The sequence below is a fragment of the Amycolatopsis saalfeldensis genome (assembly GCF_900110575.1).
In the GTDB taxonomy this organism is placed as follows: domain Bacteria; phylum Actinomycetota; class Actinomycetes; order Mycobacteriales; family Pseudonocardiaceae; genus Amycolatopsis; species Amycolatopsis saalfeldensis.
The window spans coordinates 57,672-112,775 of sequence record NZ_FOEF01000021.1 but is presented as its reverse complement, the minus strand read 5'-3'; the positions used below and the strand labels follow the sequence as shown (position 1 = coordinate 112,775).

The window sequence follows — 55,104 nt, the reverse complement described above, 5'->3', positions numbered from 1 at the left end:
GAGCACACCAGCGCGCCGATCGCGAGCCCGCTGTCCTGCGACTGCGGTGAGCCCATCGGGCCGTACGGCGAGTACGGCTGGCCGTACGGCGGCGGTCCGTAAGGCTGCCCGTACGGCTGTTGCGGCGGCGGGCCGTACGGCGACAGCTGGCCTGGCGCCGCTGCGGCCGGATAGCCCGCCGTCGCCCCGGGGTAGGGCTGGCCCGGATAGGCGGGCGGAGCGTACGCACCGGCCGGTGGCGCGGCGGACGGGTCCGAGCCGGGCGCCACGAAGGGGGCGGAGCCCACCGCCGTCGCGGAGTCCGAAGTGGACGGTGGGCTGAAGGGGCTCGGCTCGACCGTCGCGGCGAGCGGGTCGGGCAGGGCCGGGTCCGCGTCCGAAGGCGTCGAGTAGGCCGTGGCGTCACCAGCGGTGGGGTCGCTCAGCCGGTCCTGCGGCGCGACCGGCTCCGACGGCGGTGCCTGGGCAGCCGGCGACGGCTCGATCGGGTCGGCCGGGTCGGTCGGGTTGGTCATCGGGTGCCCCCTCGGGTCGTGCGGGTCTCCACCGTAGCGGGGCGCCTCAGCCGAAGGCGCCGTACTTGATCAGCTCGTGCAGGACGAACGGGATCATGATCCCCCACACCACCAGCCCGAGGTAGCCGATCACGAATCCCGCCACGGCCACCGCGCCGCCGGTCGCCGTGCCGCGGGCGTACGCGATGTGCCCCATCACGATCCCCGCGATCGCCGCCGGGGCGCAGACGATGAGTCCCGCGATCGAGCACACCAGCGAACCGATCGCGAGCCCCGCGCCGGGCCGCGGTCCCTGCGGCGGGTAGGACTGCCGCGGCAAGGGCTGGTGCTCGAACGACGGGTGCTCGTAACCCTCACTCATCAGGTGTTCCTCAAGGTCGCTTTCGACGACGGATCCGCACCTTAACGCGTGGAATGGGCCCGACGGCGTGAGCACCCTCATAGCCGGTTGGCCGGATTACCGTCATACTCGCCGGTAACCCAGCGCCGGGAGCCGGCGTCGCCCGCCGAAGGGAGCTGTGATGGCCCGCCTTGCCCAGACCGCCGGCCTGACCGACGTGCAGTCCGAGATCCTCGCGACGGTCCGTTCGTTCGTGGACAAGGAGGTCATCCCGCACGCGCAGGAGCTGGAGCACGCCGACACCTACCCGACGGAGATCGTCGAGGGCATGAAGGAGATGGGCCTGTTCGGGCTCACCATCCCGGAGGAGTACGGCGGACTCGGCGAGTCTCTGCTCACGTACGCGCTGGTGGTCGAGGAGATCGCGCGCGGCTGGATGAGCGTGTCCGGGGTGATCAACACGCACTTCATCGTCGCGCACATGATCTCCCGCCACGGCACCGAAGAGCAGAAGCAGCACTTCCTGCCGCGTATGGCGACCGGCGAGGTGCGAGGCAGCTTCTCGATGTCGGAGCCGGACCTCGGCTCGGACGTCGCGGCGATCAAGACCCGCGCCCGGCGCGACGGCGACGACTACGTGATCGACGGCGCCAAGATGTGGCTCACCAACGGCGGCAGCTCCAACCTGATCGCCCTGCTGGTGAAGACCGACGAGGGGGCCGAGAAGGCCCACCAGAACCTCACCACGTTCCTGGTCGAGAAGCCCGAGGGCTTCGGCGAGGTGGCGCCGGGGCTGACGATCCCGGGCAAGATCGAGAAGATGGGCTACAAGGGCGTCGACACCACCGAGGCCGTGTTCGACGGCTTCCGCATCGGCGCCGACAAGGTGCTCGGCGGCGCTCCCGGCAAGGGCTTCTCGTACATGATGGACGGGGTCGAGGTCGGCCGCGTGAACGTCGCGGCGCGCGCGTGCGGGATCGCGATCCGCGCGTTCGAGCTGGCCATCGACTACGCCCAGCAGCGCAAGACCTTCGGCAAGCCGATCGCCGAGCACCAGGCGATCGCGTTCAAGCTCGCGGAGATGGCCACCAAGGTCGAGGCGGCGCACCTGATGATGGTGAACGCCGCGCGGCTCAAGGATTCCGGCGCCCGCAACGACGTCGGGGCCGGCATGGCGAAGCTGATCGCGAGCGAGTACTGCGCCGAGGTCACGCAGGAGTCGTTCCGCATCCACGGCGGCTACGGCTACTCCAAGGAGTACGAGATCGAGCGGCTGATGCGAGAGGCGCCGTTCCTGCTCATCGGCGAGGGCACCAGCGAGATCCAGAAGACCATCATCAGCCGCGGCCTCCTGCGCGAGTACAAGGCGAAGTCCTAGCCACGCCGTAACCTGGAGGCGTGCTTTCCGACGTGCGTGACCCTGCCTGAAGATGGTGGTGCGCAACGCCGGCCGCGCGCGACTGTGGTCCACTAAGGACATTCCGGTGGGCGGCTGGGACCTCGCGCCGTCCGCGCAGGCGACGCCCGACCAGCTCCTGGAGCGCCACGCGATGCGCGACTGGCTGTGGCGTGCCATCGAGGACCTGTCGCCGCCCGTGCGTGCGGGATCCCCGTTGGCACGGTCCGCAGCCGGCTCAGCCAGGGGCGGGCCAAGCTCGCCGAGGCGTTGCGGGCGACGTCGGCGGTGGCGCACGAGGACGCTGGGCTGCTCGCCGCGCGCGGCCGGCAGAACGCGCTCGACACCCTCGCCGCCGCCGAGCGGGGCGAGTTCCACCGCGTGCTGGCCGACCGGTGGTCGCCTCGGGTCGTTTTCCTCGGCGGGCCGGAACCGGTGGCGAGCCGTGACCTCGTCGTCTGGGAGATGGACCTGCTGAACCCGCCGGACGACCCGGAGCACTGCCCGCCCGCGGTCACCGGGCTGATGTCGCTGGGCCAGGGGCGCGTCGCCCGGCTCCGGCTGTACCACTCGCCTATGACCACTGCCACAGCGAACGCTTCGAACTAACCGGGTCCCGGGCGCATCGTGCGGGTGTCTTCGTCCGCACCCACATCACCGGAGCACCCGCATGACCGACCGCCTCACCCCAGGCACCCACACCGTCGAGCTGGACGGCGTCCGCCAGCGCTACCACGTGCACGGCCGCGGCCCGGTGTGCCTCGCACACTCCGGCGGCCCCGGCATCACCTGGGAGTACCTGCGGATGCCCGCCGTCGCGGAGCACCTGACGGTGGTTGACGCACCCGCACGGCTACACGCGTGACCGTTACGTCCAGGCGGTCCTCGGCCTGCTGGACCACCTCGGCCTTGACCGGGCGCACTTTCTCGGCCACTCCCACGGCGGTTTCGTCGCCCAGCGCCTCGCCCTCGCCCACCCGGAGCGCGTCGCGGGCGTCGTGCACTACGACAGCGCGCCGGTCACCGGGCCCGAACACGGCGAGGAGGCGATGGCCAAGGTGCAGGAGTTCGCCGCGAGGAACGAGGGAAACCCCGAGCTGCCGGCCGTTCTCGCCGCCTTCGCCTCACTCGGCGCGCTCAGACTCGCGGCTGGTGGTGTCGAGCGCAGCGGCCACTTCGCGCACCTGGAGGAGCCCGAGGCGTTCGCGCGGGCGGTGGTGGACTTCGCCGCCCGCTGAGGCCGGCCCGGGAGGAGCCGGTGAACGGCATTCACCGGCTGCTCCGGCGTACGCGGTTCGCACGGTTCGCCGGTTCTTGACAAGATGGAGTCCCCGGTCCGGACGAGTGCGCAGGAGACGATGGTGAGCAGTCCCTTTGGCGGCGGACGGGAGCAACAACAGCGGCTGCCGCGCCTCCCGACCCCGCCCACCGGCTGGCCGATCGGCTCGTACGGCACCTACAGCGAAGCCCAGCAGGCGGTGGACTTCCTGGCCGAGAGCGAGTTCCCGGTCACCGACGTGACCATCGTCGGCGTGGACCTGATGCTCGTGGAACGGGTGATCGGCCGGATGTCGTGGGGCCGCGCGCTCGGCGCCGGCGCGGTCTCCGGCGCCTGGTTCGGCCTCTTCGCCGGCCTCCTGCTCGGCATGTTCGTGAACCAGGGCTTCCCGTTGCAACTGCTGACCGGGCTGGTGCTCGGGATACTGGCCGGTCTGCTGTTTTCCGCCCTGGGATACGGGATGTCGCGCGGCCGCCGCGATTTCTCGTCGGCGAGCCAGCTCGTCGCGGGCCGTTACGACGTGCTTTGCCAGCCGCGCACCGCCGAGCAAGGCCGCGGGCTGCTGGCCAAACTGGCGCTGAAGCCACCCGCCGCGCCCGCCTGACGCCATTCCCGGCGGTGCCGGGAATTTCCGGCGGAATTCGAGCGACGCGGCGGTTATCCTGTTTCCGATCGGCTTCGGCAAAACTGGGGGAAGGGCTCCGCGGTGCGGGTTTTGCTGACCGGCTTGCCTATTCGTTCACACCTGGTGCCCGTGGTCGTGCCGGTCGCATTGGCTTTGCGACGCGCCGGGCACGAAGTCGCCATCGCCACCGGTTCGGCGGTCGCGGAGGAGATCAGCCGGCTCGGCGTGCCGGTGCTGGTGCTGCCCCGCGCGCTCGCGCCCGAGGAGGTCGGGCGGCGGCCGGAATTGATGGCCGGCACGGGCTTTTCGCCGGAGCAGTTCCGGCAGTGGCGGCCCGAGGTGACCGGCCCGCTGTCGGTCCCGCTGTTCAACGGGTTGATGACCGCGGAGTTCGCCGGCGATCTCCTGGACGCCGCGAAAACCTGGCGGCCGGACGTGATCGTCCGCGAGACCAACGAATACGGCGGCTATCTGGCCGCGGAGGTGCTCGGCCTGCCACTGGCCGTGCTCGACATCGCGCCGCTGATCAGCCGGCTGGTGCCGGACCTGACCGAACGGCTGAACCGGCTGCGTGAAGACCTCGGCCTGCCGGCGATCGAGGAGGCCACCCACGCGTCGGGCCTGCTCACCGCGGGTCTGCTGCCGGAGCCGTGGTATCCCGAGGACCAGCGGACCCCGGGCCATCGGTACTACCGCGTGCCCGCCACGACCGACGAACAGCCGCTGGACCCGGCCATCGTGGACTTTCCCGCGGACCGGCCGTTCGTGCTGGCCGGCTTCGGTTCGAACGCGCACTCGTTGCTGGCCACCGGGTCCGAGTTGATGCGCAGCACCGTGGACGCGCTGGGTTCGCTGCCGGTACGGGCGGTGGCCGTGCTCGGCAGCGAGCAGGCCGTGGCCGCGTGGACCGGTCCCCGCCCGGCGAACGTGCACCTGGCGTCGTTCGTGCCGCAGCGCTCGCTGCTCGGCGCGTGCGACCTGTTCCTCACCCACGCGGGCTTCAGCGGGGTGCGTGAGGCGTTGTCGGCCGGCGTGCCCATGGTCGCGGTGCCGCTGTTCGCCGAGCAGCCCGAGAACGCCGCCCGGGTCCACGGGCTGGGACTGGGCGTCCACATCGATCCGGCCGGGCTCACCGCGGACGTCTTGGCCGCCGGCCTCGAACGGGTGCTCGACGAGCCGTCCTGCCGTTCGGCCGCGCGCGCCTTCCAGCGCCGCATCCTCGGCCTGCCGGCCCTCACCGCTTTCACCGATGCGCTCGAATCACTCGTTTGAGGTAGTGGGATCGCCGGAATTCCGCGCAACCCCAGAGTTTTCCGCGTTTCACCCGGCACAGGGCTGAATCGTTACCGATACTGCTTGCGGGGTGTGATCGCCCGGCATAGGTTGTCCGACACCAAGTCGGGCGGTCGCAGTTCTGCACTGCGACCGGCCGGTCACTGGCACGTCGGGGTGCTGGCGCGGTTTGCCTCATCGCGTCGTGATGCCTGGGGGCGTCACGGTAACCGACGTGCATGCGGGTGAGGAGGCAATTTCATGGGGAAGAAAAGGCTGCGCGGGCGTTCACCCGCGCGTGCCGCCGCGTTGCTGGCCGCAGGGCTGGTGACGACGGGCCTGGTGGCCGGCTGCGGGGCCGGTTCCGGAATCAAGATCAACGTCTACTACTCGCCCGAGGACAACTTCCAGACCGTTGTCGACAACTGCAACAAGGCGGCGGGCGGGCGCTACGAGATCGTTTACAACAAGCTCCAGCGCGGCTCCGACGACCAGCGCATCCAGATGGCGCGCCGGCTCGCGGCCGGTGACACGTCGATGGACGTGCTCGGCCTCGACGTCACCTGGGTCTCGGAGTTCGCCGAGGCGGGCTGGGCCGAGGAGTGGACCGGGGCGAACAAGGCCGCGGCGTCGGCCGGGGTGCTGCAAGGCCCGATGGAGACCGCCACCTACAAGGGAAAGGTCTACGCCGCACCGAAGAACACCAACATCCAGCTGCTCTGGTACGACGACCGCATCACCCCGAACCCGCCCAAGACGTGGGACCAGATGATGCAGATGTCGCAGCAGCTCAAGAGCCAGCACAAGCCGTACAGCATCGTGTTCACCGGCGCCCAGTACGAGGGCCTGGTGGTCGTCTACAACACGCTGGTCGAGTCCCTCGGCGGGCACATCCTGTCCGACGACGGCAAGTCCGTGGTGATGGACGCCGGCGCGGTGCAGGCCCTGCAGCTGCTCAAGCAGGTCTCGTCCTCGGGGATCACCGATCCTTCGCTGACCAACCAGAAGGAGGACGACGTCCGCCAGACGTTCCAGCGCGGTGACGCCGCGTTCGAGCTGAACTGGCCGTTCGTCTACGCCTCCTATGCCAAGGAGAAGCCGCAGGACCTGCCCCACTTCAAGTGGGCGGTGTACCCGGAGGCCAAGGCGGGCACGCCGGCGAAGACCACGATCGGCGGCTTCGACCTCGCAGTGAGCACGTTCTCGCCGCACAAGCCGCAGGCCTTCGAAGCGGCGCTGTGCCTGCGCAGCGCGGAAAGCCAGAAGTACTCGGCGATCAACGACGGCGTGCCGCCGACCATCGAGTCGGTGTACCACGACGACGTGCCGGTGGACGCGGCGAAGCCGGCGTCGGCCGACAACCCGAACATGGCGATGAAGTACCCGATGCGCGACACCATCCTGAACGCGCTGAGCACCGCCGCCGTCCGCCCGCTCACCCCCGCGTACCAGAACGCCGCGACGGTGATGGCCAAGATCCTGTCCCCGCCTTCGGACATCGACCCGCAGGCGACGGCGGACAAGCTGCGGCAACAGCTCAGTGACGCGCTCCAGTCGAAGGGAGTGATCCCGTGACCGTCCAGGACCCCGCCACCGACGTGGCCCACCAGGCAGCGGCGCACCGCAAGGGGAAACCCGCGCTCAGCGAAGGGAAAAAGGCCGAGCGCCGGCTCGGGCTCTGGCTGTGCGCGCCGGCCTTCATCGTGATGGTGGCGGTGACCGGCTACCCGATCGTCTACTCGGTGTGGCTCTCACTGCAGCGTTACGACCTCCGGTTCCCCGCGCAGCAGGAGTTCATCGGCCTGTCCAACTACGCGGCCGTGCTGTCCAATTCGTACTGGTGGACGGCGTTCGGCACCACGATGTTCCTGACCGTGGTGTCGGTGGCCATCGAGTTCGTGCTCGGCATGCTGCTCGCGCTGATCATGCACCGCACGCTGGTGGGCCGGGGGCTGGTGCGCACGGTCGCGCTGATCCCGTACGGCATCGTCACGGTGGTCGCGGCGTTCTCGTGGTACTTCGCGTGGACGCCGAAAACCGGCTACCTGGCGAACGCGCTCGCCTCGGGTGGCGCGCCGCTCACCGAGCAGTGGCAGTCGCTGTTCATCATCATCTCCGCCGAGGTGTGGAAGACCACTCCGTTCATGGCGCTGCTGCTGATGGCCGGGCTCGCGCTGGTGCCGGAAGACCTGCTCAAGGCCGCGTCGATGGACGGCGCCACGGCGTGGCAGCGGTTCACCAAGGTGATGCTGCCGGTGATGAAGCCGGCGATCCTGGTGGCGCTGCTGTTCCGCACGCTCGACGCGTTCCGCATCTTCGACAACATCTTCGTGCTCACCAACGGCGCGCAGGACACCGGATCCGTGTCGATGCAGACCTACGACAACCTGGTCAAGGGCCTCAACCTCGGCATCGGATCCACGATGGCGGTGCTGATCTTCATCACGGTGGCGATCATCGCGTTCATCTTCATCAAGGTGTTCGGCACGGCCGCACCCGGTAGCGACGACGGGGGTAAACGCTGATGGTCATGGGTGGAGCGGTCACGACCGGCCGCAAGATCCGCTGGGGCCTGGTGGACATCCTCGTGGTGGTGTTCGCGCTCGTCCCGGTGCTGTGGGTGGTTTCGCTGTCCTTCAAGACGAAGGACACGCTCACCGACGGTTCGTTCATCCCGAAGGCGTGGACCTTGAAGAACTACGCCGACATCTTCCAGACCTCGGAGTTCATCCGGGCGCTGGTGAACTCGATCGGCATCGCGGTGATCGCCACGGTGATCGCGGTGGCGCTGGGCACGATGGCGGCGTACGCCATCGCGCGGCTCGACTTCCCCGGCAAGCGCGTGCTGGTGGGGCTCTCCCTGCTGATCGCGATGTTCCCGCAGGTTTCGCTCGTCACGCCGCTGTTCAACATCGAGCGCAGCCTCGGCCTGTTCGACACCTGGCCGGGGCTGATCCTGCCGTACATCACGTTCGCGCTGCCGCTGTCGATCTACACCCTTTCCGCGTTCTTCCGGGAAATCCCGTGGGAGCTGGAGAAGGCGGCGAAGATGGACGGGGCCACGCCGGCCCAGGCGTTCCGGAAGGTGATCGCGCCGCTGGCCGCGCCGGGCGTGTTCACCACGGCGATCCTGGCGTTCATCTTCTGCTGGAACGACTTCCTGTTCGCCATCTCGCTGACGTCCACCACGGCGTCGCGCACGGTGCCGGCCGCGCTGTCGTTCTTCACCGGGTCCTCGCAGTTCGAGGACCCGACGGGGCAGGTGAGCGCGGCCGCGGTCGTGATCACCATCCCGATCATCCTGTTCGTGTTGTTCTTCCAGCGTCGCATCGTGGCGGGGCTGACGTCCGGTGCGGTGAAGGGCTGATCCATGGCTGAGATCGTTCTCGACAAGGTTTCCAAGAAGTACCCCGACGGCGCGCTCGCGGTGTCCGAAGTGGACATCACGATCGCGGACGGTGAGTTCATCATCCTCGTCGGCCCCTCCGGCTGCGGGAAGTCGACCACGCTCAACATGGTGGCGGGGCTGGAGGACATCTCCTCCGGCGAGCTGCGCATCGACGGCGATCGGGTCAACGAAAAGGCGCCGAAGGACCGCGACATCGCGATGGTGTTCCAGTCCTACGCGCTGTACCCGCACCTGAGCGTGCGCGAGAACATGGCGTTCCCGCTGCGGCTGGCCAAAGTGGACGACGCCACGGTGAAGGCGAAGGTGGAGGAGGCCGCGGAGATCCTCGACCTGACCGGCCACCTCGACCGCAGGCCGGCGAACCTCTCCGGCGGGCAGCGGCAGCGGGTGGCCATGGGGCGCGCGATCGTGCGCAACCCCAAGGCGTTCCTGATGGACGAGCCACTGTCCAATCTGGACGCGAAGCTGCGGGGGCAGATGCGCACCTCGGTGTCGAAGATCCAGAAGCAGCTCGGCACCACCACGCTGTACGTGACACACGACCAGACCGAGGCCATGACGCTGGGCGACCGCGTGGTGGTGCTGCGCGGCGGCTACGTGCAGCAGATCGGCGCGCCGCAGTTCCTCTACGACAACCCGGCGAACCTGTTCGTGGCCGGGTTCATCGGCTCGCCGTCGATGAACTTCGTGCCGGCGACGCTGGAGAACGGCGAGCTGCACAGCGCGCTGGGCACCACGCCGCTGACCGACCGGATCCGCCGGATGGCCGAGGCGGCGGACGCCCCCCGCGAGGTGATCATCGGCGTCCGGCCGGAGCACTTCGAGGACGCGTCGCTGGTCGACGGTGAGGGCGGTGGCACGTTCACCGCGCACGTCGACGTGCTGGAGTCGATGGGCTCGGAGAAGTTCGCGCACTTCACGCTGGAGGGCGAGGCCGCGACGTCGGCCGAGCTGGCGGAGCTGGCCGCGGACAGCGGTTCGGCCGACGTGCCGGGCGCGGAGTCCCAGGTCGTCGCGCGGCTTTCGGCGGCTTCGGCCGCGCAGGAGAACGCCGACGTCCAGATCTGGTTCAACCCGGACAAGCTCAAGCTGTTCGACCCGTCGAACGGCCGCAACCTCACCTACAGCGAGTAGCGGCAGAGGTTCGCGACAGCCCCCTCATCCGCGTCGGGTGAGGGGGCTGTTTCACGGGATCTTGGCGAAGACGAGGGCCGCGGCGGTGCGGGCGTCGGGGCAGGCGGCGTCGCCGGTCGAGCCGCTGGTGTCCACGACGTCGACCTCTGCCTGTTCGCTTCGGCCCGCCGCGCCTGGGGCCGGCTGCACGGTGGTGACGCGGCAGAACGCTCCATCGGTGCTCACCCGCGAGGTCCGGCCGCCGAGCAGCTCGGCCGGCCCGGTGGGCGCCGAATCCTCGACCGAGAACTTCACGCTCACCTTGCCGCGGATGCACGAGTGCCCGGAAAGCCCGCCGGTCGGCTGGGCGCCGGCGCCGCTGGTGGCGTCGAGGTCGTGCGCGCTCAGCAGCGCGCACGCGTCGACACGGCCCCACGAGCGATCCGCGAACGCCTGATGCCGCACCTTCTTCCCGCCGATGGCGGCGAGGACCCCGCCGACGGCCGCGTCGGCGTCGGCGCATCGGTCGTCGGCCGCCGAGGGACCCGCGGTGTCGCTGACCGCGACGTTCAGCCGGATGCCGTCGGCGAAGGTGATCACGCGACCGCACGAGGCCGCCGCGTTGAAGCTCGACTGCGCCACGGCGAGGCCGTCCGGGACCGCGCCGGCGTAGTCGTAGGGCTTGACGTTGGGATCGCTGTCCGCGGCCAGCGGGCCGACGACCACCTGCCTGTGCTGGCCGTTCTGGATGAACTCACCGTGGCAGGCGTCGAACGACGAGTCGGGCTGGTCGGCCGTGGCGCTGCGCAGCCGGTTGACGTCGAGCAGGCTGCAGTAATCGAGCGTGGTGAACTCACCGAGCGCGGCACTGGCCGTCAGCGGCGCGGGCGGCGAGTCGTCGGGCGCCACCGCGGGCGCGCCGGCACAACCGGCCACGGCAAGGGCGCCACCAAGCGCGACGACAACAGGTCCGAGTGGGTTACGCACGGGTGAAGTATCACCACGAACGGCCGAAAAGCCAGCCCTGACAGGGAAATCCCACTTTCCCCGAGATTGTCTCCGCAGGTCAGAGCCGAGAAAACCGGTTCACGGCGGATGATTCCGCGTTCCTGGCCCGCAGCCCCTAGGGGCCCGGATCGTCCCGCGGAGCGATGTGCGGGCCCCGGCCGCCGTGGTGACATGGGCACAAGCACCCAACGGGAGGGGAAGACGATGACCGCATCCGTCACGCGCAGGCTCAGCCGTCCGCGGAACGACCGCATGATCGGCGGGGTGTGTGCCGGCCTGGGCCGCCGCTTCGGCATTTCGGCGGGCAAGGTGCGGCTGCTGGCCGTGCTGTCCTGCCTGCTGCCGGGCCCGCAGTTCGTGGCCTACCTGATCCTCTGGGCGATCATCCCCAGCGAGTGACCTTTCCGGGCTCGTGAGTGTTCCGAACGGTTCTGACCGTCCTGAACACTCACGAGCTTTTTGGCGCGGCCGGGTGCTTCGGTTGCCGCCAGGCGCACATCGCCTCGTCGATCTCGGCCTGGTTCAGGCCCGGGTGGGGCAGGTCGGACGAGCGGCCCGGCTCGGCGCGCAGGCCGTCGAGGATCAGGGCCAGGCAGCGGCGCCACAGGTGCGGCTCGACCAGGCTGGTGTACTCCACGACGGAGCCGATCATCTGGTGGATCAGCGGCAGGTCGGTCGGCACCACGTCGGCGCGCAGCTGGCCTGAGGCCTGCGCGCGCTCGACGAGTTCGGTGATCAACGGCACCATGCGGGCTTTGACCTCGGCGACGTGCCCGTGCCCGAACGCCTTGGACAGCATGATCTCGCGCAGCCCGCGGTCGCACGCGGCCAGCTCGGCCGCCTGCCAGGTGAACTCGACGAAGCCCTCCCAAGCGTCTTCGTGCTCCAGCGCCTTCGCGGCCAGTTCGGTCAGGTCTTCCATCCGATCGGCGAACATGGCCTCGACCAGGTGTTCCTTGCTGGGGAAGCGCCGGTAGACGGTGCCGACGCCGAGCCCCGCGTGGTGGGCGACGTCGTCGAGCGTGGCTTCCAGTCCTCGCCGCCCGAAGACGGCGCGCGCGGATTCGAGCATCCGCCGGCGGTTGAGTTCGGCATCACGCCGCAGCGGCCGCGCCGGTGCGGCGGGAGCAGCGTCCCGTGTCATGACGAACAGGTTACCAAATTAAGTCGAGGCAGGTTCTCCGCTTTTTGTGTACCTTGGTCGACGTAAGGGGAGGCACCTACTCCACATAGCGCCGCGATCACTATCCGTGAGGTATGCACCGCAATGACTGAGTCAACAGCCACGCTCGAACGTCCGGGGGAGGACGCGCCGAGCCACGCTGACAACCCGCACCACGCCAGACGCTGGCTGATCCTCGTGGTGATCGGCCTCGCCCAGCTGATGGTGGTGCTGGACGCCACCGTTGTGAACATCGCCCTGCCGTCGGCGCAGGCCGACCTCGGCTTTTCCGACGACGCCCGGCAATGGGTCGTCACCGCGTACGCGCTCGCGTTCGGCAGCCTGTTGCTGCTCGGCGGGCGGCTCGCGGACCTGTTCGGCCGCAAGAACGCGCTCCTCGTGGGCCTCGCCGGGTTCGCGGCGGTGTCCGCGATCGGCGGCTTCGCCGGCAACATCGAGATGCTGCTCATCGCCCGGGCGGCACAGGGAGTGTTCGGCGCGCTGCTCGCGCCGGCCGCGCTTTCCTTGCTCACCACCACGTTCACCGACCCGAAGGAGCGCGGCCGCGCGTTCGGCGTGTTCGGCGCGATCGGCGGCGGGGGTGCCGCGATCGGCCTGCTGCTCGGCGGCGTGCTCACCGAGTACCTCGACTGGCGCTGGTGCATGTTCGTGAACATCGTGTTCGCGGTGGTCACCTTCATCGGCGGCGCGATCCTGCTGCGCCGCCAGAAGTCCGACGGCCCGCGCCCGAAGCTCGACCTGCCGGGCACGGTCACCGCGTCGGCCGGCCTGTTCGCGCTCGTCTACGGCTTCTCGAACGCCGAGCACGACTCGTGGGGATCGGTTTCGGTGTGGGGCTTCCTGCTCGCCGGGCTGGTGCTGCTCGCGGTGTTCGTCGGGCTGCAGCAACGCGTCCGGCACCCGCTGCTGCCACTGCGCGTGCTGCTCGACCGGGACCGCGGCGGCTCGTACATCGCGATGTTCCTGCTCGCCATCGGGATGTTCTCGATCTTCCTGTTCCTCACGTTCTACGTGCAGCTGAACCTGAAGTTCACCCCGATCCAGAGCGGGTTCGGCTTCCTGCCGATGGTCGGGACGCTGATGATCGCCGCGACCACCGCGACGAGCGTGCTGCTGCCCCGGTTCGGGCCGCGGCCGCTGGTGCCCACGGGCATGCTGATCGCGGGGGCCGGGCTGTTCTGGCTGAGCGGCATCAACGTCGGCAGCACGTACGCCGGGGGCGTGCTGGGGCCGCTGATGGTGATGGGCGTCGGCATCGGCTTGGCGATGGCGCCCGCGATGAGCGTCGCGACGTTCGGCGTCGACATGCACGACGCCGGGGTCGCGTCCGCGACCGTCAACACGATGCAGCAGGTCGGCGGTTCCATCGGCACGGCGCTGCTGAGCACCCTGGCCGGCAACGCGGCGTCGTCGTTCATCGCCGGCCGCACGCCGACGCCGCAGCTCGCGGCCGAGGCTGCGGTGCACAGCTACACCACGGCGTTCACCTGGGCGGCAGCGATCTTCGTTGCCGGCGCGGTGATCACCGGCCTGCTCCTGCGCCCAGGCGCGCCGAAGCAACAGGCCACGGCGGCCGCGGTGCACATGTAGGCGTCCGACCGGGGGCGGACGGGCCCCTCCCGACTTCGATTCGGGAGGGGTCCGTCCTTTTTTGTGACGTCGAGAGACCTCGATTTCAGCGAGTACTTCGCCGCGCGAGTCCAGCGCTCCCGACGGGTGGCGTTCGCCATGTGCGGCGACGGGCGTGCTCGCCACCCTGACCCCGCGTCAGCGCGCGATGGTCGTGCTGCGGTTCCTGGAGGACCTGCCGGCCGCGGAGGTAGCCGGCCTGCTCGGCGTCGTCGAAGACACGGTCAAGAGCCAGGCCGCGCGCGGCGTCGAGGCCCTGTGCGAGCCGGTTCGCACGCGCTTGGCCTGCGTGATCGGCGACGCCGTGCGGTCTCGGCTGAGCTCGTCGGCGAAGATCGAACGCCTCACCATCCCCGGTGAGACGCCGTCCGCGGACCCGTTTCTCCCGGCGGCCACCGGGGACTCGACGTACCAGCTTGGCGTGCGCGTCACGGACCAGCACGGCGCCGGCGCGGTGTACGTCCAGCTGCTCGCCGTGGTCACCACCAACAACAGCGGTGTCCTGCGCCGCGATCCGGCCGACGCCGTGGCGGTGCAGAGCCCGCTGCCGCCGCTGACCGCGGAGCAGGCCGCCGACGTCGTGCTGACCCGCGGGCTGATCCCGTGACCATCCGAAGTGGACGGTCACTGGTCCGCGGAGAACCGCTCCCACGCCGATTGCCGGGTCACGCCGAGTGCTTCACCGATCCGGGCCCAGGCCACGCCGCGTGAGCGCAGCAGGTTCACCAGGGTCTGGATGCGGCCGTCGGCCTGCGCGCTCACCATCGCCATCCGGGGCAGGCTCTCGAGGATCTCCTCGTCGGTCTTCCGTTCCCACAGCGTCACTTCGGGCGTGGAGCCGTCGCCTTCGGCGATGATGCCGACGCACAGGTCCACGCAGCCGTCGCAGATGTAGACGCCGGGCCCGGCGACCAGCTTCTCGACCTCGTCCTGCGGTTTCGCGCAGAACGAGCAGTGCAGGCCTTGGGTGGTGGTCATGGTGATCCTCCCTCTTGTCAGGACGAGCCTGACACTAGGGCGTCAGGTCGATCCTGACAAGAGGTCAGTGCCGGCGGGCCCGCAGCGCCTCGATCACCTCGTCGTCCCAGCGGTGGGTGCGGATCAGCCGGTAGCGCTCCGAGGCCACCCACATGTAGGCCTCCGCGTCGGTCCGGTCCCCGGTCAGGTCGGCCTGCCGGAGCATGTCGACGACGGGGGTGTACTCCTCGTCGAACCAGCGCTGGGCGATCGTGGCGCGCTCGGTGAAACGGCCCTCGTCCTGCATCAGCCGGAAGCCCCACGCCTCGATGTGCTCGCCGAGCCGCGCGTAGTCCCACGGGTCCGAGACGATCACCGACGCCCGCGCGTGGCCGGTCAGCGGCACGCGCTCCAGGAACAGCCGCCGGTAGTCCTTCACGATCAGGTCGCCGCGGTAGCGGATGCCGCTCGGGTCCAGCTTCGTGCGCACCACCGTCACCGAAGCCTCTATTGTGGACACTCCCTGCGCCAGCGCCACGGAGACGCGGTGGTGGCCGTCGATGATGAAGTGCAGCTCGCCCACGCGGTACACCTCGATCGGCGGGATCTCCTCGCCCCGGCGGGCGGCCAGCGCGAGCCGCTCCCAGCGCTCGCGCACCCGCCCGGACGTCGGGCGGAAGCGGCGGTCGAAGTCGCGGCTGCGGTCCACCGTGCCGACGATCGAGTCCAGCCGGATCACCCGCAGCCCCAGCCGCGATTCGCCCGCGTAACCCAGTGCTTCCACCACTTCGTGGAACGGCAGCATGATGTTCACGTCGTCCGGCTCGCGGCGCAGCCAGGTCGCCAGTCGCGAAAGGACCTGGCCGCGCCGGGCCCGGAGGAAGTCGTGCTCGGCGTCGGCGCGCGGGAAACCGGTGGGTCTGGTCATCGCGGGAACTCCATGATCTGGTGGCCCACCACATTGCGCACCGTGGTGCCGCCGACCACGCGGTCCGGCACCGGCTCGCCGTGGGGGTGGATGTGGCCGTGCAGCAGCCAGCGCGGACGCAGCGTCTCGATCGTCCGGTGCAGGCAGGCGAAACCGCGGTGTGGCGGGTCTTCGCGGTCGCCGAGGTGCAGGGGCGGGGCGTGGGTGAGCAGCACGTCGACCGTCCGGCCGTCGCGCCACTGCCGCCACCGGGCCCGCCGCTCGAGCCCGCGGGCGCGGCGCGAAGCCTGCCGCTGCGTCCACTGGTTCGGGCCGTTGTTGTACCGGATGGACCCGCCGAGCCCGGCGAACCGGATCCCGGCGACGTCCACCACGCGCCCGTCGGCGTTGACCCCGCCCGCCGGGCCGGGCCACGCGGTCGGGAAACCGTCCTTCATGGACAGTCCGCCGTAGCGCGTGTAACCGGTCAGGTCGGGATCGTGGTTGCCGGGCACGAAAACACACGGCACGTCGAGGGTGTTCGCGAGGAACTCGAGGTAGTCGTACGGCAGATCGCCGGCACCGACGACGAGGTCGACGCGGAGCGCGCGGACCGCCTCGGTCCACAACCGCTCGTCGACCTCGTCGGCGACCACCAGCGCTTTCGGCATGCGCCCAGGGTACGGCGCCGTGCCGTTATTTCATGCCGTGCGAGAAGCCGGGGTTGAGGCTGATCACGGTCACGATGCCGACGATCCAGGCGAGGCTGAGCGTGACGGCCCAGAACTTGAGGTTGGTCAGCAGACGAGGCATGGGAGTACTCCTGCAGTGCTACCGGGGTGGAAGAAGGGGGGCGGGGCCGGCTAGAGCCAGCCGTTCTTCCTGAATATTCGGTAGAGCAGCAGGCAGATCGCGAAGATCACGCCGACGGCGAGCGGGTAGCCGAACTTCCAGTGCAGCTCCGGCATGTAGTCGAAGTTCATCCCGTAGATGCCGGCGCCCATGGTCGGCACGGTGATGATCGCCGCCCACGAGGTGATCTTGCGCATGTCGGTGTTCTGCTGCAGCGAGATCTTCGCGACGGTGGCGTCGACCAGGGTGCTCAGCAGCTCGTCGAACGCCGCCACCCGCTCCGACACGGTGGCGAGGTGGTCGGCGACGTCGCGGAAGTAGGACCGGACCTCGTCCGGCACCAGCCGGGTGTAGCCCTCGGCCAGGCGGGAAACCGGCGTGCCGAGCGGCATCACCGCGCGCCGCAGCTCCAGGACTTCCCGCTTCATCAGGTAGATCTGCTCCGCGCTCACCAGCGAGCGCGGCGCGAAGACCTGCGCCTCGATTTCGTCGATGTCGGACTCGATCCGGCTGGTGACCTCCAGGTAGTGGTCGACCACGTGGTCGGCGATCGCGTGCACCACGGCGGCGGGCCCGAGGGCCAGGCGCTCCGGGTCGTCGTCGAGGTCACGGCGCAGCCGGGCCAGCCCGGAGTGGTTGCCGTGCCGGACGGTGATCACGAAGTCGCGGCCGAGGAACACCATCAGCTCGCCGGTCTCGACGATCTCGTTCGCCGTGGTGGGCGACTCGTGCTCCACGTAGCGAACGGTCTTGACCACCATGAACAGCGTGTCGTCGTAGCGCTCCAGCTTGGGCCGCTGGTGCGCCTCCAGCGCGTCCTCCACGGCCAGCTCGTGCAGCCCGAACGTGTCCGCGACGCCCTGGATCTGCTCGGCGTCCGGCTCGTGCAGCCCGATCCAGACGAAGCCCGCGTGGCGCTTGCGGACCTCCTTGATGGCCTCGGAGTGCGTCCATCGCCCCGGCAGGCGTTTGCCTTCCACGTACACCGCGCAGTCGACCACATAGGCCGACAGCGGAACGGGGATCGGGCGCGGGGCCGCCGCCTTGGCGCGGTTGCCGCCGCGGCCTCGAAGGCCGCCGAGCGAGGGAATGGCAGGCATGGGATCTCCTGGGGCTGGCGTCGTGTGGAGCACGAAGACGACGGCCAGGCGGACTCGGGCGTCCGTCCGGCATCACCGGCGTTCCCGGATCGCCAGGCCTACCAGGAAGGGGAGCGGAGGCCGGCCGGCGAAGGGGGAACGCTGGGACTACTAGGGAGCGGACTATCGCCACTACTCATGGGGCGTTCCTCACCTCCTTCAGGCCGGCGCGGTGGTGAGCCGCGGAGAGTGGTGGGGCTCGCGTTGACGCACGAACACCAATGGTCGAGGGTACTCCTCACCACGAATACGTGTCGCACGCGGCTCACGCGGCGTTACTCGGACGGAGGCCCACGGGTGCAGTTCGGTCGGTACTACGAGGAGTTCGAGGTCGGTGCGGTGTACAAGCACTGGCCGGGCAAAACGGTCACGGAGTACGACGACCACCTGTTCTGCCTCCTCACGATGAACCACCACCCGCTGCACCTCGACGCCCACTACGCGGGCGAGACCACGGATTTCGGCAAGAACGTCGTGGTCGGCAACTACATCTACTCGCTGCTGTTGGGCATGTCGGTGCCCGACGTGTCCGGCAAGGCGATCGCGAACCTCGAGGTGGAGTCGCTGAAGCACGTGAAGCCGACCTTCCACGGCGACACGCTCTACGGTGAGACCGAGGTGCTCGACAAGACGCCGTCGAAGTCCAAGGACGACCGTGGCGTGGTGTACGTGGAAACTCGTGGCTACAAGCAGGACGGCACGATCGTGTGCACCTTCCGCCGCAAGGTGATGGTGCCGAAGCGGTCCTATGGCGACACCCGCGGCGGCGAGCAGCCCGGCCGCCCGACGCCGCACGAGTGACACACCGGAACGAGGAGCACGGGTGGCCATCGCCCTGGAACAGATCAAGCAGACCCTGCGCACGTTCGCGGAAGTCGAAGCCCGCGGCGTATCCCCGCTGTACGACCACCTCGCCACGCGGGCGGCCGAGGACGACGACGTGGCCGGCCTGCTGGCGGACGCCCGCGGCGGCGAGGCCCGCGGCACGCTGCTGATGGCCGCCGCGCACCGGCTCGTCCAGGCCGATCCGATCCACCCGCTTTCGCGCTACTACCCGTCGTTGGGCGGGTTCGACGGCGTGGACGGGGAGACCTGGCCGTTGTTCCGCTCGTTCTTGCTGGAGCGCAAGGACAAAGCGCGGGAGATCATCGCGTCGCGCTACACGCAGACCAACGAGGTGCGCCGGGCCGCGCTCGTCTACCCGGCCATCTCCGTGGCGGCGAAGGAGGCGGGCGGCAAGATCGCGCTGCTGGAGGTCGGCTGCAGTGCCGGGCTGCTGCTCGGCCTGGACCGCTTCGCCTACCGCTACCAGTGCGACGGCGGGGTGCAGCTCGTCGCCGGCCCCGCGAAGGCCGCGGTGGGGCTGCACTGCAGCCTGGACCTCGCACCGGGGGCCGTGCTGCCGAAGCTGCCGAAGAAGGTCGCAATCGGCGCGCGCGCCGGCCTGGACCGGGCTCCCGTGGACCTCGCCGACGAGGACGAGCTGGCCTGGCTGGAGGCCTGCGTCTGGGCCGATCAGCCCGATCGGATCCGGCTGCTGCGCACGGCCGCCGCGGAGCAGCGCAAGCACGCCCCGACCCTGATCACCGGCGACGGCATCGACGACCTGGCCCCGGCCGCCGCGTCCCTGCCCGCCGAGCTGCCGCTGGTCGTGCTGACCAGCCACGCGCTGGCGTACTTCGGCGACCGCCGCGCCGCCTTCGTCGAGGAGCTGGCGAAGCTGTCCGCCGACCGCCCGGTCTGGTGGGTGACGGAGGGGTTCTACGGCGCCGCGCTCGACCTGGTCCTCCCGGACCGCCCCGACCTGGCCGCCGCGGTCCCCGGCACGGGCGAGATGTGCGTCCTCGGCCTGGTCCGGTTCACCGACGGCAAGCCCGAGGCCCGCGCGCTGGCCCGCACCACGCCCCACGGCCAGCGGATGACCTGGTTGCCCGCCTGACCGCTGGGCCCGCACGCAGGGTCACATGTGTCACTTTCACCCCATCAGTCACAACCGGGGCGATCGGACTCCGCTGAGCCGTATGCGCATGAGTTGACGACGAATACCGCCATACCCCTATTCACAGTGCTCAGCTCGCGAATAAACCCGATAAACCCGTCGTGTCGAAGTCCGGCTGTTTCCGAATGCAATCACGGCGCCCCGGAAATGCGATCGACGTGAATCAAGTCCGCGGCAGCGCATCCCAGTCACGCAATGTCACGAAAAGCAATTCCGCGAGCTGTCCCGAGGCGTCCATCGCGACCAGTTCGGCGGAGTCGACCCAGCGCGCGGCGTCCGCGTCGTCGCCCGCTGTGAGCGTGCCGCCGGTGACGGTGCAGGCGTAATCGTGGATTTCGTAATCGCCGCGAAGGGCCGTGCCGACGAGTGTGGCCGGTCTCACGTCGAGTCCGGTCTCTTCACGCAGCTCGCGCACGACGGCGACAACGTCCGTTTCATCCTTTTCGACGCGTCCGCCGGGTACCGACCAGAGGCCCTTGCCCGGCTCGTGGCCGCGTTGGATCAGCAGGAGTCTGCCCTGGTCGTCGAACACGATGCCGCCGACGCAGCGCACGCGGGGGTTCATGGCCGCCGACAGTAGTCAGCGCACCCCGATGCCCGAAATGGTGCTGCTGTACACGGAGAGTAGTCATACGGTACACTCCGGACGCCCTGCTGACCCATGCGCGGGACTTTCCTCCCGCGTGGGTGGTCGGTGCGGTACAACGTAGAAAGTCAGTTTTTTCCGGGTGCCACGTAAGAGACGGGATTGATCGCTGTGAACGCGAAGAAGCTTGCGGGTCTCGTGGGTATCGCGTTGGTGCTGTTCTTCGTGATCGCCCAGCCGGGCCAGGCCGCAGGGCTCGTCGGCAACATCGTCGGCTTCCTGCGCAGCTCGGCCGAATCGGTGATCACGTTCGTCAGCAACGTCTTCCACGGCTGAGGAGGGGATACCCTCAAACCATGTTCGCGCCACGCGACCCCGACGAGTACCTCCTCGACACCGAGCGGCGGGTCATCCGCATCCGCCGCCATTGGGCTGTCCTCCTCTGGGACACCTTCGAAGCGGCCGCCCTGCTCGCCGTCTGCGTGCTCGTGTCCTACCTGCTGCCGCCTTCGTTGTGGGTGGTGCAGAACATCCTCTGGTACGTGGCGCTGCTGGTCGTGCTGCGGTTCGCCTACGTGGTGGTCGAATGGTGGGTGGAACGGCTGGTCGTCACCGACAAGCGGTTCGTGATGACCACCGGCGTCTTCACCACCAAGGTGCTGATGATGCCGATCACGAAGGTCACCGACCTCACCTACGAGCGCTCGGCCTGGGGTCGCGTGCTCGGCTACGGGACGATGGTCGTCGAGTCGGCCGGCCAGATCCAGGCGCTCAACCGCATCGACTACCTGCCCCGGCCGGAGGAGTTCTACGACACGATCTCCGAGCTGGTGTTCGGCGACAAGCAGAAGCAGGCCGAGCGCTTCTCGATGATCAAGGCGCAGCGCGCCGCCCGCGGCAAGAAGCCCGTCGGCTGACCTGCGGGGCGTTGTCCCAGGTACCGGCTCCGCTGTGACGCAGCGCATCGTCGATGATGGACACGATGCGCATCGACCTGCACGCCCACTCCACGGCCTCCGACGGCACCGACAGCCCAGCTGAGCTGGTCGCTGCCGCGACGCGGGCCGGTCTCGACGTCGTGGCGATCACCGACCACGACACCACCGCGGGCTGGGCGCCGGCGTCCGAAGCCGTGCCGCCCGGGCTCACCCTCGTGCCCGGCGCCGAGCTGTCCACGGTCTCCGACCAGCCGGACCGGCCGTACCCGGTCAGCGTGCACCTGCTCGCGTACCTCTTCGACCCGACTTCGCCCGCGCTGGTCGCCGAGCAGGCGCGGCTGCGGGCCGAACGCCGGACGCGGCTGCGCACGATGGCCGACCGCATGGCCGCCGACGGCCTCCCGATCGACGCCGACGAGATCATGGGCCTGCTGCCCGCCGACTCGCCCGCCGGCCGCCCGCACCTCGCGCAGGCGCTGGTGCGCGCGGGTCTGGTCGGCAGCGTCGACGAGGCCTTCGCCGACTACCTCAGCAGCCGCCGTGGGTACTACGTGTCGCGTCGGGACACCCCCGTCGAGGAGGCGATCGACATGATCGCGGCCGCGGGCGGCGTCACGGTGATCGCGCACCCCTTCGCGTACAGCCGCGGGGCGACGATCAGCGAGGACACCCTGCGCGACCTCGCCCGGCGCGGCCTCACCGGCGTTGAGGCCGACCACCCCAACCACACTCCGGAGACCCGCGTCCGGACCCGCGAGCTGGCCGACGAGCTGGGGCTCATCCGCACCGGCTCGAGCGATTACCACGGCACCAACAAGACGATCGGGCTCGGCCAGGACACCACCGACCCCGGGCAGTTCGAGGAGCTCGTCGCGCGCGCCACCGGTTCTCAGATCGTGAAGGGGTGAGATGTCGATCTCGGACTTCTTCGACGCCAAGCTCTTCATCAGCGCCACCATCACGCTGGTGGTGATCATGGACCCGCCGGGCACGGTGCCGGTGTTCCTGAGCCTGGTCGGCCGCAAGCCGATGGCCACGCGCGTGAAGGCCGCGCGGCAGGCGGTGCTGGTTTCGCTGCTGGTCATCTCGCTGTTCGCGGTGGCCGGGCAGGCGATCCTGGCGTACCTCGGCATCGGCATCCCCGCGCTGCAGGGCGCCGGCGGCCTGCTGCTCCTGCTCATCGCGCTCCAGCTGCTCACCGGCAAGGGCGGCAACGAGCCCGAGGCCAGCGAGGACGTCAACGTCGCCCTCGTCCCGCTCGGCACCCCGCTGCTCGCCGGCCCGGGCGCGATCGCGGCGACGATCGTGTTCGTGCGCCAGGCCGACGGCCACATCGGCGCGTACATCGCGCTGGCGCTGGCGATCATCGCCGTGCACTTCGTGCTCTACACGTGCATGCGCTTCTCGGGCGTGGTCATCCGGCTGATCAAGGAAAGCGGCATCACGCTGCTGGCGAAGATCGCCGGCCTGCTGCTCGCGGCCATCGCGGTCGAGCTGGTGGCCAACTCCGTCAAGGGTTTCATCGACGGCGCCTTCTAGGCGGGATCACGGCTCGGCCAGCAGCTCGCTCGCGGCCGCGTTGACCTTGGCGAGCGCCGCGATGAGGTGCTTGCGCTCGGCTCCGGTCAGACCGGCCAGCACTTTCTCCTCGATGTCCTGGCGCTCGGCCTCGACGGGCTTCTGGAGCGCGCGTCCCGCGTCCGTCAGCCACAGCCGCACGAGCCGGTTGTCCTTGTCGTCGCGGCGGCGGGTGAGCAGGCCGGTGGCGGCCATGCGGGTGGCCATCTTGACGACGGTCGGGGTGGTGACGCGCAGCTGTGCCGCGATCTCGCCGGGGGTGGCCCCGTCGGTGGTCCAGAGCACGCTGAGCAGCACGTTCTGACCCTCGTGCAGGCCGTGCCGGCGCATCGCGGCATCGGCGAGCGCGCGGACCGCCTTGTTCGTCCGGCCGTGCAGGTCAAGGAACTCGGGCACCGCGCCCTCCTGATCGATTGACGGCTAATCATTTACCGGCTAGCGTTCTTCCTGAAGTCATTAGACGGCAAACGACTTGGGGAACTCATGCTACTGGTTACCGGAGCCACCGGAGACATCGGCGGCCACCTCGTCCACGCGCTGGCCGACGCGGGCGCGGGCGTCCGCGCGCTGACCCGCGACCCAGCCCGCGCCGCCGGTCTGCCGCCGCGGGCCGAGCGCGTCGTCGGGGACCTGGGGGAGCCATCGACCCTGCCTGCGGTGTTCGCGGGGATCGAGCGGTTCTTCCTGCTGACGCCCGGAATGGGGACCGCGAACGTCGCGAACGCCCTTGCGGCGGCGCGCGAGGCCGGCGTGCGGCACGTGGTGCACCTGTCGTCCGACAACGTGCTGCTGGCCGACCCGATGCCGCTGATGGCCGGCTGGCACCACGAACGGGAAGAGCTCGTGCGGGCGTCCGGCATCCCGTGGACCATCCTGCGGCCGGCCGGGTTCATGTCGAATGCCTTGCAGTGGCGGGATTCCGTGTGCGAGGGGTACGTGCTGGACCCGTCCGGGCCGGGCCGGTACGCGCCGATCGACACGGCGGACATCGCGGCCGTCGCGGCGGTGGTGCTCACCTCGGACGGGCACGAGGGCAAGGAGTACGTGCTGACCGGCGGTGAGCTGATGACGTGCGCGGATCAGGTGAAGATCCTCGGCGACGTGCTCGGGCGGGAAATCGAGGTGCGGCAAGCGGGTTCGCCGGAGGAGGTCGTGCGGGCGCGGTTTGCGTCGGGAGCGCCGAAGATGCTCGCCGAGGCTCTGGTTGAGGGCTACACGCGGCTGCGCGCGGACGTCATCGGCTCGCGCTCGGACACCGCCGAACGTCTGCTGGGGCGCCCGACGGCGACGTTCCGGGACTGGTGCGAGCGCCACGCCGACGCGTTCTGAGGGCCGCCCCGCGCCGGAAAGTGTCGGTGGTGGTGCGTAGCGTGGGCATCGGCTCCAGGAGAGGGGGTGCTCGTGAAGGAACAGCTGGGGTTCGACTTCGGGGTCGAGCAGCCGCAGCGGCTCACCAAGGCGTCGCCGGCGCGGCTGAGCACGTTCGAGGACTGCCCGCGCCGCTACCGGCTGAGCTACCTGCAGCGGCCGACACCGCAGCGCACCGGGCCGTGGGCCCACAGCACTCTGGGTGCGGTGGTGCACAACGCTTTGCGCGCGCTGTTCGACCTGCCGGTCGCGAAGCGCACGGCGCAGCGGGCCATGGCGCTCGTGGCCGAGTACTGGAAGGACGCGGGTTTCGCCGACGCCGAGCAGGCTGCCCGGTATCGGGCGCGGGCCAAGGGCTGGGTCGGGGAGTACGTGGAGGACCACGACGTCAGCGAGGACCCGATCGGGCTCGAGCGCTGGGTGTCGGCCCCGGTGAGTGCCGCGGGCGGCCCGCCGTCGCTGATCATCGAAGGCCGGGCCGACCGCATCGACCAGCGCGGCGGCGAGCTGGTGATCGTGGACTACAAGACGGGCCGGCGGGCGCCGGACGAGTACGAGGCGCGGGCGTCGCAGGCGTTGGCGATGTATGCGGTGGCGTCGTCGCGGACGCTGCGGATGCCGTGCACGAAGGTCGAGCTGCACCACCTGCCGACGGGCACCGTCGCGGCGGCGGAGCACACCCCGGAAACCCTGCGGCGCCACCTGGAACGCGCCGAGGAGACCGCCGGCGACATCCGCCTCGCAACGGATACCCTGGACGCGGGCGCCGACGGCGACGTCCTCTTCCCCGCCCGCCCCGCCCGCCGCTGCTCTTGGTGCGACTTCCGCCCGAGCTGCCCCGAGGGCCAACAGGCGGCGCCGGGCTTGCAGTCCTGGGAGCTGCTTGCCCCGTAAGCCCTGGGCTCCGCCCCTGCCCGCGCCCCGCCCTGCCCACCGGCTCTGGCCGCCCGAGACGACGATTGGACCGACGAGAACGTGGCGTCACCCGACACCGAGAACCTGGCGACCGCCCCCCTGCCCACCGGCGACCGTCCCCACCCGGACCTCCCCGCAACCGGGGAGGCAGCGACTGCCGAGCTGCCCACCGGCGCTGGTGCTGGTGGACGCCCGGGACAGGCTGAGCGTGCCAGGGATTCCGCTGTCGGCAATGGCCACACACCCGGTACGGCCGCCGGTCCCGCAGCGGCCCCCGGTGGCCGCGCACAGGTCCCTGCGACCGCCGGTCCCGCGGCGGCTGATCGCGGTGCCCGGGTGTCGGCGCCTGGCGCTTCCGCGGTGGTTGTTGGTGACGGTGGGCAGGTCTCTGCGGCTGGTGGTTCCGTGGTGGTGGGTCGTGGTGGCCGGGTGTCGGCGCCTGGCGCTTCTGCGACGGCGGTTGGTGGTGGTGGCCAGGACTCCGCGGCTGGGGCCGCCGTCAATCTCGCGGCGGCGGTGGGCAGCGGAGCTGCGACCGTGCAGTTGCCCACCGGCGGTGCCGCCGGGACCGCGGTCGGCGGTGTTTCGGCTGGGACCGGCGCCGGGACTGGCAACGGGATCGGGACCGGCAGTAGCGCGGAGGCCGGGAACACCGCAGGCGCCGGGGCGGAAACAAGTCCCGCGGTTGGCAACGAGCAGGTGAAGGAGCGGGGGCGGTGGTGGCGTGGGCTCACTGGGTCGGTCGCGGCGGGGCTGGTTGTGCTGGCGGTCGGGGTGCTGGGTGTGGCCGTGGTGTGCTCGCTGACCGGGGCGCCGGGACCGGGGTTGTTCCTGCTGATCGGGCATCCCGTTGCGGCGGTGGCGGCGTTGCTGGCTCAGCGCTCTGCCGATCGGCGGAGCGGGGTGGGGGCCGGAGTGGCCGGGGGTGGGGTGCTGGTGATCGCCTTTGTGGCGTTGACGTTGTTTTGGTGGGCCTGACGGGCGGGTGAAGCTCCAGCGGTCGTAAAGCAGTGGCCGGGCACCGGTATTCCGGTGAGACTGGCCCGGTGTTCTCCGACGCCGATGCCGCCGAGCTGTACGACACGCTGAATCCCTGGGATGGCAGCCGCTTTCCGGCGGACGCCTTCTACGACGGGCTGGTCACGGCCGCCGGGTCCGTGCTCGACGTCGGGTGCGGGACCGGGGCCATGCTGCACCGGGCGCGTGAGCGTGGGCACCGGGGGCGGCTCGTCGGGATTGATCCGGATCTTGCCGCACTGGGACGGGCGCGCCGGCGTGGCGACGTCGAGTGGATCGCCGGCACCGCGGCGGAAATCGGGCTACGGCAGGAGTTCGAGCTGGCCACCATGGTCAGCCACGCGTTCCAATGCCTCGTCGGCGACGATGAGCTCCGACGGTCGCTCACGGCGGTTCGCGGGGCGTTGGCCGACGGTGGGTGCTTTGCCTTCGAGACGCGGCATCCGCAGGCAAAGGCTTGGCAGGACTGGAATCCCGCCCAAGTCACCGAAATCGCGGGGCTGCGGATGTGGCACGAGGTCGAGTCCGTCGTCGACGACGTCGTCACGTTCACCGAGACCACCGCCCAGCCGGACGGCACCGTGCTGCGCGTCGACCGCACCGCCTTGCGGTTCCTGGACGTCGCGCCGCTGAACGCGTTCCTCGCCGAAGCCGGGTTCGAGGTGGCCGAGCAGTACGGCGACTGGCGGCGCGGCCCGCTGACCGGGGCCAGCCGGGAGATCGTGACCATCGCCCGGCGCGTCGACGGCTGAGCAAGGGCCGCGCCGGGGTTACTTCAGCGCCGCCACGACCGGGCCGCGTTGTTCCAGCAGCACCGGGCCCAGCGCGGTCAGCCGGACGACCCCGCGGTAGCCGCCGCGGTCGACGCCGACGGTGCGGATCGTCGAGCCGTTCGCCTCGTTCAGCACGGCCAGCCCGCCCCTGATCGGGACGACCAGTTGCCGCGCGAAGGTGATGCCCGGGCCCAGCGTGCCGTCGAGCGTCCAGCGTGGCGTGAGGTCGTCGCGAGAGAGGGCGACGGTCTTGCTGCCGGTGAACCAGTAGATGCCGCTGTCGGTGCGTGACGTCTGCTCGACGCCGCCCGCCGGGTCACCCGCGAGGTCGCTCGCCGGCAAATCCATCGGGTACGCGGACTTCTCATTACCGTCCGCACCGTAGATGACCAGCAGTTTCTGGTCCGGCAGCAGCACGGCCGTCAGGTCACCCGACATCGCGATCACTCGCGCCCGGGAGCCGGCCAGCACCGAGCTGAACACCACAGGCGGCTCGTCCTCGTGCTCGCCCGTCGCCTTGTAGACGGTGAGCCGGTCGTGCGGGTCGCCCGGGCAGCGCTCGATCACGCCGACCTTCTCCGCCGCCGCGGCCACCGTGCCGTACGTGCAGCCGGTGCGCGGCTGCTTGTTCGGGTTCACGATCGCCGGGACCTTGCCGTACTCCATGCTCTTCACGAGGTCGTCGCGCCACGTGTCGAGCAGCTGCTTGCCGGTGGTGGTCACGTGGGTGCCGTCGCTGACGAGCTGGGTGCCGAGCTCGGCGTCGCCGTTGCGCTGGGCGGTGATGTGCCCGGTCGACGGGTTCAGCTGCGTGACCTCGCTGCAGCCCTGCGACTTGTGGTAGACGGCGTTCACCCGCCCCCACGCACTGTCCACAGTGCACAGTTGCAGGTTCTCGCGCGTGTAGTGCCAACGGATCCGTCCGGTCAACGGGTCCCGGCCGGCGACCTCGCCGCTGTCGGCCGTGACCACGTTGCCGCCCTCGCCGATGGGCACGGGCGTGGCGGCGCTGGGCGCCTGCCAGAGCTGGGCCATCGACCCCGGCACGGCCTCGGGCGCGGCCGGCAGGGCCGGCGGCGGTTCGGCGATCGCGCGGCTGGTGTGCAGGTTGTCGCTGTTGACGGCCACGATCAACGTGACCACCACCACGACCACCGCGATCAGGGCCGCGATCACGCGGTCCCGGCCGCGATTCCACTGCGACTTGCGCGCCTTCACCGGCGGCGTGGTGTCCGCTGCGACGTCATGCCGCGACGGGACCAGGACGTCCTCATCGCCGTACACGGGTGGTTCCGCGACAGGCTCAGTGTCGTGCGAAGCGCTCGGCTCGGCTTCGTATCGCGCCGCGGAGACGACGCCGGAAGGCTGTTCTTCGCCGAAGCGCCCGGCGCCGAGTTCCTCAGCGCCGGGCGATCCGGTGTCCTGCTGGCCGTCGGCGGGAGTGCCCGCTACGTCCGATCCGGGCTGTTCCGGTGCGTTGTGCTCCGCACCGTCCCCGTGGTCGTTCACGTGCCTTGCTCCTGCCGTCGGCTCCGCTTGTGCCCCTCAGTCTGCCGACGCAGGTGTATCAGACGTCGCGGAGGGGCGGCGACGACGGCGCCGGCGGGCCGGACGCTCCCCGTTGTCGCCGGAGTCCTTCTCGGCCTGGCCGGCGGGGCCGGTGGCTTCGGGGCTCGAGTTCGCGGCACCGCGGGTGCGACGGCGGGAGCGGGTGCGCTCGCCGCCCTCGGCGGTGTCGGAGTCAGCCGAGGCAGGGGCCGAGCCCGAAGCCGCGGCATCGGCGGCTTCCACGGCCTCGGCCGCGCGCGAGCCGCCGCGGGTCCGCTTGCGCGGGCTGCGGTTGCGCTTGCGCGGCGCTTCCTCGGCATCGGAAGAGGAGCCACGACCAGGGCCGCTGCGGCCACGGCGCTTGCCGCCCAGGTCCTCTTCCTCCTCGGCGGCCAGACCGGCGCGGGTGCGCTTGGCCAGCGGCAGCCGGCCGGTGGTGCCCTCCGGGATACCCAGGTCGCTGAACAGGTGCTTCGACGAGGAGTACGTCTCCACCGGCTCCGGCTTGTCCAGGCCGAGCGTGTCGGAGATCAGCTTCCAGCGCGGCATCTCGTCCCAGTCGACCAACGTGACGGCGACACCGGTGCGCCCCGCGCGGCCGGTGCGGCCGATGCGGTGCACGTACGTCTTCTCGTCGTCCGGGCACTGGTAGTTGATCACGTGCGTGACGTCGTCGATGTCGATGCCGCGGGCGGCCACGTCGGTCGCGACCAGCACGTCGACCTTGCCCGAGCGGAACGCGCGCAGCGCCTGCTCCCGCGCGCCCTGGCCGAGGTCACCGTGCACGGCGGCGGCCGCGAAGCCGCGCTCCACCAGGTCGTCGGCCACCTTCTGCGCGGTGCGCTTGGTGCGGCTGAAGATCATCGTCAGCCCGCGGTCCTGCGCCTGCAGGATCCGGGCGATCACCTCGGGCTTGTCCATCGAGTGCGCCCGGTAGACGAACTGGGTGGTGCGCTCGTGGATCGCGCTCGCGTCGTTCTCCTCGGCGCGGATGTGCGTCGGCTGGCGCAGGAAGGTGCGGGCCAGCGTGATGATCGGGCCGGGCATGGTGGCCGAGAACAGCATGGTCTGCCGCTCGTCCGGCACCATCCGCAGGATGCGCTCGATGTCGGGCAGGAAGCCCAGGTCGAGCATCTCGTCGGCCTCGTCCAGCACCAGGCCGCGGACCTTGCCGAGCACCAGGTCCTGCCGCTCGGCCAGGTCGAGCAGCCGGCCCGGGGTGCCGATCACGACGTCGACGCCCTTGCGCAGCGCGTCGATCTGCTGCTCGTACGGGCGGCCGCCGTAGATGGCCAGGGTGCGGATGCCGAGGTGCTTGCCGGCGCCCTTGAGGTCGTTCGCGACCTGGACGCACAGCTCGCGGGTCGGGACCACGACCAGCACCTGCGGGGTGCCGTCGCCGGGGACCTGCACGCGGTGCAGCAGCGGGACGCCGAAGCCGAGGGTCTTGCCCATGCCCGTGCGGGCCTGGCCGATCAGGTCGTCGCCGGCCATGGCCAGCGGGAGGGTGAGCTCCTGGATGGCGAACGTGCGCTCGATGCCGGCCTCGACCAGCGCCCGCACGATCTCCGGCTTGACGCCGAACTCGGCGAAGGTGGGCGCCTCGGGGGTCACCGGCGCCCCGGCCTGCAGCGGGTGCGAGGTGTCGAGTGCGGCCGGGCCGTTCTCGCTGTGCTCGAGGGCCACCGCGGCGGTTTTTTCGGTGGTGGAAATTTCTGCGGTCAGGGTGATCGCCTCTCTCGTGACCAGCGCGCACAGGCCGGTTTGTCACTCGACACTCGACCGGGGGCTCGGGCTCGCACCGTCTGGCGGTGTCGGAGCCGTCCACCCGGGAATGCCGCTGGAGGCGTGCACGCACAATTTGCGGCGAACCCCGGCAGCCCTGGTGGCGCCGGTCGCCCGCCTGGTTCCCGCAGCCGATGGCGTGCGGAAGCTTTGTCAATCTCTTCGGCAGTGTACCTGGTCAGGAGTTTTTCAACAGTACCGGGCGCGGCGGGGCCGGGTGGGATCGGTCTCTTCCCGACGGCCGCGGCCGGTTCGGCGATACCCTCGTCGCCGTGAGCGAGCCGAAAGAGATCAGCGAAGGCGTCGTCGACCTGCTCGGCGTGATCGCCTATCTCGAACTTTCCGCGTTCGACCGGATGGCGGAGGACGCCCGCAAAGCGCCGACGCTCGCCGGCCGCGCCGCGCTGGCGTCGATGGCCGCGGCGGAGATCGGCCACTACGACCTGCTGGCCGCGCATCTGGCCGGCGGCGGCGTGAAGGTCGAGGACGCGATGGGCCCGTTCGTCGCGCAGGTGGACGCCTGGCATGCCTCGACGCGGCCGAAATCGTGGCTGGAGTCGCTGGTCAAGGCCTACGTCGGCGACGGGCTGGCGGCCGACCTGTACCGCGAGATCGCGAGCTGGCTCGACGCGGAGACCAAGGACCTGGTGCTCACGGTGCTGGCCGACACGGGTCATTCAGCGTTCGCCGAGCGCGAAGTCGCCGCCGGCATCAAGGCCGATCCGAAGACGCGCGACAAGCTCGCGCTGTGGGGCCGCCGGCTGCTCGGCGAGGCGCTGACGCAGGCCCAGTACGTCGTCGCCGAGCGCGATGGCCTGGCGGAACTCATCGTGGCCGGGTCCGGTGACCTGTCGGGAATCGGCGCCCTGTTCCGGCGGTTGCAGCAGGGGCACACCAAGCGCATGCAGGCGCTCGGACTCGGGTGACGTCGTTTTCTCGCGCGGAGGCGCGACACCGGAGCGGAGCGGTTCGGCTAGCCTTGCCAGGCGTAACCCCATCGAATTTCCAGCGGAGGTCCCACGTGGAGGTCAAGATCGGCATCAAGGACACCCCGCGCGAGCTGGTGGTGTCCAGTGGCCAGACCGCCGACGAGGTGGAGAAGCTGGTCGCCGAAGCCCTGACGGCCGGTGACGGGCTCTTCCGCCTCAACGACGAGAAGGGCCGCAAGTACCTCGTGCCCGCCGACCGCATCGCGTACGTCGAGATCGCCCCCTCGGACTCGCGCAAGGTCGGCTTCGGCGTCGGCGGCTGAGGCCTGGCGGCAACGCGCGAAGGCCGCTCCGGGGATTCCCGGGGCGGCCTTCGCTGTGTTCGGGGGTGCCCCGCCCGCAGGGTTGCCCACACTCCCCACGGGGGTGCCCCTATTCGCTTTGTCAGGCCACGGCGGCCTTCGGGGGTACCGGCAGTGGGTTTGGCGCGGAACATGGCGAACAGGACGTCGCAGTGGCGGCGAACCAGACAGGTCAGTGCGGCGAGCCCGTCGAGCAGGGCCTGCAGCCTGGGCTCGCTGTCGAGCAGCGGTTTGCCATGCAGCCGCTGGCCGTCCGGGTTGAGACCGACCGCATGGTGGGCGTCCTTGCCGGAACCCCCACCCGCCACAGGATTCCCCCGCCCGCCACAGGGGGCGTCCCATGCCCAGCCTACCGGCGGGGGGCGACGGAACTGGCTAGGAAGCCGTGGGGCGCAGGAGCCGTCCACAATCAGCCGGGGGTGTGGACAAACGCCGGCGGGCCGGGCCAGGTGGCGGATTCAGGCGTTCAGTTCCTCGAGGCTGGTCGGCACCGCGAACGGCGGCGTCGACGTGCCCATGATGCGGTAGCGGCCCCACGGGTCGGGGTCGGACAGCTCGCCGGTGGCGACACGGCCGGCCACCCGGATCTCGCACGCCGTCTTCCTGCCGCCGGCCAGGTCGGCGACGGCCGGGTCGGCGGAGATCCGGCCGTACCAGTGGTAGTAGCCGTCGATGGGCTGGAAGTAGCCGCGCAGGTCGACCTCGACCGGTAGCTCCCGGCCGTCGGCGATGAGGATCGCCGCGCCCGCGTAGCCGTCTTCGTCGTGCTCGCTCATGACCGTGCTCCTCTGCTCAGCCGGCGTCGCTGTCGGCCGGTTTCCCGTCGTCCTTGGCCCGGCCGAGCTGGACGACCTTGTTGGCCTCCAGCGGCAGGCTCGGGTCGATCACCACGCCGTGCTGGCGGGTCAGCCCGTCGATCGCCGCCCAGATGATCTGGGTGAGGTACTCGACGACCGAGTCGCGGCTCATCGAGCGCCGGTCGAGCCACCATTCGCCGGTGCTCTGGACCATGCCGACGATGCCGTGCGCCCACGGCTCCGCGGCGCCGGAGTCCATCGTGAACATCCGCATGTAGTCGCCGAGCAGGGCGGTCAGCGCGGTGGCGATGACCTCCTTGTCCTCGGCCACGACGTCGGCGTCCACGACCTTGCCGGGCAGGCCGCCGTGCGCGAGCAGGCGGTAGAGGTTCGGGTGCTCCTCGATCACGGTGAAAAACGCGTCGAGCGCCATCCGGATCCGCGGCACCGGCGCCAGTTCGGCGTTGATGGCCGGGATCAGCCGCTCGAAGAGGATCTCCGTGCCGCGCTGGCCGAGGGCGACGTACAGGTCGGCCTTGTCTTCGAAATGCCGGTACAGCACGGGTTTCGTGACGCCGGCCTCCGCGGCGACGTCCTCCATGCCGAGGTCCGGGCCGTGGCTGTCGAGCGCGCGCAGAGCGGCTTCGACGAACTCGGCGCGGCGCGCGATGCGGTGCTTGCGCCACCGGTCGCGGCGGGCGTCGCCGGTCGTCGCCTCCCCGGAAGCGGGCTGCTTGCCGGACTGCTTGCTGGAGCGCTTGACACGTTCGATCACGCAGGTCATGCTACCAGAGGTAACTGTTACCTCGGGTTACATATACAGCAGTGCGGCACCGGCGCCGGAAGGGGCGAGTCATGACGCGGACGCTCAAGGACACGGACCGGGACAGGACCGCCGAGCGGCTCCTGAAGTCCTCGGCCACCAAGTTCTACGACCCCGACGTCGACATCGACTGGGACGCGCCGCTGGTCGAGGGCAAGCGTTTCATCCTCGACGAGCGCTCTTCGCTGTACGGCACGGAACTGTGGGACAAGCTCAGCCCGGAGCAGCGGATCGAGCTCGGCAAGCACGAGGTCGCCAGCGTCGCGACCACCGGCCTGTGGTTCGAAATCCTGCTGATGCAGATGCTGCTCAAAGAGGTCTACGAAGAAGACCCCACCACGGCGCACGCGCAGTTCGCGCTCACCGAAATCGCCGACGAATGTCGTCACTCCACCATGTTCGCGCGCATGGCCTCGCGGATCGGCTGCCCCGCGTACGGCCCGGTGCCGTTGCTGCGCCGCTTCGCGAAGCTGATGCCGTCGATCTCCTACGGCCCCGCGCGTTACGGCGCGATCCTGGTCGCCGAGGAGGTGCTCGACCGGCTGCAGCGCGAGCAGATGGTCAGCGAGGACGTGCAGCCGCTGGTGCGGATGGTCAACCGCATCCACGTGCTGGAGGAGGCGCGGCACGTCACGTTCGCCCGCGAGGAGGTGACGCGCGGGATGGCGAAGCTGTCGAAGGCGGAGATCGTCTACCAGCAGTTCATCATCGCGCTGATCTCGTACTTCGTGACGCGCGCGTTCATCAACCCGAACGTCTACAAGGCCGTCGGCATCCGGCCGCGCGACGGCGTCAAGGCGGCGCTGGAAAACCCGAAGTGGCAGGGCACGATCGCCTGGGCCGGGGAGAAGATCATGCCGTTCCTGCAGGAGTCCGGGCTGGTCGGGTGGCCGGGGCGGTACTTCTGGCGCAAGTCGTTCCTGCTGCCGAAGGGCAAGTGAAGTGACCACCATTGAACGGCTGCGTCACCCGGCCCGTGAGCACCGGTTCGTCGCGAGTGACGGCTGTGCGCTGCACGTCGAGGCGTCCGGCCCGGCCGACGCCGCGGTGACGCTGGTGCTCGCGCACGGCTGGACGCAGGACCACCGCACCTGGGACGGGGTGGTGGCCGCGCTCGGCCCGGGCACCCGGGTGCTGCGCTACGACCTGCGCGGCCACGGGGGATCGGCGCCGGCCCGCCGGGGCACCGCGACGATCCCGCGGCTGGCCGACGACCTCGCCGAGCTGATCGCCGCGCGCGTGCCGTCCGGGCCGATCGTGCTCGCCGGGCACTCGATGGGCGGGATGACCGTGATGGCGCTGGCCGAGCGGCATCCGGAACTGGTGGCCGCGCGGGTCGTGGGGGCGGCTTTCGTGGCCACGTCTTCGGGCCAGATGGACCGGATCACGTTGGGGCTGCCGGGATTGGCCGGGGAGTTCTCCGTCCGGTTCGAGCGGCGGATCGCGAAGGCGCTGGCGCACCGGCGTGGCGAACGGCTGCCGTTGAGCCCGGCGCTGGTGCGGTCCGGCGCCCGGTTCCTGGTGTTCGGGGACCATCCGCGACGGGCCGACGTCCGGCTGGTCGCCGATCAGCTGTTGTGCGCGCACCCGGCCAGCCTCGGCGAGTTCCAGGACGCCATTTCCACGCACGACCGGCGGGTGGCGCTGGCCGCCCTGCGCGGCGTGCCGACGGTGGTGCTGGCGGGGGAGAAGGACCGGCTGTGCCCGTTGCCGCACGCCAAGGTGATCGCCGACGAGCTGCCGGACGCGGAGTTCGTGCGTTACCCGGGGGCCGGGCACATGCTGCCGCAGGAACGGGCGGGCGAGGTGGCCGCGCGAATCGGCGCGTTGGTGCGCAAAGGCTCGTGAGCGTCCAGAACGGTGCTAACCGTCCTGAACACTCACGAGTCCTTGAGGGGGAAGCCGCCGCCGACGCCCCGCCAAGCCAGGTTGGCGGTCAGGGCCACGGCCTCTTCCTTGCTGATCGACTGGTTGTGCTGGAGCCAGTACCGCGCGCTCACCTGGCTCATCCCGACCAGGCCCACGGCCAGCAGCCGCGCCTTGTCCTCGTCCAGGCCCGCGTCCGCGGTGATCGTCTCCGTGATCGCCTCGACGCTGGCCGAGGTGGCCCGGTCCACCGCCTCCTGCACGGCGGGCTCACCCCGCAGGTCCGACTCGAAGACCATGCGGAAGGCGCCCGCGTCGTTGTTCACGAAGTCGAAGAACGCGGCGACGGTGGCGGGCACGCGCTGGCGGTTCTCGGTGGTCGAGTCCAATGCGCCCTTCACCCGGCCGACCAGGTCGTCCACGTGGCTTTCCAGCAGTGCGATGTACAGGTCCAGCTTCCCGGGGAAGTGCTGGTAGAGCACCGGCTTGCTGACGCCGGCCTCTTCGGCGATCTCGTCCATCGCCGCGGCGTGGTAGCCGTTCTCCGCGAAGACCCGTTGCGCGGCCGCCAGGAGCTGGGCGCGGCGTTCCGTCCTCGGCAGCCGGACGCCCCGTTGCTGCAGTCGCGCCATGTCCGTCATTGTTCCTCCCGTCCGCGGCTTCGACGGGCGGGGGTCACCACCGCGTGAAGTGGTTTTGAGATTACTCGTCGGTACGCCCGAAACGCCAAGTGTCGGGCATTCTGGATCCGTGACCCTTCCGACCACCCGCCCGGCGGCGGAGGCGGCGACCCGCGCGCCGCTCACCCACGTGCCCCTCTCCACGCGGCCGCTGCCGCCGCTCGAACCGGTGCTCCCGCCCTGGCCGGGCGCCGTCGAGGAGGTCGGCGGGGTGGCACTGAACGTCCGCCGCACCCCGGGCCCGGACGGCTCGGTCGCGGTCTACGTCCACGGCCTCGGCGGCTCGTCCAGCAACTGGACGGACCTCGCCGCGCTGCTTTCGCCGGTCGCGCGCGGACGGGCGATCGACCTGCCCGGCTTCGGCTACTCCGAGCCGGAGGCGGAGTTCGACTTCAGCCTCGACGCGCACGCCGAAGTCCTTGCGAAGTACGTCGAAGGGCTCGGCGCCGGCCCCGTCCACCTGCTCGGCAACTCCATGGGCGGCGCGATCGCCCTGCTCGTCGCGGCGCGTCGGCCGGAGCTGGTCAAGACGCTCACGCTCATCTCGCCCGCGATGCCGGACCGCCGACCGGACCCGCGCCGGCTGTCGGACCCGATGATGGCGCTCGCGTACCTGCCGGTCGTGGGCACGCGCGTGCGGCGGCGGATGGCCGGGCTGACCGCGCGCGAACGCGCCGCGCAGGTGATCAAGCTGTGCTTCCACGACCCGGCGAAGTTCCCCGATTCCCGGCTGGACGAGCTGGCCGCGGAGCACGGCGCGCGGGCCGGGTTCGCCTGGGCCGCCGGGGCCATGGCCCGCAGCACGTTCGGCATCTTCCGCGCCTGGTCGGCTCGCGGGGAGGCTTCGCTGTGGGCGGTCGCGCCGCGCGTGACGAGCCCGACACTCGTGGTCTGGGGCCTGCACGATCGGGTGATCTCGGCCCGCCGCGCGCCCCGCACCGCCCGGCTGCTCCCGCGCGGCCGGCTGCTGGTGCTCCCCCGGACCGGCCACGTGGCGCAGATGGAACGCCCGAACGTCGTAGCCCGGGCCGTGCTCGGGCTCTGGGAGTCCGCGGAAAACGGTCAATGGTAGGCCGATCGGGTGAAAGATGATCTCTCGGTAATCCGCCAGTCGCTTTCGGCATCACCGTGCGGTTATGGCACCCTGGGGCCGTGGACCGGCTTAAGCACGACGCTCGAGGAGACGACCGGCGGGCTTCGTACGCCGGGTCGTCGCGACGCACGTCGTCCGGGGCCGCGTCTTCGGGCTCTTCGAAGAAGCCCGCGAACTCCCCGCTGACCGACACCGGCTCGCCGCGCGTCGGCCAGTTCCGCCCGTCGAAGGCCCCGGCGCAACGCGTCGGCGAGGACCGTTACCGCCCCGGCACCCGCCGCACCAGCGCCGAGCCGCTGCGCGCGTCGTGGAAGCCGAAGAGCGAGGACGACGAGGAGCGGCCCGCGCGCCGTCCGGTCAAGAAGCCCGGCGGCGGCATCGGCAAGTTCGTGAAGACCTACGGCTGGCGGGTGTACGCGCTGCCGATCCTGGTGGTGATCACCGCGCTGGTGGTGTTCAACACCGCCACCGGCCCGCCCGAGCCCGGCTCGCCGGCCGGTGCCGCCGCGGGTGAGGCGGCGGTCGGCGATTCCACCGCGGGCGCGATCGACGGCGGCGACGGCATCCCGGAGAACCCGGCGAAGCCGGTCGACGTCAACGTGCCGACCGCGGAGCTGCCCAACGGCGGCGACTACACCCAGGACGGCAAGGGCACCTGGCACGTCGTGCCGGGCTCCGGGCCGGTCGTCGGCAAGGCCGGCAAGCTCTACACCTACACCGTCGCGGTCGAGGACGGCATCGACCCGGCCAGCTACGCCGGCGACGACAGCTTCGGCACCGCGGTCCAGGGCATCCTGTCCGATCCGCGCAGCTGGACCTGGAACGGCGAGATCCGGCTGCAGCGGGTCGACGCCAGTTACCCGAACCCGGACTTCCAGGTGAGCCTGACCTCGCCGAACACCACGCACCGGGCCGACGCCTGCGGGTTCCAGATCAAGTTCGAGGCCTCCTGCTACCGGCGCAGCATGGGCCGGGTGCTGATCAACCTGGCCCGCTGGGTGCGCGGCGCGAAGGTCTACGGCGCGGACATGACCGGCTACCGCCAGTACGCCATCAACCACGAGGTGGGCCACGCGCTCGGCAACATCCACGTCGGCTGCCCCGGCAACGGCCAGCCCGCGCCTGTGATGATGCAGCAGTCGTTCGGCGTGGCCGACGACTACGTGGCCGCGCTGAACAACATCCCCGGCGGCGACAAGGGCAAGGTGGCCCCTGACCACCGCGTCTGCGTGCCCAACGCGTGGCCGAACCCGACCCCGCCGCAATAGCCGTACAAAGCAACCCCCTTCCCACGATCTGGACCCGGGGAAGGCTGGCTTGCGTGTGCGCGTTGTAGATACTGGGATCGACAACGCGATCCGCGCGAGATGGAGGACCCGATGTCAGACACGGCACTGCCGCCGCTCGTAGAGCCGGCTGCCGAGCTCACCAAGGAAGAGGTGGCCCGGTACAGCCGTCACCTGATCATCCCCGACGTCGGGGTGGTCGGGCAGAAGCGGCTCAAGAACGCGAAGGTCCTGGTCATCGGGGCCGGCGGCCTGGGCAGTCCCGCGCTGCTGTACCTCGCCGCGGCGGGTGTGGGCACCCTCGGCATCGTCGACTTCGACGTGGTCGACGAGTCCAACCTGCAGCGCCAGGTGATCCACGGCATCTCCGACGTCGGCAAGCTCAAGGCCGCCTCGGCGCAGGAGTCGATCGCCGAGATCAACCCGCTCGTCAAGGTCTACCTGCACACGGAGCGGCTCGAGTCGGCGAACGCGCTGGAGATCTTCGGCCAGTACGACCTGATCGTCGACGGCACGGACAACTTCGCCACGCGTTACCTGGTGAACGACGCCGCCGTGCTGCTGGGCAAGCCGTACGTGTGGGGCTCGATCTTCCGGTTCGAGGGCCAGGTGAGCGTCTTCTGGGAGGACGCGCCGAACGGCAAGGGCCTGAACTACCGCGACCTCTACCCCGAGCCGCCGCCGCCGGGGATGGTGCCCTCGTGCGCCGAGGGCGGTGTGCTGGGCGTGCTGTGCGCGTCCATCGGCTCGATCATGGTGACCGAGGCGATCAAGCTGATCACCGGCATCGGCGAGCCGCTGCTCGGGCGGCTGATCAGCTACGACGCGCTCGAGATGAAGTACCGCGAGGTCAAGATCCGCAAGGATCCGGAGACCCCGAAGATCACCGAGCTGATCGACTACGAGGCGTTCTGCGGCGTCGTTTCCGACGAGGCGGCCGAGGCCGCTTCGGGCAGCACGATCACGCCCGCGGAGCTCAAGGCCAAGTTCGACAACGGCGAGAACTTCGCCCTGATCGACGTCCGCGAGCCGCACGAGTACGAGATCGTCAACATCAAGGGCGCGACGCTGATCCCGAAGGACCGGATCCTCTCGGGCGAGGCGCTCGCGGAACTGCCGCAGGACAAGCCGATCGTGCTGCACTGCAAGTCCGGCGCGCGGTCCGCGGAGGCGCTGGCGGCGCTGCACGCGGCCGGTTTCAAGGACGCCACGCACCTCGGCGGCGGCGTGCTGGCCTGGGCGCGGCAGATCGATCCGAGCCTGCCGACGTACTGACCGTTTGCCCGTGAAGGCCTCCTCACCCTGCGCGCGACGCGGGCAAGGGGGCCTTCACGGCTTTTGGCGGCGAACGTCCGGGTGTGAGAAAACACTGCGTGACCAGCGCGTCTTCTCGTTCGTGGCGGATCGGCCGGGGTACCGTTTCCTGTTGTGCGGTCCACTCTCGAACGGCCTTCCGAGCGCGTGTGCGCAGCTTTCGGCGGCGAGCTGGACGGGGTTTCGGCCCTGCCGGATTCGTCCGCCTGGCAGTGCGGTGACCTGGTGCTCAAGCCGGTCGCCGACAAGTCGCGCACGCTGTGGACCGCGCGGGCGCTGGACCACATCGACGAGCCGGGCCTGCGGGTCGCCAAACCGGTGCGCTCGCGCGACGGCCGCTGGATCGTCGGCGACTGGTCCGCGTGGCGGTATGTCTCGGGCACGCCGGAGCACCGCTGCGACGAGGCCGTGCTCACCGCGGTGAAGCTGCATCGCGCCACGGCCGACCTGCCCCGGCCGGACTTCCTGAGTGCCCGCACGGACGTCGACGCGGTCGCGGACCGCATCGCGTGGGAAGAGCTGGACCGCTCGCTCGACGAGGCCAAGGGCGGCCGCTGGTTCGAGATCCTGGCCCCGGCCCGCCGCCCGGTGAAGCTGCCCCCGCAGGTCGCCCACGGCGAACTGCTCGGCGGCGTCCTGTTCGACGGCCCCGCGGCCCCGGGCATCGTCGACTTCGTGCCGTACTACCGCCCGGGCGAATGGGGCGCCGCGATCGCCGCCGTCGACGCCCTCTCCTGGGGCGGCGCGACGGCCGCGCTGATCGACCGCTGGGCCCACCTGCCGGAATGGCCGCAACTGCTGCTGCGCGCAGTGCTCTTCCGCCTGGCCGCGAACGCCCTTAACCCCCGCTCCACGGGCGCCGCCCTGGACGGCCTGCGCGCGGCGGCACGTGAGGTCAGCGCCGTCCTCTGACGAGCACGGACCTCACCGGCGGCCCGCGCGCGGCCGGGAGATATGTCAACTGGGCGAAACATTCGGGAGTTTCCAGGTAACACGGCGTCCTTAGCGTCGGGGTCATCGCCGATCCCGAGGAGCGCTCGTGCCTGTGCCGTCCGTCGACACGCATTGCCCGTACTGCGCGTTGCAGTGCGGGATGCGCTTGACGGGTTCGCGGGTCGAGCCGCGGGACTTTCCGGTCAACGCCGGGGGGTTGTGCCAGAAGGGCTGGACGTCCGGTGACCTGCTGAGGTCCGGGCGCAGGCTGACGACGCCGCTGGTCCGGCGGGGTGGGGAGCTCGAGCCCGCGAGCTGGGACGAGGCGCTGGACGTCGTCGGCGGGAAGTTGCGGGAGCTGCGGGAACAGCACGGGCCCGATTCCGTCGCGGTGTTCGGCGGGGGTGGGCTGACCAACGAAAAGGCGTACCAGCTCGGCAAGTTCGCCCGGGTCGCGCTCGGGACCTCGCAAATCGACTACAACGGCCGGTTCTGCATGTCCTCGGCCGCGGCGGCCGGGCTTCAGGCCTTCGGCGCCGACCGTGGGATGCCGTTTCCCGTCACCGATCTCGGTGGTGCCGACGTGGTGCTGCTGGCCGGGGCGAACCCGGCCGAGACGATGCCGCCGTTCGTGCAGCACCTGCGGGGCGCGGACCTGATCGTGGTCGACCCGCGCCGCACGCCGACCGCCGAGCTGGCCGGCCTGCACCTGGCGCCCGCGCCGGGCACGGATCTCGCGCTGGCGCTGGGCATCCTGCACGCCGTGGTCGCCGAGGGCCACCTGAACAAGTCCTTTGTGGACCTCAGGACTGCGGGGTTCGACGAGATGTGGCGGATCGCCGCCGCGTGGTGGCCGGAGCGGGCCGAACGCGTCACCGGCGTCTCCGCGGCTGACCAGCGCGCCGCCGCGGCCAAGCTGGCGGGCGCGCGCAACGCCTACGTCCTCACTGCGCGCGGGACCGAACAGCACGCCACAGGCACGGCGAACGTCGGCGGCTGGATCAACCTGGCGCTCGCGCTCGGGCTGCCCGGCCGCGAAGGGTCCGGTTTCGGCTGCCTGACCGGGCAGGGCAACGGCCAAGGCGGGCGGGAGCACGGGCAGAAGGCCGACCAGCTGCCCGGTTACCGCAAGATCACCGACCCCGCCGCGCGCGAGCACGTCGCCGGGGTCTGGGGAGTGCCACCGGAAAGCCTGCCGGGCCCGGGCCGGTCCGCCACCGAGCTGCTCGAAGCACTCGGACACGACGACGGTCCCCGCGCGCTGCTGGTCTTCGGCAGCAACGTGGTGGTGTCCGCGCCTCGCTCGTCGGGCGTCCAGAAGCGACTGTCCTCATTGGATCTCCTGGTGGTCGCCGACCTCGTGTTCTCCGAGACGGCCGCACTGGCGGACGTGGTCCTGCCCGTGACGCAGTGGGCCGAGGAGGACGGCACCCTCACCAATCTGGAGGGACGGATCCTGTTGCGTCGCAAGGCACTCGACGCACCACCGGAGGTCCGCACCGACCTCGAGGTGATCAACGGCCTCGCCACCCGGCTCGGTCAGCCGGCGGCGCGGTTCCCGGTTGACGCCGAGACCGTCTTCGAAGAGCTGCGCGCCGCGTCGAAGGGCGGCACCGCGGACTACTCCGGTGTCACCTACGATCGGCTGCGCGCGGGCGAGGCGCTGCACTGGCCGGTGCCGGACGAAAACCACCCCGGCACGCCGCGGATGTTCCTCGACCGGTTCGCCCACCCGGACGGCCGCGCCCGCTTCGCCGCCGTCGACCACACCGGGCCCGCCGAGCTGCCCGACGCCGACTTCCCCTTGCAGGCCACCACCGGCCGGGTGCTCCAGCACTACCAGTCCGGCGCGCAGACCCGGCGGATCACCGAGCTGATGGACGTCGTGCCGGAGATGTTCGTCGAGGTCCACCCGGACACCGCCGCGCGCTCCGGGCTCGCCGACGGTGAGCGCGCGCTGGTCCGCTCACGGCGCGGCGAGACCGTGGCGAAAGTGCGCTGTGTCGGATCGCTGCGGCCCGACCTGGTGTTCCTGCCGTTCCACTTCCCGGGCGAGGGCCGCGCGAACCTGCTCACCAACCCCGCGCTCGACCCGGTCAGCCGGATGCCCGAGTTCAAGGTGTGCGCGGTGGCCCTGTCCAAGGTGGACACATGAGCGCCCGGCCGGTGGTGATCGCCGGCTACGGCATGGCCGGCGCGCGGCTCGCGGACGAGATCCGGCGACGCGACCCCGCCGGGGAGCGGGTGCGGCTCACCGTGGTCGGCGCCGAACCGCATCCGGCGTACAACCGGGTGCTGCTGTCGTCGGTGGTCGCGGGCGGGCTGAGCGCCGAGATGGTCCGGCTGCACGACGAGGGCTGGGCGGCGCGCACGAGCGTAGACCTGCGCCTCGACACGGCCGTCACCGCGATCGACCGTCGGAACCGTTGCGTCGAAACGAAAAGCGGACCGGTGCCGTACGACGCGCTGGTGCTCGCCACCGGCGCGGCGCCCTGGCTGCCGCCGGTGGAGGGGCTCGAACCCGGCCCGGATGTCGTTGCCTTCCGGACCCTCGACGACTGCGCCCGCATCCTCGACGCCGCCCGTCCCGGCGCGCCCGTCGCCGTGCTCGGCGGCGGCCTCTTGGGGTTGGAAGCCGCCCGCGGGCTGGCCGGTCGCGGCGCGAACGTCACCGTCGTGCACCCGCGCCGGCACGTAATGGAGCGCCAGCTCGACGCCGGAGCCGGGCGGGTGCTCGCGCGGCGGCTCGCCGAGCTGGGCGTCACCTTCCGCTTCGAGGCGACGGCCGCGCGGTACCTGCCCGGGGACGGACTGAAGCTCGACGACGGCACGCTCGTCCCGGCCGACCTCGTGGTGGTCGCCGCCGGGGTCCGCCCCGAGACCGCGCTGGCCGAGGCCGCCGGGCTGGCCGTCGACCGGGGCGTGCTGGTCGACGATCTCTTACGCACCAACGACGGCCGGATCCATGCCCTCGGGGACTGCGCGCGGCACGCGAACGCGCCCGCCGGGCTCGTGCAGCCCGCGTGGGAGCAGGCGTCGGTGCTCGCCGACCTGCTCACCGGCGCTGACACGGCCGCCCGCTACCGCGGCACCACCGCGGTCACCCGGCTGAAGGCGCGCGACGTCGACCTCACCGCCGTCGGCGAGACCCACGTGACCAGCGAGGACGCCGGCGCGGACGTGCTCACGTTCGACGACCCGTCCGGCGGCCGTTACGGCAAGCTGGTGATCCGCGGCAACCGGGTCACCGGCGCGATCCTGCTCGGCCTGCCGGACGCGGCCGCCACCGTCACGCAGTTCCACGACCGCGGCATCCCGTTGCCCGACGACCGCCTCGCGGTGCTGCTCGGCCGCGCGCTGCCCGCGGGCACGCCGGCCGCCGCGAGCCCCGCCGACCTGCCCGCATCGGCGCTGATCTGCCGGTGCAACGCCGTCACCAAGGGGCGGCTCGTCGACGCCTGGCGCGGCGGCGCGACCGACGTCGCCGCGCTGGCCCGCGTCACCCGTGCCACCACCGGCTGCGGTGGCTGCCGGGACACCGTCGGCGCTGTCGCGGATTGGCTGGCAGCGCAGTGAAAGACCCGTCAATGAGGAGGACGCCATGACCACAACGGCCCACCGGGGCGCCCGCTGGATCGAACGCTGGGAGCCCGAAGACGAGGGATTCTGGGAATCGACCGGGAAGAAGATCGCCCGGCGCAATCTGTGGTTCTCCGTGTTCTCCGAGCACATCGGGTTCTCGATCTGGACCCTGTGGTCGGTGGTCGTGCTGTTCATGGGCCCGGCCTACGGCTTCTCGGCCGCGGACAAGTTCCTGCTGGTGTCCACGCCGACGCTGGTCGGCGCGATCATGCGGCTGCCCTACACCTTCGCCGTGGCGCGGTTCGGCGGTCGCAATTGGACGGTCATCAGCGCGGCCCTGCTGCTCGTCCCCACGGTGCTCACGGCGATCGTGCTGCACCCCGGCACGTCGCTGGGCACGTTCCTGGTCATGGCGGCGCTGGGCGGGGTCGGCGGCGGCAACTTCGCGTCTTCGATGACCAACATCAACACCTTCTACCCCGAACGGCTCAAGGGCTGGGCGCTCGGCCTCAACGCCGGCGGCGGGAACCTCGGCGTGGCGGTGATCCAGCTCGTCGGGCTGCTCGTGATCGCCGTGGCGGGTGCGACCGCGCCGAGGCTGGTGCTCTACATCTACCTTCCGCTGATCGTGATCGCGGCCGTCTGCGCGGCGCTGTTCATGGACAACCTCGCCACCGTGCGCGGTGACACCAAGGCGATGCGCGAGGTCGTCCGGCACGGCCACGCCTGGGTGATGTCGCTGCTGTACGTCGGCACGTTCGGCTCGTTCATCGGTTACAGCTTCGCGTTCGGGCTGGTGCTGCAGAACCAGTTCGGCCGGACGCCGCTGCAGGCCGCCGCGGTGACGTTCCTGGGCCCGCTGCTCGGCTCGCTGTCCCGCCCGCTCGGCGGTCGCCTGTCCGACCGGATCGGCGGCGGCCGGGTCACCTTCGTGACGTTCGCCGCGATGGCGCTGGCCACGGCGGTGCTGATCGTGGCTTCGTCGGCGGACTCGCTGGCCCTGTTCACGGTCGCGTTCATCGTGCTGTTCATCCTGACCGGGATCGGCAACGGCTCGACGTACAAGATGATCCCGGCGATCTTCCGCGCCAAGGCCCGCGCGGCCATCGACGCGGGCGCCGAGGAGACGGCCGAGCTGCTGAAGGCACGCCGCCTGTCCGGCGCACTGATCGGGCTGGCCGGGGCACTCGGCGCGCTGGGCGGGCTGTTCATCAACCTCGCCTTCCGGCAGGCCTTCGCCGACGCGCACAGCGGGGTGCCCGCGTTCGCCGGGTTCCTGGTCTTCTACGCGGTCTGCGTGGCCGTCACCTGGGCGGTCTACCTGCGCAAGCCGGTGGCGCAGGTGAAACCGGCGCTGGCGGGGGTCTGATGCGCACGCTGGTGGTCGCCGGGCACGGCATGGTCGCGCACCGGCTCGTCGAGGCGGTGCGCGCGGCGGACACGGCGGGACGGTGGCGGATCGTCGTGCTCGCCGAGGAGCCGCGGCCGGCGTACGACCGGGTCGCGCTGACGTCCTATGTGGACACCTGGGATCCGGCCGCGCTGGCGCTGCCCGGCTCCGACTACGCCGGTGACGACGCGGTCGAGCTACGGCTGGGCGATGCGGTGACCTCGGTGGATCGGGCCGCGAAGACCGTCACCACCGCGTCGGGCTACACGCAGTCTTACGACGCACTGGTGCTGGCCACCGGGTCACGGCCGTTCGTGCCGCCGGTGCCGGGCCGGGACCTGCCGGGCGTGTTCGTCTACCGGACGATCGAAGACCTCGACGCCATCCGGGAGGCCGCCTCTCGGCCCGGTCGTGGACGCCGTTCCGCCATGGTGATCGGCGGTGGCCTGCTCGGGCTGGAGGCGGCGAAAGCGTTGCGTGACATGGGGTTGTCGCCCCATGTGGTCGAGATGGCGCCGCGGCTGATGCCGTTGCAGGTGGACGAGGGCGGCGGCGCGCTGCTGCGGCGGCTGATCGCGCAGCTCGACGTGACCGTCCACACGGGAACGTCCACGGATGTCATCGAGGCGGACGGGTCCCGGCTGCTGGCGAGGCTGGGCAACGGGACCGAGCTGGACGTCGACCTCGTCGTGTTCTCCGCCGGGGTCCGGCCCCGTGACGATCTGGCGCGCGAGTCCGGTCTGGAGGTCGGCGGGCGGGGCGGCGTGCTCGTGGATTCGGCGTGCCGGACCAGTGATCCGGCGGTGTACGCGATCGGTGAGTGCGCGGCCGTCGAGGACCGGGTGTACGGCATCGTCGCGCCGGGTTACGCGATGGCGGAGGTGGTCGCGGCCGGGCTGACCGGTGGCAGCGCGACGTTCCCGCTGCCGGACACCTCGACCAAGCTCAAGCTCATGGGTGTCGACGTCGCGAGTTTCGGCGACGCGCACGCGGCCACCGAGGGCGCGCTGGAGGTCGCGGTCAACGACGCGGTGACCGGCACGTACAAGAAGCTGGTGGTCACCGACGACGGCAAGACGCTGCTCGGTGGCGTGCTGGTGGGCGACGCGGCGGAGTACAACACGCTGCGCGCGCTGGTCGGCCGCCCGCTGCCGGCCGAGCCGGGTGCGCTGCTGGCACCAGCCGGCGGGGCCGCTTCGGTGGGCGTCGAAGCACTGCCGGACGAGGCGCAGATCTGTTCGTGCAACGGCGTTTCCAAGGGCGCGCTGACGCGGGCGATCACCTCGGACGGCTGCGATTCGGTGGGCAAGCTGAAGGCGTGCACCCGCGCGGGCACCTCGTGCGGCTCGTGTGTGCCGATGCTGACCAAGCTGCTGAACGCTTGCGGCGTCGAACAGTCCAAGGCGCTGTGCGAGCACTTCGGACAGTCGCGGGCCGAGATGTTCGAGATCATCCGGGCCACGCGCATGACCACCTTCAGCGAGGTCATCACGCGGTACGGCACGGGCACGGGCTGCGCGGTCTGCAAGCCTGCGGTCGCGTCGATCCTGGCCACCCTCGGCAACGGGCACATCCTCGGCGGCGAGCAGGTCACGCTCCAGGACACCAACGACAAGTTCCTGGCCAACATCCAGCGCAACGGCAGTTACTCCGTCGTGCCGCGGATTCCCGGCGGGGAGATCACGCCGGAGAAGCTCCTGGTGATCGCCCAGGTGGCCGTGGACTTCGGGCTGTACACCAAGATCACCGGCGGGCAGCGGATCGACCTGTTCGGCGCGACCGTGGACCAGCTGCCGGAGATCTGGCGGCGGCTGGTGGACGCCGGGTTCGAGTCCGGGCACGCGTACGGCAAGGCGCTGCGGACGGTGAAGTCCTGTGTCGGGTCCACCTGGTGCCGCTACGGCGTGCAGGACAGCGTGGCGCTGGCGATCGAGCTGGAGCTGCGGTACCGCGGGCTGCGCTCGCCGCACAAGATCAAGTCCGGGGTGTCCGGGTGCGCGCGGGAGTGCGCGGAGGCGCGGAGCAAGGACTTCGGCGTGATCGCCACGGAGCACGGCTGGAACCTGTACGTCGGAGGCAACGGCGGTGCCACGCCACGGCATGCCGAGCTGCTGCTGTCCGATGTGGACACCGAAACGCTGATCCGGACGATCGACCGGTTCCTCATGTTCTACGTGCGCACGGCCGACCGGCTGCAGCGCACGGCGCCGTGGATCGAGGAGATGGAAGGCGGCCTCGACCATCTGCGCGCGGTGATCGTCGACGACAGTCTCGGCATCTGCGAGGACCTGGACGCGGCGATGGCCAAGCACGTCGAGGGCTACACCGACGAGTGGCGCGGGGTGCTGGAGGATCCGGAGAAACTGGCGCGGTTCAGCTCGTTCGTGAACGCGCCGGGCACACCGGACCCGTCGATCTCGTTCCGCGAGGAGCGTGCGCAGAAGGTGCCCGTGATGCTGGGTGTGCCGGAGGTCAGGCGATGACGGTTTCGATCGAGCGGACCTGGACGGCGGTGTGCCCGGCTTCGGCGGTCCCGGAGTTCTCCGGAGTGGCGGCGCTGGTGGACGGCGAGCAGGTGGCCGTGTTCCATGTGGACGGTGACAATTGGCACGCACTGTCCAACTGGGACCCGTGCAGCGGGGCGGCGGTGCTCTCGCGCGGCATCGTCGGCGACGCCGGGGGAGTCCCGGTGGTCGCGTCGCCGGTGTACAAGGACCGGTTCGAGCTGACCACTGGACGCTGTTTGGAGCACGAAGGCGTGAGCGTGGCGGTGTACTCGGTGCGGGTGCGCTCGGGCGTGGTCGAGGTGGGCTCCCCGTGACGGACGTGCTTCCGCTGGCCGGGTTCGTGGTCGGCATCACCGCGGCGCGCCGGGCTGAAGAGCTCGGCGCGCTGCTGGTGCGTAAGGGTGCGGCGATCCGGTACGGCCCGGCGATCCGGATCGTCCCGCTGGCCGACGACACCGAGCTGCACACGGCGACGCTGCGGCTGCTGGAGTCCTCTGTGGACGCGGTGGTGGCGACCACCGGCATCGGCTTCCGCGGCTGGGTGGAGGCCGCCGAGGGCTGGGGCCTCGGCGAGGCGCTGCTGGAGTGCCTTTCCCGCTCGTCCCTGCTGGCCCGTGGCCCGAAGGCGACCGGCGCGTTGCGGGCGGCCGGGCTTTCGGAGGACTACTCACCGGCGTCGGAGAGCAACGCCGAGGTGCTGGAGCACCTGCTCGAGTCCGGTGTGGACGGAAGGTCGATCGCCGTGCAGCTGCACGGCGAGCCACTGCCGTACTTTGTGGACACTCTGCGCGAGGCCGGCGCGGAGGTGATCGAAATCCCGGTGTACCGCTGGGTCGGCCCGGCGGACCCCGGCCCGCTGGACCGGCTGCTGGACGCCGTGCTGGACGGCACCGTGGACGCGCTGCCGTTCACGAGCGCCCCGGCGGTGGCGTCGGCGCTGGCGATGGCGCGGCGGACCGGACGGCTGCCCGCGCTGGTGGACGCGCTCTCGACGCGGGTGGTGGTCGCGTGCGTCGGCCCGATCACGGCAGGGCCGCTCGCCGCGCTGGGCGTGCCGACGGTGCAGCCCCAGCGATCCCGGATCGGCGCGCTGGCCCGGACCGTCTCGGAGGCGCTGATGTCCCGCTCGCCCCGGCTGTGCGCCGCCGGGCACGCCATCGAACTACGCGGCCAGGCGGCGATCGTCGACGGTGAATGGTGCGATGTCGCCCCGGCCCCCATGGCGCTGTTACGCGCGTTGGCCCGCTCACCGGGCCGCGTCGTCTCCCGGCGCGAGCTGACCTCCTCGCTGCCCGGCGGCGGCGAGGAACATGCGGTGGAGACGGCGATCGGGCGCCTGCGCACGTCCCTTGGCGGTGGCGGCGTGGTGCAGACGGTGGTGAAGCGCGGCTACCGGCTGGCCGTGGACTAAGCCCAGACCACCGTGTGGGTGTCGTAGCCACGAGCGGTGGCCACGAGCGCCGCTTCGTCCTCGGCCGCCGTGCGGTGCGCGCGCTGGAGCGGGGTGAACGGGGAGATCGTGAGGGCCAGGCGCTTGCCCGTCGCCTTGGCGCGCCAGGTGCCCAGCAGCTCACCGTCGACGAGCAGCGCGCCGGGGCTGCCGAGGATCTTCCAGACCTCCTTCGCGTACGCCTTGTCCGGGACCAGCACGGACTTGTCACGCGCCTGCGTGAACGGATCCCATGGCGGCAACAGCCGGACCAGCGACGGCGTGGGCGGGTTCTCCAGCGCGGCGAGCCGGTCCGCGGGCAGGAAGGCGCGGCGGCCGTCCACCCGGACCTCGGCCAGATCGGCCGGCCAGGTCTGCTTGAGCACGCTCTTCGCCGTGCCCGCGAAACCGGCGGCGTCGCCCTGGGCCGCGGGACCGTTCAGACGCAGGTACCGCTCCAGCACCCGGGACGCGGCGGCCGGGTCCGCGCGCGTCGAGACCCGGCCGCGGTCCTCCAGCGGCGCCAGCGTGGCGGGGGACTGGTCGGCCTCCAGCCGGACGCCGCCGTGCAGCGCGGCGACCCGCATGAGCTGCTCGTACACGTGCGTGGCCTGGCAGCCCCGGCACGCGTAGGAGAACGAGTCCGGCAGCAGCTTCGTCACCGCGGTGCTCGCGGCGCCCTTGGACATCGTCTTCGTCACGACCTTGCGCAGCGCCCGCGCGGTCGTGAAAAGAACGTCCACTGCGGACAGTCCGGTCTGGGCCAGTTCCTTCTGCTGCCACAAGATCCGGGCCAGCGCGTCCGCCTCGTCCAGCGGGACCAGCGACGCGACCAGCTCCGGCAGGTCCGCGCGACGGTGGAAGTGCGGCGCGCCGCGGTGCGACCACACCAGCGTCAGCCGGGGGTCTTCGGCCAGCGTCGTGGGGACCACCGGCCCGGCCGAGCGCGCCGCGAGGCCGAGCAACGCCGTGTCGCGCATGCTGTCCTGGAGCCCGAGGTCGAACACGGCCAGCGCGAGTGGGTCGCCCGCGCCGCGATGCAGGCCGTGTTCGGCGATCCGGTACGCCATGACCTGCTTGCGTGACACGTCGAGCACGTCGGGCCCCTTTCGCTCAGAGCCGGTAGTCGAAGGTGTAGGACATGGCCGGCTCGCCCATCACGCCGTCGGCCGAGCCCGTGCCGGTGAGCCCGGCCAGCTCGCCGGTCGCGGACCCGGGCACGACCTCGAACTTCGACTGGATGCCCTTCGGGTCGAAGCCGACCTCGTGCCGCACGACAAAGGTGCCACGACGGCCGTCGACAGTGCCGTCGAAGCGCTCGTAGCCGGGCGAAGTCGTGTCGCCGCCGTCGTAACCCTCACCCGCGTAGTACAGCAGGTAGTCGCAGATCGACTCGCCTTCGATCAGACCGCTGTACGCCATCGTGGCGTGCGCGTACGCCACGCGCGGCTGCCCTTCGGTGCCGCTGGCCAGGTGCTCTTCCCAGTTCTTCATGGTGAACGTGTTCATGGAAGCCACTCAATCAGCCATACCTGTCAGCTTGTGTCAGGTTTTTCGGTCATACTCGATCCATGCGCGCCAGCCGGCTCCTGTCCGTCCTCCTCCTGCTGCAGAACCGCGGCCGGATGACGGCCGACGAGCTGGCGGCCGAGCTGGAAGTGTCCGTGCGCACCGTGTACCGCGACATCGAGGCGCTGTCGGCGTCCGGCGTCCCGGTGTACGCGGACCGCGGCCGCACTGGCGGCTACCAGCTCGTCGACGGTTACCGCACGCGCCTGACCGGGCTGACCGAGGAGGAGGCGCAGTCCCTCTCGCTCGCCGGACTGCCCGGGGCGGCGGCCGAACTGGGGCTCGGCACCGTGCTCGCGGCGGCTCAACTCAAGCTGCACGCGGCGCTCCCGAAGGAACTGCGCAGCAGCGCGGGACGCGTTGCCGAACGCTTCTACCTGGACGTGCCCGGCTGGCACCGCGGCATCGAAAGCCTGCCGCACCTTTCGGCCGTCGCCGACGCGGTGTGGTCGGCGCACCGCATCCGGATCCGGTACGAGCGCTGGGGCCGTCAGGTGGTCGAGCGGGTGCTGGAGCCGCTGGGCCTGATTCTCAAGGGCGGCAACTGGTATCTCGCCGGCCGGTGCGACGGCGCCGACCGCACCTACCGCGTTTCCCGCGTCCAGGAGCTGGCGGATCTCGGCGAGCCGTTCGAGCGGCCGGCGGACTTCGACCTCGCGGCGTACTGGCAGGAATGGTCCGCCCAGTTCGAAAAACGGATGTACCCGACGGCCGCGAAGGTGCGGCTTTCGGCGCGCGCGGTGACTCTCGTACCGTTCTACTTGGGCAGTGTCGGCGCGCGGGCGCTGAGAGAGGCCGTCGACGGCGGCGCGGAACCCGATGACGACGGCTGGCTCACCCTGGAGCTGCCGGTCGAGGCGGGGGAGCCCGCGATCGGCGAGCTGCTGCGGTTCGGGCCGCAGCTGGAGGTGCTCGGACCGGCGGACCTGCGGGCGCGGCTCGCGAAGGCGATCGAGGAGATGGGCGCGGTGTATGGGTGAGCTGGACGGGGTCCGGATCGGGGTCACGGCCGAGCGGCGGGCCGACGATCTGATCGCGGCCCTGACCAGGGCCGGCGCCGAGGTCCGGCACGCCCCGACGATCACCATCGTCGATCTGCCCGACGATCCGCAGCTGCGCGACGGCACGGGCGAAGTACTGGCCGCGCCGGTGGACTTCACCGCCGTGACCACCGGCGCGGGCTTCCGCGGCTGGCTCTCGGCCGCCGAGGGCTGGGGCCTGCGCCAGCCGTTGCTGGACGCCTTCAGCGCGTCACGGATCTTCGCGCGCGGCCCGAAAGCGGTCGGCGCGCTGCGGGGCGCCGGGTTGCGCGAGGAGTTCTCGGCGCCGGGGGAGAGCAACGCGGAACTGTTCGGCGGCTTGGTGGACGCCGGGGTCGCGGGCGCGCGCGTAGCCATCCAGCTGCACGGCACGCCGCTGCCGGAGTACACGAAGCTGCTCACCGACGCGGGCGCGTCGCTGGTCACCGTGCAGCCCTACCGCTGGCACTCGCCGCCCGACACCAAGCCGGTGTTCTCGCTGATCCACGACGTCCTGTCCGGCGAAGTCGAGGCAATCGCCTTCACCAGCGCCCCGGCGGCGACGAACTTCCTCGCGCTGGCCACCGAGTACGGCCGTCGCGAGGAGCTGCTGGCGGTGCTGCGCCGTGGCGACGTCGTGTGCGCCTGCGTCGGGCCGGTCACCGCGGCGCCGCTGGAGGACGCCGGCGTCCGGACCGTGCAGCCGGAACGCCAGCGTCTCGGCGCGTTGGTGAAGCTACTGGTGACGAGGCTGGGGCGGCAAAACTGAGCCTCAGCCGCTCGCCGCACCCCGGGCGGCCGCGGCGGTCCGCTTGCGCCGCCAGCTCAACAGCACCGCGGCCACGGCGAACACCTGGATTTCGGTGGCGAGCCCGGGCAGGTCGGCGGTAGCGCCGGCACCCGCCATGCCTTCGCGGCGGATGGTGCCGGCCGTGCCGCCGCCCGGGGCCAGCATCGAATACTCGCGGCCGGTCAAGGAGGCCGCGCGGAACTGGATGTCCCCGCCCGCGGCGTGCAGGCTCCACTGGCGGCGCACACGGTCGGTGCTCGCCAGCACCTCGTCGTTCTCCGCGAGCAGTTCGTAAACGCCGCTGAAGCGGTGCCTGCGCACGCGGTACCCGGTGCCGTCGAGGCTGAACTCCGCCTCGATCCGCCCGCGTTTCAGCACCAGCTCCGGCAGCTGCTGCCCGTCCTTGGTGACCTCGTACTGGTGGCCCAGCAGCTTGGCCCGCTTCACTTCCAGCATGCCCCGTGCACTCCCGGATTCGTGTGTACTCTCGATTCAAGAGTACACCTGAATCGAGAGTGGATTGTCATGGCAGAGCACCGTAGCGCCCGGACCACCAGCGCAGCACAACACGACCGGCTCGACCCCGCAGGCTGGGACCACGCGGAGGTCGAAGCGGCCCTGGACTGGCGGCGCATCCGGCAGGACGAGCGTCCCGCCGCCGCGAGCGGGGGCTCCGCTGTCCTGGTCGGGTCCACCGGCCCGTTCGCCACGCTCGCGGGCCGGCACGCGCTCGAGGCCGGGGGCAGCGCCACCGACGCCGTGCTGACCACCGCGTTCACGCAGATCGCGCTGTCGCTCGGGGCGTGGGTCAGCTACGCCGGGCTGTTCGGGTTGGTGCACCACGAGGCGGCGACCGGGGCCACGACCACCGTGTCCGGCGGGTTCGGCACGTTCGCCGGGGAGACCGGCCCGCTCGACATCCCGGCGCCGCCGCAGCCGAGCGGACGGACCGCGCTGGTCCCCGGGTTCGTGGCCGGCGCCCACGCGGCCCACGGCAAGTCCGGCCGGTTGCCTTGGGACCGGCTCTGGTCGCCCGCGCGTCACGTCATCGAGCGCGGGATCCCGGTGAACGCCCACCTCGAGCGGATGCTGACCATCCGCGCCGACGTGCTGACCCGCACCGACGAGGGCCGCGCCATCTTCGCCCCGGACGGTCGAGTGCCCCGCGCGGGCGAGCTCTTCTTCCAGCCACGGCTGGCGAAAACCGTTGCCGCGCTTGCCGAACAGGGTCCGGACTGGATGTACCGAGGGCCGTGGGCGGAGCACTTCGTCTCGGCCGTGCGCCGCGACGGCGGGCACGCGGCGCTCGACGACCTCGCGAACTACCGCGCACACTGCGCCGAACCGGTGTGGGGCTCCTTCGCCGGCCACGAGATCGCGGGCCTGCCCACCCCGGACACCGGCGGAGCCGAACTCCTCGCCGCGCTCGCCCGCCTAGAGGCCGCGGGCATCGGCGAACCGTCGCAGGATCCCCGTTCCCTGGCCGGATTCCTTTCGGCCCTGGACAACACGCCCCCGGGCAGCCACTCGGACTACGTGCTCGCCGTCGACCGTGAAGGCAACGTCGCCAGCCTGTGCCACAGCATCAACACCGCGATGTGGGGCACCACCGGGATTGTCGTCGACGGCATCCCGCTCCCCGACGCGGCCGCGTTTCAGCAGCCCCTGCTCGCGAGCCTCGCTCCCGGCGACCACCTGCCGATGCCGGTGGAGCCGGCCATCGCGCTTCGTGCCGGGCGGCCCGTGCTCGCCTGCAGCAGCATCGGGGTCGGACTACACCAGGCCACCCTGCTCGGGCTCCACCGCGTCCTCGCCCTCGGCCGTCCCGTCGCCGAGGCCGTCGCCGAGCCGCTGGTCCACGGCCCCGACATCATCGCCGGCGACTCGGTGACCTCCGTGGTGATCGAGCAGGAATCCCGCACCCCGAGCCACGTCGTCGACGAGCGTTTCTCTCCCGAGTGCGTCACCGCCGCACGGGATGCCGGATACGCGGTGACGACGCGTTCGGCCGACGATCCCGTTCTGCCCCGCGGTTTCTGGGCCGCCATCACCACCGACCCGGACACCGGCGCGCACACCGGCGCGCGGACTCCGTACGGCCAAGGCCCGGTGCGCACGACCTCGGCCTGAAAGCTGCCGGGCTCAGCCGCGCTCGGCCACGTTCGCGCGGCCGACGGCTTCCTCGCTCATCCCTTGACGCCAGTAGCCGGTGAAGCAGATCGCGCGCTTGTCGAAGCCCCGCTCGCGCACCAGGTGACGGCGGATCTGCTTCACCACACCCGCCTCGCCGGAGACCCAGGCGTACGGCACGCCGCCCGGGAGACCGGCAGTGCGGACGGCGTCCAGCAGGGCCTCACCGTGGCGTCGGCCGCGGTTGACTACCCAGTGCAGCTCGACCGCGCCACGGGTGTCGAATGCTTGGCGCTCCTCACGATCCGGGACCTCGACGTACACCACCGCGCGCGTCGAGGCCGGCAATGACTCGAGGATGGCGCCGATGGCGGGCAACGCCGTCTGGTCGCCGACCAGCAGCTGCCAGCCGGTGTCCGCCGGCACGTCGTACAGGCCGTGGGGGCCGAGGAACGCGACCGCGTCACCCACGCC

Annotated in this window: 59 protein-coding genes (2 of these 59 running past the window's edge); 40 read left to right on the top strand and 19 right to left on the bottom strand. The window is 70.9% G+C overall.

The annotated features are described in order from the left end of the window. A protein-coding gene (locus BMY97_RS35970) for a DUF4190 domain-containing protein (RefSeq protein WP_091626206.1) crosses the window boundary here: on the bottom strand, positions 1–515 show its 5' portion. Its footprint begins 205 nt before the window's first position; the window shows 515 of its 720 coding nt (coding positions 1–515); it begins with the start codon at positions 513–515; its stop codon lies beyond the left edge, outside the window. A 46-nt stretch (positions 516–561) separates the two neighbouring features. Continuing rightward, complete coding sequence (locus tag BMY97_RS35965) at positions 562–876, bottom strand: DUF4190 domain-containing protein (protein WP_091626203.1); 315 nt, start codon at positions 874–876, stop codon at positions 562–564. A 160-nt stretch (positions 877–1,036) separates the two neighbouring features. Here BMY97_RS35965 and BMY97_RS35960 point away from each other — a divergent pair, with 160 nt between their 5' ends. The 10 genes from BMY97_RS35960 to BMY97_RS35925 all read left to right on the top strand — a co-directional run bounded on the left by BMY97_RS35960 (position 1,037) and on the right by BMY97_RS35925 (position 9,970). Next, positions 1,037–2,233, top strand: coding sequence for an acyl-CoA dehydrogenase family protein (locus BMY97_RS35960; RefSeq protein ID WP_091626200.1), 1,197 nt, complete (start codon positions 1,037–1,039; stop codon positions 2,231–2,233). Positions 2,234–2,419: 186 nt separating this feature from the next. Next, positions 2,420–2,860 carry a hypothetical protein gene (locus BMY97_RS47370; RefSeq protein WP_177231697.1) on the top strand — a complete coding sequence of 147 codons (441 nt, stop codon included), beginning with the start codon at positions 2,420–2,422 and terminating at the stop codon, positions 2,858–2,860. Positions 2,861–2,921: 61 nt separating this feature from the next. Continuing rightward, positions 2,922–3,116 carry a hypothetical protein gene (locus BMY97_RS47890; protein ID WP_218156955.1) on the top strand — a complete coding sequence of 65 codons (195 nt, stop codon included), beginning with the start codon at positions 2,922–2,924 and terminating at the stop codon, positions 3,114–3,116. Continuing rightward, complete coding sequence (locus tag BMY97_RS35955; protein WP_218156954.1) at positions 3,088–3,489, top strand: alpha/beta fold hydrolase; 402 nt, start codon at positions 3,088–3,090, stop codon at positions 3,487–3,489. Before BMY97_RS47890 ends, BMY97_RS35955 begins: the two co-directional genes overlap by 29 nt. A gap of 120 nt (positions 3,490–3,609) precedes the next feature. Further along, positions 3,610–4,134: a YflT domain-containing protein gene (locus BMY97_RS35950; RefSeq protein WP_091626196.1), complete on the top strand. Its 525-nt coding sequence runs from the start codon at positions 3,610–3,612 to the stop codon at positions 4,132–4,134. A gap of 123 nt (positions 4,135–4,257) precedes the next feature. Next, positions 4,258–5,427: a glycosyltransferase gene (locus BMY97_RS35945; RefSeq protein WP_143086378.1), complete on the top strand. Its 1,170-nt coding sequence runs from the start codon at positions 4,258–4,260 to the stop codon at positions 5,425–5,427. A gap of 261 nt (positions 5,428–5,688) precedes the next feature. Beyond that, positions 5,689–7,002 (top strand): ABC transporter substrate-binding protein, encoded by a 1,314-nt coding sequence (locus BMY97_RS35940; protein ID WP_091626192.1) that lies wholly within the window; start codon positions 5,689–5,691, stop codon positions 7,000–7,002. Then, positions 6,999–7,952 (top strand): carbohydrate ABC transporter permease, encoded by a 954-nt coding sequence (locus BMY97_RS35935; RefSeq protein ID WP_091626189.1) that lies wholly within the window; start codon positions 6,999–7,001, stop codon positions 7,950–7,952. The genes BMY97_RS35940 and BMY97_RS35935 overlap by 4 nt, the downstream gene beginning before the upstream one ends. Next, positions 7,952–8,794: a carbohydrate ABC transporter permease gene (locus BMY97_RS35930; protein WP_091626187.1), complete on the top strand. Its 843-nt coding sequence runs from the start codon at positions 7,952–7,954 to the stop codon at positions 8,792–8,794. Before BMY97_RS35935 ends, BMY97_RS35930 begins: the two co-directional genes overlap by 1 nt. Positions 8,795–8,797: 3 nt before the next feature. Beyond that, positions 8,798–9,970 (top strand): ABC transporter ATP-binding protein, encoded by a 1,173-nt coding sequence (locus BMY97_RS35925; RefSeq protein WP_091626184.1) that lies wholly within the window; start codon positions 8,798–8,800, stop codon positions 9,968–9,970. 51 nt (positions 9,971–10,021) lie between these two features. Here the strand turns inward: BMY97_RS35925 and BMY97_RS35920 are convergent, their stop codons facing one another. After that, entirely contained in the window at positions 10,022–10,936 is a 915-nt protein-coding gene (locus BMY97_RS35920; RefSeq protein ID WP_245787674.1) for a hypothetical protein, read from the bottom strand. Between the two features lie 225 nt (positions 10,937–11,161). On the opposite strand from BMY97_RS35920, the gene BMY97_RS35915 reads away from it, so the two are divergent. Further along, positions 11,162–11,356 carry a PspC domain-containing protein gene (locus tag BMY97_RS35915; RefSeq protein ID WP_091626178.1) on the top strand — a complete coding sequence of 65 codons (195 nt, stop codon included), beginning with the start codon at positions 11,162–11,164 and terminating at the stop codon, positions 11,354–11,356. Between the two features lie 49 nt (positions 11,357–11,405). Here the strand turns inward: BMY97_RS35915 and BMY97_RS35910 are convergent, their stop codons facing one another. Beyond that, positions 11,406–12,101, bottom strand: coding sequence for a TetR/AcrR family transcriptional regulator (locus tag BMY97_RS35910; RefSeq protein WP_091626175.1), 696 nt, complete (start codon positions 12,099–12,101; stop codon positions 11,406–11,408). Between the two features lie 123 nt (positions 12,102–12,224). Here BMY97_RS35910 and BMY97_RS35905 point away from each other — a divergent pair, with 123 nt between their 5' ends. Beyond that, positions 12,225–13,730, top strand: coding sequence for an MFS transporter (locus BMY97_RS35905; protein WP_091626172.1), 1,506 nt, complete (start codon positions 12,225–12,227; stop codon positions 13,728–13,730). Between the two features lie 154 nt (positions 13,731–13,884). Continuing rightward, the gene (locus BMY97_RS48795; RefSeq protein WP_245787673.1) at positions 13,885–14,376 is read left to right on the top strand and encodes an RNA polymerase sigma factor; all 492 of its coding nucleotides are present in this window, start codon (positions 13,885–13,887) and stop codon (positions 14,374–14,376) included. A gap of 17 nt (positions 14,377–14,393) precedes the next feature. Here the strand turns inward: BMY97_RS48795 and BMY97_RS49695 are convergent, their stop codons facing one another. The 4 genes from BMY97_RS49695 to corA all read right to left on the bottom strand — a co-directional run bounded on the left by BMY97_RS49695 (position 14,394) and on the right by corA (position 17,585). Beyond that, entirely contained in the window at positions 14,394–14,747 is a 354-nt protein-coding gene (locus BMY97_RS49695) for an AsnC family protein (protein WP_091626170.1), read from the bottom strand. 64 nt (positions 14,748–14,811) lie between these two features. Then, a complete protein-coding gene (locus tag BMY97_RS35890; protein ID WP_091626167.1) occupies positions 14,812–15,654 on the bottom strand; it encodes a chromosome partitioning protein ParB in 843 nt (280 codons plus the stop codon). Next, positions 15,651–16,304 carry a metallophosphoesterase family protein gene (locus tag BMY97_RS35885; RefSeq protein WP_091626164.1) on the bottom strand — a complete coding sequence of 218 codons (654 nt, stop codon included), beginning with the start codon at positions 16,302–16,304 and terminating at the stop codon, positions 15,651–15,653. The genes BMY97_RS35890 and BMY97_RS35885 overlap by 4 nt, the downstream gene beginning before the upstream one ends. 192 nt (positions 16,305–16,496) lie before the next feature. Further along, entirely contained in the window at positions 16,497–17,585 is a 1,089-nt protein-coding gene (gene corA, locus BMY97_RS35880) for a magnesium/cobalt transporter CorA (RefSeq protein WP_091626161.1), read from the bottom strand. 336 nt (positions 17,586–17,921) lie between these two features. Between corA and BMY97_RS35875 the strand changes: the two genes are divergently transcribed. After that, positions 17,922–18,425 carry a MaoC family dehydratase gene (locus BMY97_RS35875; RefSeq protein WP_091626159.1) on the top strand — a complete coding sequence of 168 codons (504 nt, stop codon included), beginning with the start codon at positions 17,922–17,924 and terminating at the stop codon, positions 18,423–18,425. Between the two features lie 28 nt (positions 18,426–18,453). Next, entirely contained in the window at positions 18,454–19,563 is a 1,110-nt protein-coding gene (locus tag BMY97_RS35870) for a DUF2332 domain-containing protein (protein ID WP_091626425.1), read from the top strand. A gap of 223 nt (positions 19,564–19,786) precedes the next feature. Here the strand turns inward: BMY97_RS35870 and BMY97_RS35865 are convergent, their stop codons facing one another. Then, positions 19,787–20,188 carry an NUDIX hydrolase gene (locus BMY97_RS35865; RefSeq protein ID WP_091626156.1) on the bottom strand — a complete coding sequence of 134 codons (402 nt, stop codon included), beginning with the start codon at positions 20,186–20,188 and terminating at the stop codon, positions 19,787–19,789. A gap of 219 nt (positions 20,189–20,407) precedes the next feature. On the opposite strand from BMY97_RS35865, the gene BMY97_RS35860 reads away from it, so the two are divergent. The 4 genes from BMY97_RS35860 (at position 20,408) to BMY97_RS35845 (ending at position 22,686) form a co-directional block, all read left to right on the top strand. After that, the gene (locus tag BMY97_RS35860) at positions 20,408–20,545 is read left to right on the top strand and encodes a hypothetical protein (protein ID WP_177231692.1); all 138 of its coding nucleotides are present in this window, start codon (positions 20,408–20,410) and stop codon (positions 20,543–20,545) included. A gap of 20 nt (positions 20,546–20,565) precedes the next feature. Next, positions 20,566–21,126, top strand: a complete 561-nt coding sequence (locus BMY97_RS35855; protein WP_091626150.1) for a PH domain-containing protein — start codon at positions 20,566–20,568, stop codon at positions 21,124–21,126. A 65-nt stretch (positions 21,127–21,191) separates the two neighbouring features. Further along, positions 21,192–22,055 (top strand): PHP domain-containing protein, encoded by an 864-nt coding sequence (locus tag BMY97_RS35850; RefSeq protein ID WP_425425378.1) that lies wholly within the window; start codon positions 21,192–21,194, stop codon positions 22,053–22,055. Position 22,056: 1 nt separating this feature from the next. After that, a complete protein-coding gene (locus tag BMY97_RS35845; protein ID WP_091626147.1) occupies positions 22,057–22,686 on the top strand; it encodes a MarC family protein in 630 nt (209 codons plus the stop codon). Positions 22,687–22,692: 6 nt separating this feature from the next. Here the strand turns inward: BMY97_RS35845 and BMY97_RS35840 are convergent, their stop codons facing one another. Then, positions 22,693–23,121 carry a MarR family winged helix-turn-helix transcriptional regulator gene (locus BMY97_RS35840; RefSeq protein WP_091626144.1) on the bottom strand — a complete coding sequence of 143 codons (429 nt, stop codon included), beginning with the start codon at positions 23,119–23,121 and terminating at the stop codon, positions 22,693–22,695. 87 nt (positions 23,122–23,208) lie between these two features. Between BMY97_RS35840 and BMY97_RS35835 the strand changes: the two genes are divergently transcribed. From BMY97_RS35835 to BMY97_RS35820, 4 genes are all read left to right on the top strand, one after another. Then, positions 23,209–24,054 (top strand): NAD(P)H-binding protein, encoded by an 846-nt coding sequence (locus BMY97_RS35835; protein WP_091626141.1) that lies wholly within the window; start codon positions 23,209–23,211, stop codon positions 24,052–24,054. Positions 24,055–24,126: 72 nt separating this feature from the next. Beyond that, positions 24,127–24,987, top strand: coding sequence for a RecB family exonuclease (locus BMY97_RS35830; protein ID WP_091626415.1), 861 nt, complete (start codon positions 24,127–24,129; stop codon positions 24,985–24,987). A gap of 720 nt (positions 24,988–25,707) precedes the next feature. Next, positions 25,708–25,986, top strand: coding sequence for a hypothetical protein (locus BMY97_RS35825; RefSeq protein ID WP_091626407.1), 279 nt, complete (start codon positions 25,708–25,710; stop codon positions 25,984–25,986). Positions 25,987–26,054: 68 nt separating this feature from the next. After that, positions 26,055–26,777 (top strand): class I SAM-dependent methyltransferase, encoded by a 723-nt coding sequence (locus BMY97_RS35820; RefSeq protein WP_091626401.1) that lies wholly within the window; start codon positions 26,055–26,057, stop codon positions 26,775–26,777. A gap of 18 nt (positions 26,778–26,795) precedes the next feature. Here BMY97_RS35820 and BMY97_RS35815 read toward each other — a convergent pair whose 3' ends face one another. Together BMY97_RS35815 and BMY97_RS35810 are read right to left on the bottom strand one after the other, a co-directional pair. Further along, positions 26,796–28,082 carry an Rv3212 family protein gene (locus tag BMY97_RS35815; protein WP_425425379.1) on the bottom strand — a complete coding sequence of 429 codons (1,287 nt, stop codon included), beginning with the start codon at positions 28,080–28,082 and terminating at the stop codon, positions 26,796–26,798. A 261-nt stretch (positions 28,083–28,343) separates the two neighbouring features. Further along, entirely contained in the window at positions 28,344–29,960 is a 1,617-nt protein-coding gene (locus BMY97_RS35810) for a DEAD/DEAH box helicase (RefSeq protein WP_091626396.1), read from the bottom strand. A 443-nt stretch (positions 29,961–30,403) separates the two neighbouring features. Here BMY97_RS35810 and BMY97_RS35805 point away from each other — a divergent pair, with 443 nt between their 5' ends. Both BMY97_RS35805 and BMY97_RS35800 read left to right on the top strand, forming a co-directional pair. Next, the gene (locus BMY97_RS35805) at positions 30,404–31,057 is read left to right on the top strand and encodes a ferritin-like fold-containing protein (protein ID WP_091626138.1); all 654 of its coding nucleotides are present in this window, start codon (positions 30,404–30,406) and stop codon (positions 31,055–31,057) included. A gap of 95 nt (positions 31,058–31,152) precedes the next feature. After that, positions 31,153–31,383, top strand: coding sequence for a DUF3107 domain-containing protein (locus tag BMY97_RS35800; protein WP_091626136.1), 231 nt, complete (start codon positions 31,153–31,155; stop codon positions 31,381–31,383). 497 nt (positions 31,384–31,880) lie between these two features. Here the strand turns inward: BMY97_RS35800 and BMY97_RS35795 are convergent, their stop codons facing one another. Together BMY97_RS35795 and BMY97_RS35790 are read right to left on the bottom strand one after the other, a co-directional pair. Further along, positions 31,881–32,198 carry a DUF4873 domain-containing protein gene (locus BMY97_RS35795; protein ID WP_091626133.1) on the bottom strand — a complete coding sequence of 106 codons (318 nt, stop codon included), beginning with the start codon at positions 32,196–32,198 and terminating at the stop codon, positions 31,881–31,883. 16 nt (positions 32,199–32,214) lie between these two features. Then, positions 32,215–33,003: a TetR/AcrR family transcriptional regulator gene (locus tag BMY97_RS35790; RefSeq protein ID WP_091626130.1), complete on the bottom strand. Its 789-nt coding sequence runs from the start codon at positions 33,001–33,003 to the stop codon at positions 32,215–32,217. A gap of 71 nt (positions 33,004–33,074) precedes the next feature. On the opposite strand from BMY97_RS35790, the gene BMY97_RS35785 reads away from it, so the two are divergent. Together BMY97_RS35785 and BMY97_RS35780 are read left to right on the top strand one after the other, a co-directional pair. Continuing rightward, on the top strand, positions 33,075–33,983 hold the full coding sequence (locus BMY97_RS35785) for an AurF N-oxygenase family protein (RefSeq protein WP_091626128.1): 909 nt from the start codon (positions 33,075–33,077) through the stop codon (positions 33,981–33,983). Position 33,984: 1 nt separating this feature from the next. Continuing rightward, positions 33,985–34,890 carry an alpha/beta fold hydrolase gene (locus BMY97_RS35780; protein WP_091626125.1) on the top strand — a complete coding sequence of 302 codons (906 nt, stop codon included), beginning with the start codon at positions 33,985–33,987 and terminating at the stop codon, positions 34,888–34,890. 32 nt (positions 34,891–34,922) lie between these two features. On the opposite strand, the gene BMY97_RS35775 is transcribed toward BMY97_RS35780, so the two are convergent. Continuing rightward, complete coding sequence (locus tag BMY97_RS35775) at positions 34,923–35,549, bottom strand: TetR/AcrR family transcriptional regulator (RefSeq protein WP_091626123.1); 627 nt, start codon at positions 35,547–35,549, stop codon at positions 34,923–34,925. A 190-nt stretch (positions 35,550–35,739) separates the two neighbouring features. Between BMY97_RS35775 and BMY97_RS35770 the strand changes: the two genes are divergently transcribed. The 10 genes from BMY97_RS35770 (at position 35,740) to BMY97_RS35725 (ending at position 49,104) form a co-directional block, all read left to right on the top strand. Further along, on the top strand, positions 35,740–36,660 hold the full coding sequence (locus BMY97_RS35770; protein ID WP_245787681.1) for an alpha/beta fold hydrolase: 921 nt from the start codon (positions 35,740–35,742) through the stop codon (positions 36,658–36,660). Positions 36,661–36,740: 80 nt separating this feature from the next. Beyond that, on the top strand, positions 36,741–37,949 hold the full coding sequence (locus BMY97_RS35765) for a DUF3152 domain-containing protein (RefSeq protein ID WP_091626118.1): 1,209 nt from the start codon (positions 36,741–36,743) through the stop codon (positions 37,947–37,949). A 111-nt stretch (positions 37,950–38,060) separates the two neighbouring features. Then, positions 38,061–39,242 carry an adenylyltransferase/sulfurtransferase MoeZ gene (gene moeZ, locus BMY97_RS35760; protein WP_091626393.1) on the top strand — a complete coding sequence of 394 codons (1,182 nt, stop codon included), beginning with the start codon at positions 38,061–38,063 and terminating at the stop codon, positions 39,240–39,242. Between the two features lie 153 nt (positions 39,243–39,395). Beyond that, the gene (locus tag BMY97_RS35755; protein WP_091626115.1) at positions 39,396–40,193 is read left to right on the top strand and encodes a TIGR02569 family protein; all 798 of its coding nucleotides are present in this window, start codon (positions 39,396–39,398) and stop codon (positions 40,191–40,193) included. 133 nt (positions 40,194–40,326) lie between these two features. After that, the gene (locus BMY97_RS35750) at positions 40,327–42,369 is read left to right on the top strand and encodes a molybdopterin oxidoreductase family protein (RefSeq protein WP_091626113.1); all 2,043 of its coding nucleotides are present in this window, start codon (positions 40,327–40,329) and stop codon (positions 42,367–42,369) included. Then, positions 42,366–43,790: an FAD-dependent oxidoreductase gene (locus BMY97_RS35745; protein WP_091626110.1), complete on the top strand. Its 1,425-nt coding sequence runs from the start codon at positions 42,366–42,368 to the stop codon at positions 43,788–43,790. The genes BMY97_RS35750 and BMY97_RS35745 overlap by 4 nt, the downstream gene beginning before the upstream one ends. 25 nt (positions 43,791–43,815) lie before the next feature. Further along, positions 43,816–45,165 (top strand): nitrate/nitrite transporter, encoded by a 1,350-nt coding sequence (locus BMY97_RS35740; protein ID WP_091626108.1) that lies wholly within the window; start codon positions 43,816–43,818, stop codon positions 45,163–45,165. Continuing rightward, entirely contained in the window at positions 45,165–47,669 is a 2,505-nt protein-coding gene (gene nirB / locus BMY97_RS35735; protein WP_091626105.1) for a nitrite reductase large subunit NirB, read from the top strand. Before BMY97_RS35740 ends, nirB begins: the two co-directional genes overlap by 1 nt. Beyond that, on the top strand, positions 47,666–48,007 hold the full coding sequence (nirD, locus tag BMY97_RS35730; RefSeq protein ID WP_091626102.1) for a nitrite reductase small subunit NirD: 342 nt from the start codon (positions 47,666–47,668) through the stop codon (positions 48,005–48,007). Before nirB ends, nirD begins: the two co-directional genes overlap by 4 nt. After that, on the top strand, positions 48,004–49,104 hold the full coding sequence (locus BMY97_RS35725) for a uroporphyrinogen-III synthase (RefSeq protein ID WP_091626099.1): 1,101 nt from the start codon (positions 48,004–48,006) through the stop codon (positions 49,102–49,104). The genes nirD and BMY97_RS35725 overlap by 4 nt, the downstream gene beginning before the upstream one ends. On the opposite strand, the gene BMY97_RS35720 is transcribed toward BMY97_RS35725, so the two are convergent. Both BMY97_RS35720 and BMY97_RS35715 read right to left on the bottom strand, forming a co-directional pair. Beyond that, a complete protein-coding gene (locus BMY97_RS35720) occupies positions 49,101–50,219 on the bottom strand; it encodes a winged helix DNA-binding domain-containing protein (RefSeq protein WP_218156952.1) in 1,119 nt (372 codons plus the stop codon). The genes BMY97_RS35725 and BMY97_RS35720 overlap by 4 nt on opposite strands. 16 nt (positions 50,220–50,235) lie before the next feature. Continuing rightward, a complete protein-coding gene (locus BMY97_RS35715; RefSeq protein ID WP_091626097.1) occupies positions 50,236–50,631 on the bottom strand; it encodes a DUF3224 domain-containing protein in 396 nt (131 codons plus the stop codon). A 62-nt stretch (positions 50,632–50,693) separates the two neighbouring features. Between BMY97_RS35715 and BMY97_RS35710 the strand changes: the two genes are divergently transcribed. Together BMY97_RS35710 and BMY97_RS35705 are read left to right on the top strand one after the other, a co-directional pair. Then, positions 50,694–51,671, top strand: a complete 978-nt coding sequence (locus BMY97_RS35710) for a helix-turn-helix transcriptional regulator (RefSeq protein ID WP_091626094.1) — start codon at positions 50,694–50,696, stop codon at positions 51,669–51,671. Further along, a complete protein-coding gene (locus BMY97_RS35705; RefSeq protein ID WP_091626092.1) occupies positions 51,664–52,479 on the top strand; it encodes a uroporphyrinogen-III synthase in 816 nt (271 codons plus the stop codon). Before BMY97_RS35710 ends, BMY97_RS35705 begins: the two co-directional genes overlap by 8 nt. A 3-nt stretch (positions 52,480–52,482) precedes the next feature. Here the strand turns inward: BMY97_RS35705 and BMY97_RS35700 are convergent, their stop codons facing one another. After that, positions 52,483–52,956: a hypothetical protein gene (locus BMY97_RS35700; RefSeq protein WP_091626089.1), complete on the bottom strand. Its 474-nt coding sequence runs from the start codon at positions 52,954–52,956 to the stop codon at positions 52,483–52,485. Positions 52,957–53,025: 69 nt separating this feature from the next. Here BMY97_RS35700 and BMY97_RS35695 point away from each other — a divergent pair, with 69 nt between their 5' ends. Further along, the gene (locus BMY97_RS35695) at positions 53,026–54,630 is read left to right on the top strand and encodes a gamma-glutamyltransferase (protein WP_091626087.1); all 1,605 of its coding nucleotides are present in this window, start codon (positions 53,026–53,028) and stop codon (positions 54,628–54,630) included. A 12-nt stretch (positions 54,631–54,642) separates the two neighbouring features. On the opposite strand, the gene BMY97_RS35690 is transcribed toward BMY97_RS35695, so the two are convergent. Next, positions 54,643–55,104: the 3' portion of a siderophore-interacting protein gene (locus tag BMY97_RS35690; RefSeq protein ID WP_091626084.1), read on the bottom strand. Its footprint extends 357 nt past the window's final position; 462 of the gene's 819 nt are visible here — the last part of the coding sequence; its start codon lies beyond the right edge, outside the window; its stop codon occupies positions 54,643–54,645.

Excerpts from the sequence above, each read along its gene's own strand:
- BMY97_RS35835 (WP_091626141.1), top strand. The coding sequence starts at position 23,209 with ATGCTACTGGTTACCGGAGCCACCGGAGACATCGGCGGCCACCTCGTC.
- moeZ (WP_091626393.1), top strand. The coding sequence starts at position 38,061 with ATGTCAGACACGGCACTGCCGCCGCTCGTAGAGCCGGCTGCCGAGCTC.
- BMY97_RS35715 (WP_091626097.1), bottom strand. The coding sequence starts at position 50,631 with ATGAACACGTTCACCATGAAGAACTGGGAAGAGCACCTGGCCAGCGGC.
- BMY97_RS35775 (WP_091626123.1), bottom strand. The coding sequence starts at position 35,549 with ATGACGGACATGGCGCGACTGCAGCAACGGGGCGTCCGGCTGCCGAGG.
- BMY97_RS35710 (WP_091626094.1), top strand. The coding sequence starts at position 50,694 with ATGCGCGCCAGCCGGCTCCTGTCCGTCCTCCTCCTGCTGCAGAACCGC.
- corA (WP_091626161.1), bottom strand. The coding sequence starts at position 17,585 with ATGCCTGCCATTCCCTCGCTCGGCGGCCTTCGAGGCCGCGGCGGCAAC.
- BMY97_RS47890 (WP_218156955.1), top strand. The coding sequence starts at position 2,922 with ATGACCGACCGCCTCACCCCAGGCACCCACACCGTCGAGCTGGACGGC.
- BMY97_RS35745 (WP_091626110.1), top strand. The coding sequence starts at position 42,366 with ATGAGCGCCCGGCCGGTGGTGATCGCCGGCTACGGCATGGCCGGCGCG.
- BMY97_RS35960 (WP_091626200.1), top strand. The coding sequence starts at position 1,037 with ATGGCCCGCCTTGCCCAGACCGCCGGCCTGACCGACGTGCAGTCCGAG.
- BMY97_RS35845 (WP_091626147.1), top strand. The coding sequence starts at position 22,057 with ATGTCGATCTCGGACTTCTTCGACGCCAAGCTCTTCATCAGCGCCACC.
- BMY97_RS35925 (WP_091626184.1), top strand. The coding sequence starts at position 8,798 with ATGGCTGAGATCGTTCTCGACAAGGTTTCCAAGAAGTACCCCGACGGC.
- BMY97_RS35695 (WP_091626087.1), top strand. The coding sequence starts at position 53,026 with ATGGCAGAGCACCGTAGCGCCCGGACCACCAGCGCAGCACAACACGAC.
- BMY97_RS35790 (WP_091626130.1), bottom strand. The coding sequence starts at position 33,003 with ATGACCTGCGTGATCGAACGTGTCAAGCGCTCCAGCAAGCAGTCCGGC.
- BMY97_RS35965 (WP_091626203.1), bottom strand. The coding sequence starts at position 876 with ATGAGTGAGGGTTACGAGCACCCGTCGTTCGAGCACCAGCCCTTGCCG.
- BMY97_RS35785 (WP_091626128.1), top strand. The coding sequence starts at position 33,075 with ATGACGCGGACGCTCAAGGACACGGACCGGGACAGGACCGCCGAGCGG.
- BMY97_RS35910 (WP_091626175.1), bottom strand. The coding sequence starts at position 12,101 with ATGACACGGGACGCTGCTCCCGCCGCACCGGCGCGGCCGCTGCGGCGT.
- BMY97_RS35905 (WP_091626172.1), top strand. The coding sequence starts at position 12,225 with ATGACTGAGTCAACAGCCACGCTCGAACGTCCGGGGGAGGACGCGCCG.
- BMY97_RS35865 (WP_091626156.1), bottom strand. The coding sequence starts at position 20,188 with ATGAACCCCCGCGTGCGCTGCGTCGGCGGCATCGTGTTCGACGACCAG.
- BMY97_RS35705 (WP_091626092.1), top strand. The coding sequence starts at position 51,664 with ATGGGTGAGCTGGACGGGGTCCGGATCGGGGTCACGGCCGAGCGGCGG.
- BMY97_RS35885 (WP_091626164.1), bottom strand. The coding sequence starts at position 16,304 with ATGCCGAAAGCGCTGGTGGTCGCCGACGAGGTCGACGAGCGGTTGTGG.
- BMY97_RS35850 (WP_425425378.1), top strand. The coding sequence starts at position 21,192 with ATGCGCATCGACCTGCACGCCCACTCCACGGCCTCCGACGGCACCGAC.
- BMY97_RS35915 (WP_091626178.1), top strand. The coding sequence starts at position 11,162 with ATGACCGCATCCGTCACGCGCAGGCTCAGCCGTCCGCGGAACGACCGC.
- BMY97_RS35930 (WP_091626187.1), top strand. The coding sequence starts at position 7,952 with ATGGTCATGGGTGGAGCGGTCACGACCGGCCGCAAGATCCGCTGGGGC.
- BMY97_RS35890 (WP_091626167.1), bottom strand. The coding sequence starts at position 15,654 with ATGACCAGACCCACCGGTTTCCCGCGCGCCGACGCCGAGCACGACTTC.
- BMY97_RS35940 (WP_091626192.1), top strand. The coding sequence starts at position 5,689 with ATGGGGAAGAAAAGGCTGCGCGGGCGTTCACCCGCGCGTGCCGCCGCG.
- BMY97_RS49695 (WP_091626170.1), bottom strand. The coding sequence starts at position 14,747 with ATGACCACCACCCAAGGCCTGCACTGCTCGTTCTGCGCGAAACCGCAG.
- nirD (WP_091626102.1), top strand. The coding sequence starts at position 47,666 with ATGACGGTTTCGATCGAGCGGACCTGGACGGCGGTGTGCCCGGCTTCG.
- BMY97_RS35950 (WP_091626196.1), top strand. The coding sequence starts at position 3,610 with ATGGTGAGCAGTCCCTTTGGCGGCGGACGGGAGCAACAACAGCGGCTG.
- BMY97_RS35855 (WP_091626150.1), top strand. The coding sequence starts at position 20,566 with ATGTTCGCGCCACGCGACCCCGACGAGTACCTCCTCGACACCGAGCGG.
- nirB (WP_091626105.1), top strand. The coding sequence starts at position 45,165 with ATGCGCACGCTGGTGGTCGCCGGGCACGGCATGGTCGCGCACCGGCTC.
- BMY97_RS35740 (WP_091626108.1), top strand. The coding sequence starts at position 43,816 with ATGACCACAACGGCCCACCGGGGCGCCCGCTGGATCGAACGCTGGGAG.
- BMY97_RS35700 (WP_091626089.1), bottom strand. The coding sequence starts at position 52,956 with ATGCTGGAAGTGAAGCGGGCCAAGCTGCTGGGCCACCAGTACGAGGTC.
- BMY97_RS35795 (WP_091626133.1), bottom strand. The coding sequence starts at position 32,198 with ATGAGCGAGCACGACGAAGACGGCTACGCGGGCGCGGCGATCCTCATC.